Below are 57,671 nucleotides of genomic sequence, written 5' to 3' on the forward strand. Positions count from 1 at the left end.
TTGCTGGCGAGTAAGAGTAATCCTTTGTATTGGGATGCTTTGCATAGATCTTTGTTGTCACTGCAATAGGTGAGCTTACGTAAATTGTGGCAACACCATCGTAAAGTGTAACGGTGTTGACCGGAATCGTTGCCGTCGGATCGGTGTAGAAGAGAACATTGGCATCGTCGCTGACGAGTTCAACATTCAAGTTCTTTTCGTCCTTGAGAACGTCTAGATTGCTGTCAAGGAGTGAAATCTGCACTTCGACGAACTTGTCCTTGTATCCCGTAATTTTGCTCTTGTCGAACACGAGATAGCGCTTTTCAAGAGGCTTGGTAATGCTGTCGATTTCGACATTTGTACGGGCGATTGCGCATGCGCAGTCGTAAGGATTCTTGGTCTTTTGGTTTGCATTTCTGTTGTGCCAGCTGACCCATTCCATATAGTTGTTGCCGTAGGCGAGAGTCGTATCTACGCCAAAAAGGATGGAATCGGCTCGTTGTTCGATGGCCTTTTTGAACGGATAGGGGTTGCCATTCATTTCTACGGCGTCAAGGAGACCTGTCGGCTTAACGGTACTTGTTGCCTCGTATAACGTCTTTGCATCGACCTTTTCGACAGAATGGATCGGGGAGACGAACGGGCTTGAGAACGAAATATCGACCTTACGGATAATCTGAGGTCCGTCTTCTGGGGTGTAGTCGGGACCGTAGCCGTAAATGTGCTTGCCGTGGTAATAAACTGGAATGTAGGGGTCGCGTGTAAAGGCTATGACCGTATCACCGCGGTCATTTATTTCTAGTTGTTCTGATTCGCGGCCTTTGAAATACGGTGCCATTTCTAGGTCTATGCCGTCAAATACTTCTGGGGCGTCTTCTCCCTTGTGGGCTATAAGCGACCAGCCGTTATTGAAGGCACTATATGTTGCATTGAGCCATTTCACATGGATAATAATTCTACCGGAAACGGCAAGCTTGCCGTTGACTTTGATGGGCATGTAATAGGCGCCTGTAGCATCGGCGGTGTTGGGGCCGAAGTCTATTTGAGGAGAACCTGAATATGTGCCGGTACCGTCATAGCTCATGCTGTTGTAGCTGACCGGTATTTCGAGCTTGTCGTTTGCGCCCAGATAAAAGCGAAGTTCAAAGTCTTCAAAGGCAGTCGTGTCGTTGTTGTCAATTTCAATAAAGAAAATACTACAGTTCTGCCAGCCGTTTGTGGTATTGCATTTGTTTTCGTCCTGGAATGCGCTTGGCTTGACGTAAATATCGAGGTCGGCGTAGGTGGCGTATGCATCCGTCGTAAAAGAGTATTCTTCGGATTCAGCCGTTCCGGAATAAACTTTGAAGTAATAGGTCGTTCCCGGTTCGAGATTTGTGAGTTCAGCTTCATGGAAGAGCACGGCGCCGTCTTTTGCAGTGGCTGTTTCGGTGTAGTGGCCTTTAGCCTTGCCGAACTTTACGATGCCGTTCATGCGGTTAGAACTCCACCAGTAAATCTTTGCACTGCGGTGATCGACTTGGCAAATCGTGACGCCAGATATTTTCGTTTCTGTTGTTGTCATGGTGAACTGGTACCAGTTTCCATGGTTGTCATCGGTGGTGATGTTTTGCTTGGTATCGATTCCTTCGAGGAAGAAGTAGTAAGTCTGTCCCGGAGTAAGGCCGGTAAGCGTTATGCTTCCGCCCTTAGAGGCTGTCTTTTGCTGAACGGACTTTACGTTTGTTGCGCTAGTGGTAATGTCGTAGAATACCGTGACGAGGGCGACTTCGTTTGTTTCCCAGGTGATAATTGCGGTGGTATCCGATGTTGGAATGCCCATGATATTGCTGAAGAGCGGCCCTTCGTTGTCTGGCGGGAGCGTTTCTGCAAGGCTTTGTGCAGGCATCAAAAGCTGGACAGAGAAGTCAATGCATGTTTCTGTAGCGGTATAGTCTTCCCAGTCTTCAAGTAGCGGCTTGTCCGGAGCGCGTCCACCCATAAGGGCACCCTTCGGACATTTGTACTTGTACGGCATACCACCGGCGTTGTAGCCGTCCGGGTTTGCAGCGCGGTTGTGGGGGTGGTTCGGATTCTTGTCGCCTGCACCCATCAAGAAGGAAATATCCCACGGGTTTGCGCCAAGGTTATAGTAAATGTTGTCAAGAGCGAGGTTCTTGTAAGCTTCTTTTTCTGGACCCGGAGGGAGAATTTCCGAGAGCATGAAAATGGCGTTTGCGGCGCCAAGATTATAGCGGTTAAAGCCCCAGTCGCTGGATGTCCATACAAGGTTGTAAGGCGGAACGGCTGTTACGCTTCCAAAACGGTTCGTGTAGATGTTCTTGGAACCTTCAGAGCCGTCATCTGTAAGGCGGCGGAGTGCGTTTGTCGTACGCTGCAAGAGTGTATCGCGTTCAAGTTCGTTGATGCCGTAGGACTTTGCAATTTCTGCATCCTTCAAGATGAGCTTTGCAAAAGAGAACAGTACATAGGAATGGACGTTTTCAAAGTCGGTCATCCATCCGCCTGGATAAAAGCCGCTTCTGAGACCGAGATAACCGGCCTTAAAATATGGACCTGCATCATTCGGTTCGTTGTTGTACATGTAGTTTGTGCTGTTGTCATTGATATCCATGTTCTTGTACAGGTCGTACTGGTACATGGTATCTTTTGTGGCATACCAAAGAGCAAGTGCTGCTGCAGCTGCGTCGTCGATCATGTTCGTTTCGCTAGAGCCACCCGGATAGAATCCGCCAAGTTCATCGGTCGTCTTGTAGGTGCCTTTTTTATAGGGCGATACGGGTCTCATCACTTTTTTATAGATGTCTTCGGCTGCATCCAGGAGCTTCTTTGCATACTCTGGTTCATAGACGCTCCAACCTACAGCAAAATAGGCGAGAGCGGCGGCATACATGCCGGACGCCGTTCCGATTCCCTTTGCGACGTGACGGTCAGGACCGCCTTTGGACTGCGGCTGTGCATCTTGCTTTTCTGGAACGTCCCAGAACTGGTGGTCAGGATCTCCGACGGCGATGGAATGGTACATGTCGCCTTGATCGATAAGTCCGTTTGCCTTAGACGCTAAATAAAGCTTGTAGATATAGTCGGCACCGATTTTTGCTTCGTAAAGAATATCAGGATAGCCGTCAACAATGGTTGTGTCATTGTAGGATTTTCCGTAGCGGTCTTCAGCCTTGTCCTTGTAAACGAGGTATGTCGTTGCAAGAGCGTAGGCTGCATAGCTCAGCGTTTCTGAAACCTTGAAATGGTCTCCGCAGTCATGCCAGCCGCCTGTCAAGTCGTGACCGATTTCGGAACCGTCTTTCAAGTGGCAGGGGCCGTGGAGCTGGGAATTTGTATTGCCGCAGCGCTGGACGCCAAAGAACTTGAGCGCGTTTTCAAGAATGGCGTTATAGATTGAAGGATGAACATGGAAAGTGGCCGAGGTGTCCTTTCCTACAACAAGGAAGTACTCGCCTGTTGTCGAAAGCGGCGTAAAGTCAGCTTTGTAAAGCGTCTCCGTTCCGGTTGTTGTCGTATCGCCGAACTGGTAGAGCGAAGCGCCGATCGACTTGAAGGCGCCACGAACCCAAATGGATGGCTTGGGATATGTTCCAAGTTTCTCCAGGTTTCCACCACCGGGAACTTCCTTACCCGTATTAGCGTCGATCACCTTAAATGTCGTTTCCTTGGTGTCGGCAACGTAGGCGTATTTATTGTCCTGCGGCCTAAAGCCTGCCTGGTTGACGCGGATGGGGCGCCTGTCATAGACATTCAGGGAGTCCAGATATCGACGGTCGCAGTTGGTGCATGTCCTGTCGATGTTTGGAAGCTGTGCTGTAGCATGATCAATGCTAAGCAATGCTAGTAAGGTTATTGCGCTGAGTAGTTTTTTCATACTTCCATCTTTTGTTCAAAAAATAATGAAGCCGCCTGGATCGCCAAATCCAGGTGGCCTGTTTAAAAATTACTTCTTTCTCTTGAAGCCAAGAGTCTTGGTCTTGTTGTCGTTTGCCTTTTCGACCTTGTCGCCTACAGTCTTACATGATGCCTTGTAGTCGTTACTCGATTCATCGAATGTTGTAGCGCAGTAAGTCTGGGCCTTAAAGTCAAATTTCGCAATGTAGGCACCTGTTCCAATCTTGTTGCCCTTCTTGGAAACAGGGGCTTCGTTGTCCTTAGCCGCCCATTCCAAATTCAGCTTGAGAATGCCGTTATTGACGAGGTTGCGCAACGAGGGCGAATTTTCCTTCGGGACATCAAGCGTGTACGTGTTAATGTATTGGCCGAGGTTGTCGTAGAGATCTGCAACAATCTTGAGGCTGAAATCGTACATGGGCTTACCGTCACGAGTTGTGAAACTTGCAGAAGGCATCGTCACTTCAATTTCGAAATTTGGACCGGAACCAACGTATGCGGCTGAATCGACCTGACCGATGAGCGAACCATCGCGGCTGATGAAGTTGTATTTGCTGTTGGTGATGGCTGATACAACGAATGCATCGTCCTTGAGGGTTTCGGGGCGGCTTGCGTAGGCGCCAGCCTTCGGTGTGGTAACAGGCTTTGACAGCGTCACCTTAAAGCGGATGTTGTCATCACCCGTGATACGAATGTAGGGGTTCGAATTCGTTGGGGCAATGTTGTTTTTGTCTGTATAGCTGGATCCAAGAATATCTGGAACGAGGCGGATCCTGTCACCGACATGTACGACATGGTCCTTTTCGTTGTAGATGAACACCGACGACTTACCCGTGCCTTGCGGTTTATCAGGAGGAATGTAGCCATCGCGTTCACGCTGGATGTATTTGCCTGCGGCACCCGTTTCAATGATGGTGAGCGCCTCAGACATGTTGACGGTCAGCATACCCTTGATAAGGCGTGCAGAGGTGATGACTGGAGCGCATTTGTCGTACAACGTGTAGTCTGTCTCAAAGAATCCGCTTGCGGCACCCTTGAGCGGAGATACTGTACCGTTGCCGTCCTTGTCGCCATTTGTTGTACCGTAAGGATAAGCCTTGTCCTGCGGAATTGTGATTTCGATAATGCTATATGTATTAACGGAATCCTTAGTCGTAGAATCAGGCAGGATTACGGTGAATGGAGCCGAGACAGAGTCGCGAATGGTCCAGTAGGATTCCTTCGGCTTGATGACTCCGCCTGTTGTATCAGCCGTTGTTATGAATGTGCGTGTAATACCCGGATCGCCCCAAACGGTTACGATGCTGTCGAATACATCCTTCGTCTTGAGCTTTCTTTCGAACATCATGTAGACGATGTCTGGAATGCCATCGCCTTCCAGGTCGATCATGTCTGCATGGTAAATCGGTACCGGGCGGGAAATGAGCGTTATAGGTACAGACGGCTTGCAGCCAAACGGATCAATCTGGTTGAAGTTCTGGTCGGTGATTACAAATCCACCTGTCGTCCTTGGCGATGCTTTACCGCCTATTGGAACGAGGGATTGGTCTGCATTGCCGCTGATAACCAGTTGCCAGCTCTTGCCGTTGTTTGTAGTTGTTGCCTTTCCAACGACTGTCGGCATGCCTGGTGCACCAGCCACCGTGAGTGGCCATTCGGTCTCGGACGAGAAAATAACCGGTTCAGAGAATGCGATCAAAATTGTGTCAAGTCCGCTTGTGTCGTCATCGGATTTCTCGAGAATGGAAACGCTTGTAAGCGTGGGGAGAATGCCGTCTGCGATTCTTGCGGTTTCTGCATTGGCCGTGCCATGATCTGCAATATATGTTGTGATCTTTCCAGAGGGGCTTGCGTTCACCGGAATCAAAGCCGTGTCAATGGCAATGATGATCTCGTTCAAGTCTACAAACTTTTTGGCATCAAGCGAAACCTTGACCGTATCGGACATTCCTTCGATAAAGTACCTGATGCTGTCAAGCGTGTAGTCTTCAACAAGCTTGTTCGTAAGCACGATCTTCAGCTGATCTGCCTTATTGTCGCAGTCAGAATCGATGGCGAGAACCGTTTGCGGTGTGGGCACCTTTGTCTCGGCAAAGAACGTCTGCAGGGAAACATCGTCTTCATCGTCCGGGTCGGTGTAGATGACCTGGATTGTATCGCCTGCGAAGAACGAAATTTCGGAAGCCTGGTCCCTTGTTTCCTTGGAATGGTTGACGGCTTTGATCGGTCCACCGACAAAGTGTCCCGGATTGTTGGCGTCAGCCTTCAAAACAACTTTCAGGACATCGTTCTTTTTCTTGTTGATGACCTGGACTTCAACAGAGGTGGCCTTGCTCTTGATCTTGTCCTTGTCCATCAAGTCAATATAGAATGTCGTGCCTTCTGGATCTGCTGGGCTTACGATCGGGTTGCCCTGAGGATCCTTGATGATAAGTGTCGATGCTGTAGCGTCGCCCTTAGAGAAGTTTACGTAGTAAGTTCTATTCAGGAATGCGCAACCACCGTTCTCGGTACATTCTTCGCATGTTGGATCTGGACCGGCAAAGATGGTGATGTCAATTTTGTTACTTCCGATACCCATTTTCACAGGAATATCAAGGTCCCACATGTCTGTGGCTAGGTCGTACATGGCAATTCTGTCTGTACCAGCTTCGTTCAAAATCCATCGTTCTGTACCCTTAGCAAAGACCTTGCCGCTCACTTTGACGCCATTGGCCCAAACTTTTGTCACGTAGCCGCCATCGGTTATGTGGGCTTTGCCCGTGACATGGACGGTGCTGCTTGCTTGGTCAAGATCGATATGGGAACCGTTGGAAACATCGAACGGATGGTCTAAAGCAACGTCAATTCTGTAGTTTGCTCTCTTTGTTTCCATTTCCTTCTTGGACGGGCTAAAGCCCCAGATGAACTGGTCCTTGCGATAAACGGTAATGTATGGATTTTCTGGAACATCGGGGGCCTTGTCGCCGTAATCCTTGTCTTCGACAGGCATGCCGTCGTAGTCTGCACCGTCTTCCAGGTAGGAATGTGGACGCCAAGACCAGTCGCCGGAGTTCTTGCTAAAGCGCTTTTTGCCGGCTATGCGCAATGTTTCGCAAGTCTTGTATCCATCGTTTGAAAGACCAGAAGAGAAGCCGAAGTCTACACGGAGACGAGATTGTGACTTGATGACGGAAGATCCAAGTGGGGCGGGGAAGTAGTAGGAATACTTACCCGTAGCCGGATCGTAAGTGTCGTCCAGTCGGATCGGCAATGCGGCGCGTAACAGGTCACGGAGTTCACGGTCGTTTTCGCACGCAACGCTGAATCCAGCTTCGTCGTAGGCAAAGCAAATGTCGGAATCTATCAAAGTTGCACATTTATCAACTTCTTCAGGCAATGCGGTGAAGTATAGGCGCAGTGTCAAGCTGTCGAATTCTCTTGCTTCGTTATTGATGACGTTCAAGTTCAGGAAGTCCATGTTGTCAACGATGTACTGATAGCCGCGAACGCTAAAGTCGTACCAGGTTACCGGGGTCTTGAACTTGAGCAAATTGCCTTCGTCATTCAAGTTGGTCACGATGCCGTTGCTTTCGACCATGTAGTAGTAAGTCGTCTGCTCCTTGAGACCGCCAATCTTTACGTAGTGGAATTGTGTCGGCACACCGGAGATATCGGCATTGCCAGAGCCTGTGTTGAATGCAAATTCAGCCGCCGTAGAGTGCGGAATGGTATCCCAGTAAACCTTAGATTCGTATTCGCCGTTCGGCGTGTACCACATGATTTCTGCGGAATCAGCGGTGACGTTACAGACGGTGACGTTTGCGATACGGGCTTCTTCGATAAAGGAAAGGGTGGTAAACGTAAACGGAGTCTGCGTACTGTCTACGAGATATTTGGTCTTTGTATTTGCGGGGTTGTAGGCGTTTGCTCCAGTGACATAGAAGTAGTAAGTTGTACCCGCCTTTAGGTCCTTGAGGACAATGTCGTGCTTGACGGCAGAATTTTGGCTGGAAACGGTCTTGTCATAACTTCCTTCTGCTGTACCGTAAGAGATTGTCGCTGTGCCGCGCTGGGTCAGTTTGACTGTTACAATGGCGGAGTCCATGCTGACGTGACGGATTTCAACATTGATGTCCGGGGCTACGCTCTTGTCGATTTTCCTGGAGGCGAGGCTGACCGTGCTTACGAGCGTTGCCGAAGCGTCGATGCATATTTCTGACATTTCATAGTTTTCCCAGGAGAGCTTCTCCGGCTGGTTCATCTTTTTGTTCGGAGGAACAGCTCCGTAAAGGGCACCGACAGGGACGTAATACTTGTAGTCGGCACCGGGAACATTCTTGCCTTCGGGGTTTGCTGCGCGGTGATGCGGATGTGCGTCATTCTTATCGCCGACGCCCATGATAAAGGATATATCCCAAGGGTTAATGCCTAGCAAGTAGTTCAACTGGTTGATGCCGAACTGCTTTGCTTCGGCAGCTTTCCAGTTGGGAGTTCCCATCGTAGGGAGGCTTATACCTTTCTTTTCGATATCCGCTGCAACATCGGCATAGGCGAGAACTTCAAAGATGTCGCCGGCACGGTAGCGGTTGTAAATCCATTCCTGGTCGGTGTGCATCGTATACCAAATTCTATCGTAGGTAACGGAACTTTGTTTCCAGATGTTTGGTACGTTCGGGAACATGAACGTTTCGCTGACTCCTTCATCATAGCGCATGTCGCCAAGGTTTACAATCATGTTGGCAACGCAGTCTTCGATGGCGTTGAGCCATTCAGATTCCGTAAGACCGTATCTTGTCAATGCTTCGTTTTTATCAGCGAGGATTAGCTTGTACAATGCGTAAAGGGCGTATGAATAGGTTGCTGCCCAGCTTGTGTTCTTTGTGTTTTTGAGGAATGCCTGGTCCGGAGATACGAACCATCCACCTTCGAAAAAGCCTGGACCTCCATTTGCGGAAATGACTTGCTTTGAGTACATGTTCTTGTTGCGGATCATGTCGTCGGCATAAGTTTTGTCGCCGGTTGCATACAGGAGGGCGACAGAGGCTAAAGCCATTTCATCGATAAATTCATCGTTTCCGTGATAAGCTGGTGACTGTTTTGCAATCGGGTTGGGTACACCTGTTGAATCTTTGTGGTGTACAATGGTTTTCCCTCCATCGTAGGTGGATTTCCCTTGGGCCAATGCTTTTGCGAAATCGTACATTTTTTTGGCGACCATAAGGCAGCTGTCGGCGAAGGCGTCGTATTGACCTCCGAACTCCTTGCCTTTAAACTTTCTGCTAAGGATAGCAAGGCCTGCGGCCGTTTCGCCACCGACGTTTGCGCCAACTTCGCCTAAACGGACGGGTCTAGCTTGGGGACCGCCGCGGTCTTTGGCGGCGTTCGAGTTTCCTATAGGTAAGAGATCCTGGTTCTGTGGGAGGCCCCACCAGCCATGGTCTGAGCCGCTTGATCCGATCGAAAGCGCCATGTCGTCGATGACGCCTTTGGCTCTGACAAAAGAACGGAGCACAAAGTCGGCGCCGTGCTTTGCTTCGCGGAGCATGTCCGGGACACCGTCTGTATTGATCGTTTCATTCTGGTTGAATGCGTAATGGTCTGTGTCTGTGGAGTCGTTAGCGGCAGCCATTAATGCCATGACCATGAAAGCGTACATCTGTGTGTGCGATTCTTTCAGGTGGTCACCGCAGTCGTAGTAACCGCCTTCAAGGGTCCCTGCAAGGGCTGCGTTATAAGGGCCTCTTACGTCAAGAGGGCCTTCTGTCACTGGGCCGCCACCATCTTTGGTATGGCTTGCCGGACGGTTACGGAACCAGGTTTCGGAGTGGCCGCTGCGGTTAATACCGTAGAACTTGAGGGCGGCATCCTTCACCATGGAATACACGTTTTCGGAAATAATGAAGGTACTCGAAATATCGTCACCGACCTTGATGCGCAAACGCGTCTCTATGGGGACATTTTGAGGAATATTGCCGATCATGATTGTGCCGGAAGGACCGTGTGTAGTAACCTTATAGCGCTGTTGATCACCTGTCGTAGCGTTTGTACCGGCAAGAATTGTCCATTCCGAGGACGTTTTGCTATTTGAAGATCTTAGAGTTCCGGTGATGGCCGGGCTAAAAGATTTGCCGTTGATATCGACGACTTCGAATGTGGTTTTGTTGCCCACGTAATAAAATTGGCGTTCAGGATCGCTTTCCAAGTAACCGGCCTGGTTCACTCGGATTGGCGAAATGCGGACATTCATTGCGTCGAAGTACGCCTGATTTAGGGAATCGGGAACGATTGCATTAGGCTCGTATTCCGGCGGGGTCAGCTTTTTGGGTAATATCTGGTGTATTATGGCAACTGTTGTGTCAAAGTCCTTGAATACAGTGGAGTCCCAAGTTAAAGGGAATACAGGGCGAATCAGTTCGTAAGGAGTGGTTTGTGCCTGTTGCGCTGCTGCCATGGAGGTCGCTGCGCACAATACTAGCAGATACTTCTTAATACTCACTTTGTCTCCTTTTCATAAGCAAAAAAGCGGGCAAAACAAGTCTTGCCCTCTAGTTATAATCTCTCAAAAGATAAAATAGATTATTTATGTAAAAATGTTTTGTGATATATTCCTTTTTTGTTCTCAAATTTTACTCTGAAATTCAATAATTTTTCAATTGCGTATTATACGGACAATTTTTATGGATATTTGTAGTAAAATGATATGAACAATAAGCATTTACAGGAATTTTTGTAAATGCAATTTTACAAACGAAATAAGAAAAAGCCGCCAGAATGGTTAAATTCTGGCGGCTTCGTCGTTCTTATTTCTTTCTCTTAAACCCGAGGGTCTTTGTCTTGCTGTCCGTCGCTTTTCCCATCTTTTCTCCGACTGTTGAGCAAGATGCCTTGTAGTCATTGCTCTTTGAGTCGAATGTGGTGGCGCAGAACGGCTCGGCCGTGAAGTCAAACTTTGCGATATAGGCTCCGGTTCCAATCTTGTTGCCCTTCTTTGCAACCGGCGCTTCGTTGTCCTTAGCCGCCCATTCCACGTTGAGCTTGAGGACTCCGTTGTTGGTCAGGCTTCTAATCGTTGCAAAGTTCTCTCTCGGAATGTCAAGCTTGTAGGTGTTCACATACTGTCCTAGGTTATCGTAGAGGTCCGTGACTACCTTCAGGTGGAAATCATACATCGGCTGGCCGTCGTGAGTCAAGAAGCCTACAGAAGGCATCGTAACCTCGATTTCGAAATTCGGACCCGAGCTAATGTATGCGGCAGAATCCACTTGACCGAGTAGCGTTCCGTCTGCGCTGATGAAGTTGCGCTTGCCGTTGATGACTGCGGATGTAATGAACGCATCTTTCATGGTGTTTTCTGGACGGCCTGTGTATGCACCAGCCTTCGGTGTTGCTACAGGTTTCGTGAGCGTTACCTCAAAGCGGATGTTGTCGTCACCCGTGATACGCACATAGGGGTTTGATACCGTCGGAACATTGTTGTTCTTGTCGATGTAGGCTGCACCGAGAATATCTGGAACAAGACGGACTCGGTCACTGGCGTAGAAAACATTGTCCTTTTCGTTATAGGTAAAGATTTGCGTCTTGCCTGTGCCTTGGGGCCTTTCAGGCGGGATATATTCGTCGCGTTCGCGTTGAATGTACTTGCCCGTTTCGGTTATGTTGACATTTTCGGACAAATTGACGGTGAGCAGGCCTTCCTTGAGCATGCGTGCTGATGCAATGACAGGAGCGCATTTGTCGTACAGCGTGTAGTCAGATTCAAAGAATCCGTTTGCGACGCCCTTCATCGGGGAGACTGTTCCGTTTCCATCTTTTTCTCCGCTTGTAGAACCGTACGGATAGGCATGTGTTGCCGGAATGTTGATTTCGATAATGCTATACGTGTTGACGGAATCCTTCGAATGGATGGAGTCAATCATGACCTTGAACGGAGCCGAGACGGAGTCGCGGATGGTCCAGTAGGATTCCTTCGGCTTGATGACGCCGCCGGTTGTATCAGCTGTTGTAATGAAGGTGCGTGTAATACCCGGATCGCCCCAGATGGTTACAATGCTGTCGAATACATCTTTGGGTCTTAGCTTTTTTTCGAACATCATAAAGACAACATCGGGGATACCGTCGCCTTGCAAATCGATCATATCAGCATGATAGATTGGGACCGGGCGAGAAATAAGCGTTATTGGAATGGATGGCTTACAGCTGATGCTTATCGGGTTGAAGTTATGGTCGGTAATTGTGAATCCGCCAGTTGTTCTTGCACTTGCCATGGCGCCAATCGGGACGAGCGAATTGCCTGCATTGCCGCTGATGATAAAGGTCCAGCTCTTGCCGTTATTGGTGGTTGTCCCCTTCCCGATAACGGTCGGAATGCCGGTAGCACTAGCGATGGTAAGCGGCCATTCGCTTTCGGATGAGAGTATCACCGGTTCTGAGAATGCGATCATGACTGTGTCGAGACCGCTATTGTCGTCGTCGGCTTTTTCGAGAATCGAAACGCTTTCGAGAGTGGGGAAAATACCGTCCGCAATTTTTGCAGTTTCCGCATTTGTTGTACCGTGATCGGTAATGTGGACCGTAACCTTTCCAGACGGGCTTGGATTCTTAGGAACAAGGCTTGTGTCTATCGGGATGGTGATCTCGTTCTGGTTTGCGTATTGTGTGGCGACAAGCTTAACTTTGGCAGAATCGGTCATGCCATCGATAAAGTAGCTGATACTTTCTAGCGTATATTCTTCAGTAAATTTGTTTGAGAATGTAATCTTCAGCTGATCGGCCTTGTTGTCGCAGTTTGTGTCTTCGGCGAGAACTATCTGCGGCGACGGAATCTTGGATTCAGCAAAGAATGTCTGCTTCGAAACATCGTCTTCGTCGTCGGGGTCGGTGTAAACCACTTGGATTGTATCGCCTGCGAAGAACGAAATTTCAGAAGTCTGGTTCCTGGTTTCCTTGGAATGGTTGACGGCTTTAATCGGGCCGCCGACAAAGTGACCGGGGTTATTCGCGTCTGCGGTCAAGGTGACCTTGAGCTGATCGTTTTTCTTGTTGTTGATAATCAAGACATCGACAGAATTTGCCTTGCTCTTGATCTTGTCCTTATCCAACAGGTCGATGTAGAATGTCGTACCTTCCGGGTTTGCGGGGCTTACGATGGGGGTACCTTGCGCATCCTTGATGACAAGCTGGGATGCCGTGGCGTCTCCTTTGGAGAAATTGATGTAATAGGTTCTGTTCTCAAAAGCGCATCCGCCATTTTCTGTGCAGACATCGCAAGTGGGGTCCGGGCCGGCAAATATCGTTACATCAACCTTGTTTGAACCGATTCCCATCTTGACGGGGATGTCGAGATCCCACATGTCGGTCGGAATGTCGTACTTTGCGATAATATTTGTTCCGGATTCGTCTAAAAGCCACTTGTCAAGGCTTTGCTGGTCAACGAATGCTTTGCCGCTGATCTTGACACCATTTGCCCAAATCTTGGTGATGTAGCCATTTTCCGTTATATGGGCTTTACCCTTGACATGAACGGTGCTGTTACTTTGGTCTATATCGATATGGGTTCCATTCGAAACATTGAAAGGAGGATCCAGGGATACGGTCAATTCGTATTTCGCTTTCTTCGTCTCCATTTCTTTTTTGGATGGGCTATATCCCCACACGAATTCATCCTTGCGGTAAATGGACACGTAAGGGTTGATGGGGGCTATGTCATCATCGCCAAAGTTCTTGGGAAGGCAGGGTATGCCTTCAAAATCTGCGTAATCGCCGTTTTTCTTTGAGTGCGGCATCCAGCTCCAGTCACCAGGATTTTGAGGTAGTTTGTCTTTGGCTTGGGATGTCCACGAGGTTCCGTCGTTGCAGTAGAATTTCTTTTTGGGCGTGTCGTTCATCAAATCCAGGTGCGGTTCCCATTCGCTACGTCTGTCGAACATAACGTCAAGTCTGAGTCTGCTGGAGGATTTGATGATTGTTGAGCCTAGCGGAATGGGGAAGTACCATTGCCACGTGCCGTCGGTCGGATCGTAGGTGTCTTCGATCTTCTGGGGGGAATGTCTGGCGGAACAATCCATCCAGCTCTTTTTGCGTTGCCGCGGAGCATGTGTCGTTGAAGGCTGCTTCGTTGTAAGCCTGGCAGATATCGCGCCTGATGCCTACGTCGTAATAGATTGCGTCTGTAGCGCGCATGTAGAGGCGAATTGTTAAGCTGTCAAACGGTCTCTCTTCGTTATTGATAATGTTCATTTCGAGGGCTGGCATCGGGTCCCAGACATATTGGGACATTCGAACTTCAAATTTGTATTGCGTTACAGGCGTTTTAAACTTTAACGGCTCGTTCTTTTCATTGACGTTTGTATAAACGCCATTGCTTTCTACGGCGTAGTAGTAGGTGGTCCTTTCCTTGAGTCCGCCAATTTTCACGTAGTGGAACTGCGTCGGGATGCCAGAAATGTCGGCGTTGCCATCTCCAGTGTTGAATGCGTATTCATTTAAGCTTGAATGCGGAAGCGTATCCCAGTAAACTTTCGAGTCATATTCGCCGTTTGGCGTGTACCACATGATTTCGGCGGAGTCGGCGGTGACATTGCAAACGGCAACATTTTGAATGTTTGCAGGTTCATTCATGTTCTTCGTTGTAAACGTGAACGGAGTTGAAGTGCTATCGACTAGCCATTTTTTTGAAGTATTTCCGCTTCGCGGATTCTTTGCCATGGCGTAGAAGTAGTAAGTTGTTCCGGGCTTGAGATCACGCAGCACGATCTGGTGCTGGTTGGTTGCTGTTTCGGAACTTGCTGTTATCGGGTTCTTTAAGGTTTCCGTTGTGTCGTAAGTGATATAGGCAAAACTGCCCAAGTCTAGCTTTACAAAAACAATAGCTGAATCAACGTCCACGTGGCGGATTTCAACGGATATTGCGGGCGCTCTGTTCAAATCCTCTGATTTCGCAAGAAAAACTGCTGCGGGGAGGAAGTTGGATACGGCGTCGATGCATGTATTTTCTGTCAGATGGTAATCGTTAAAATGAACTGTAAGGTCGTCCATTCCCGTAGGTACTGCACCCGGGCCTAAACCTCCAACGGGTGGGCGATATTTGTATGTAGAGATGACTCCAGCGACGTTTTTACCTTCGGGGTTTGAACCGCGATGGTGCGGATGGGCGTGGTTCTTGTCGCCAACGCCGTAAATCAAGGAAACATCCCACGGGTTCATGCCGAGATAATAGTTCATGTGTGAAAGGGCGAGTTCTAGGATTTCATCCGATTTCCAATTTTGAACAGTTCCTGTTTGTGGCATTGTGACATTTTCCAAGTCCTTTGTCACGTCGTAATACGCCAAAAGTTCAAAAATGTTGGCTGCTTCGTACTTGGTCCACCACTCCGCTGGATTTACTGGACTTGTAAGTCCCCAGATGGGGTCGTATGAAATACTGGAGCCGATCCAGCCGGCTTGCCCCGCAGGAAGAGTTAATGTCGTGGTGCCGCCCTTCATGACCCCAGCGAGGTTTGCCGCCATGGTGAAGGCAACGTCTTCGATATAAATCATCCTTTGCTCTTCTGAAAGGCCGTAAGCGCTCGCTTTTTCCTGTGTTTCCAGAATTAACTTGTAAAAGGCGTAAAGGCCACTTGTAAAGACGCTTGCCCAGTCCGATGCGGCATTAGATTTCAAGAAAGAAGCTTCTTTGTGCGCGAACCATCCGCCATTGAACATGCCTGCGCCTTTTTTGTCGCTGTTGGCGAAATCTTTCTTGGTCTGGCCGCCTGCTAGGGATTTTTCTTCGACGGCGTCGTTCAAATAAGTTTTATCTGCGGTTGCATAGAAAAGGCATACAGCCGCAAAGCCCATTTCGTCATGGTATGTGGATCCACCGCTATAAGCCGGTGAATTTGTGAGTTTTTTCTTGGACTTGCCGTACTCATAAAGAGCTTTTGCCACAGTCAAGCTTTTTTTGGCAAAGGTGGAATCGTATTTAGCCCAAACTTTGGAGACTATGGCCAAGCCTGCGGCAAAGTTTCCGGAGGCCGTACTTCCAAGTTCTGCATCGCTTCCGGGGTTGTCATCGCTTCTCAAGATTCGAGCTGTCGGACCACCTCTATCATGGAGTGTGTTGTCCTGGTATTCTGGAGAACCCCACCATCCGTGGTCTTTGCCGATTTCGCCAATGGATACTGGCATCGCCGATACAACGCCTTTGGCTGCATCGTATGCCTTTATGACGTATTCGGCTCCGAATTTGGCTTCTCTGAGCATGTCAGGGATGTTGTCTGTATTTTGGGCTTCGCTTTGGTTGAATGCGTAGTTGTCCTGGTCGCGGTCTTCGTAAGCGGCGGCCGTCATGGCGAGCTGTGCTAGGCTATAGGAGATAGTTTGGCTTTCTTTAAGATGGTCTCCACAGTCGTACCAGCCGCCGGTCATATCTACATTGGCTAGGGAGCCGTCTTTCAGATGGCTTGGTTTGTGGAACCACGATTCCGAATTGCCGCTGCGGTTGATTCCGTAGAACTTGAGTACCGCGTCGCGAAGCATGGAGTAAACTCTGTCGCTCACGATAAATGTGGAGGAATAATCGTTTCCGACCTTGATACGCAATCTTTCGTTTTCGGGGAGACCGTCGGGGAGATAGCCTCTCTTTAAAGCTCCTGTAGGTCCCGCCTTTTTTGCCGTGTAGCGGTTATCGCCACCGTATTCTATTTGGGCGTTGTTCGACGCCTTGATTGTTAAGGATGACGAAACAGAACTCTTGAGTGTTTCTGTGAAGCTTCCTTTGCCAACGACTTCGCCTTTCGCATTGACGACATCGAAGTTTGTCGCTGAACCGACGTATAGCACCGGCTTTTTTGCGTCCTGTGGGCGGTAACCGGCCTGGTTTACACGTATGGGGGATATCTGGATGACCATGGCGTCGATGTACGCCTGGTTCAATGTATCCGGAGTGATTATCTCGTTTGGGGCATAGTATTCCGGGGTGTTTTTGCTTGGTAAAGAAACACGCTTTGGGCCTGGAGTAAAATTAGTCTTGAATATGGTGCTGTCCCAGGTCAACGGCCAAACCGGCCTGATTAAATCGTATGGCGTGGGAAGGTTCTGCTGTGCTACGGTTAAGCCTACTGTAGCGCACAAAGCCAGCAGATATTTTTTTATACTCATTTTGTCTCCTTTAACGTAAAACAAAAACGGGCAAAATGAATTCTGCCCCCAAACAATCCTCTTGAAAGTGAAAATAAATTATTTACAAAAGAACCGTTAGAGAAATTTAATTTTTTATTCTTTATCTGTTCTCAGGTTGTTTCTTGTTCTTATAAAAAAAGACCGTCCTTGTTGCGGGCGGTCTCAAAATTCTTGGAAAAGCGTTGAATGGCGCTTATTAGTCCCCAGTGAAGATGATCACGAGAACAGAAGCGATGAATGCTGCGGAAACAGCGATGAATTCCCACGGATTGTCCATGACGGCAGACTTTGCAGTGCCGCTTGTTTCCTGTGCGACTTTCTGTTCTTCTTCGGCCTTTGCCTGAGCTTCAGCTTCGGCTGCCTTCTTTTCTTCTTCGGCCTTAGCGAGAGCGGCGGAGTCAACCGGAGCTTCTTCTGCCTTGGCTTCGAGAACTTCAGTGGCTTCAGCGGCCTGTGCCTTAGCGGTGTCTACGACAGCCTGTGCGGAGTCGGCGGTTGCTGCTGCGGCCTGGGTTGCATCGGCGGCTTGTGCCTGAGCTGCTGCGGCAGCGTCTGTTGCCTGAGCCTGTGCTGCGCTAGCTGCGCTTTCTACGGTCTGGGTGGCTGCAGTTGCCTGGGCCTGTGCTGCTGCGGCAGTGTTCTCTGTTGCTTGAGCGGCTGCGGCTGTAGCTTCCGTTGCCTGGGCTTGAACGGCTGTAGTTGCTTCTGCTGCCTGCGTCTGTGCAGCGGCAGTGGCTTCTGCGGCCTTTGCTTCTACTGCTGCCGGAGCTTCGGCTGCTTTTTCTACCTTAGCGGCGACAGCCTTCTTAGCCGTTGCTGCCTTGCTAACCTTCTTTGCGGCCGGAGCTGCAAAAACCATGGCTGCCGAAATCATCGTGGCAAGCAAAATCTTTTTCATCATTCAATCCTCTTAGAAAATGAAGTTATTTTGTTTTTGTTATCAAAAATAATACTTATTATGTGATTTTGGTCATAAGAAAAGCAAAAAAGTACAAAAAAGTTGTGAAAAAGGGGGATGAACGGTCGGTTCTGGGGGATGAGTGGAACAAAATCGGGTGGCTTTTTCGATGGAAAGAATTATTTTTACAGCCGAAAGTAACGAAATATGGTTTTTAGTGGTTGGTCATTGGTTATTAGATATAATTGCGCCTTTGGCGCCTAAATAAAACTAATGACTATTGACCAATGACTGTGGACCTATCCTTTAACTATCAACTGCGCCTCTGGCGCCCAAACTACTATGGCATTCAAATACGAAGCTACCGTCCAGCACGGTGAAGATACAACCGAATACGTAAGTCTCGGCAAGGAAGGCGTTTCTGTCGCCGAATTCGAAGGCAAGAAGATTCTCAAGGTTTCCAAGGAAGCTTTGACGAAGATTGCCCAGGCTGCTTTCGAAGAAGTGGAATTCTGCCTCCGTCCGGCCCACACGGCGAAGGTCGCCAAGATTCTCCAGGATCCGGAAGCTTCGGATAACGACAAGTTTGTCGCCCTCACCATGCTCAAGAACGCCTGCGTTGCCGCGAAGGGCATTCTCCCGTTCTGCCAGGACACCGGTACGGCTATTTGCGTTGCCCACAAGGGCCAGCAGGTCTGGACGGGCTTTGACGATGCCGAAGCTATTTCTGAAGGTGTCTATAACGCCTACACCACCAAGAACCTCCGCTACAGCCAGATTGCACCGCTCTCTATGTACGAAGAAAAGAACACGGGTTGCAACCTGCCTGCCCAGATCGACATCCACGCCGAAGAAGGTGCCGAAATGAAGTTCCTCTTTGTGGCAAAGGGCGGTGGCTCTGCCAACAAGACTTACTACTGGCCGATGACCAAGGCGCTCCTCAACCCGAAGTCCTTGGAAAAGTTCCTCGCCGAAAAGGTGAAGACTCTCGGTACAGCCGCTTGCCCTCCGTACCACCTCGCTATCGTGATTGGCGGTACCTCTGCCGAAATGAACACGCACATGGTGAAGCTCGCTAGCTGCGGCTACCTCGACGATATTCCGACGAGCGGTTCCGAAGGCGGCCGTATTTTCCGCGACCTCGAAATGGAAGAAAAGGTTCTGCACATCTGCCAGAAGACGGGCATTGGCGCCCAGTTCGGTGGCAAGTACCTGGTACACGATGTTCGCGTGATTCGCGCTCCGCGTCATGCTGCAAGCTGCCCGGTTTCTATCGGCGTGAGCTGCTCTGCTGACCGCAACATCAAGGCCAAGATTGACGAAAACGGCCTTTGGCTCGAAAAGATGGAACACCATCCGGAAAACTACATCCCGGCTGGCAACGCAGTGAACCTCGCTCCGGCTATCGAAATTGACCTTGACCGTCCGATGAAGGAAGTGCTCGCTGACCTCACCAAGTATCCGGTGAAGACGCGTCTCTCCCTCAAGGGCACGATGATCGTGGCTCGCGACATGGCCCACGCCAAGATCGCTGAAATCTTCGACAAGCAGGAACGCGGCGAAGAACTCACGGACGAAGAAAAGACCGTGCTCAAGGTCGTTTCTGACCACCCGATTTACTACGCTGGTCCGGCAAAGACTCCGGCAGGTATGCCGACAGGTAGCTTTGGCCCGACGACGGCTAACCGCATGGACCCGTACGTGATGCGCTTCCAGAGCAAGGGTGCTTCGATGATCATGGTCGCTAAGGGCAACCGCTCTCAGGATGTTACCGACGCTTGCAAGAAGTACGGTGGATTCTTCCTCGGCTCTATCGGCGGTCCGGCAGCCATCCTCGCTGAACAGAACATTCTGTCCAACGACATCGTGGCATTCCCGGAACTCGGCATGGAAGCCATCCGTAAGATCACGATCAAGGACTTCCCCGCATTCATCCTCGTGGATGACAAGGGTAACAACTTCTTCGAAGGACTTATTTAGTCGGAAGTAGGAAGTAGACAGTAGACAGAGACTTTCTCTGATGCTGTCATTCCCGCCTTGAACTCTTTGACTACTTGCAGCTTTGCTGCTTAGTAGTCATGATCCGCGAATGGGGAGGGAATCTCCCTTTCAATAGAAACGCCCCGCAAGTTTAATGCTTGCGGGGCGTTCTTGTATGTGAAAATTTGTGGCGTTTCTAGTCCTTGAATTCTATGCTTTCAATGGCATCAAAAAGTTCTGTCCTAACATTTGTGCCAAACGTTAAACTACGCATGAAGACGAGAACGATGTTTCCTTTTGGGGTTAATCTTGATGCGAGGCAGATGTCTTCTGGTGTTCCGTCGTCATGTGTTATTTTGTAGCATCTGTGTGTATACTTTTTCTCGGAATTGTAGTCTGTATCAACAAGGTTTTCTTTTGTACAATCTTTGAAAAATCCATCGTAGGCTGTGAAAATTCTGGTTGTCTTTAATGAATCGCTTATATCGTTTTGGAAAACTTCCGGATTGTTTTGAACAGCTTTGCTGTATGAAGCGAGTATGAAACCCATTTCTAAATCATCGTTGTTTAATGTAACCGAAGCTATCCCCTTAGTGGTGTCATGAACAGCGTTTTTGTAACTGAATGGGAGGTTGACGTTGAATGGGGTATCAATTTCTAGTTTCTCAGGCATTTCTGTTGCAATGAATGCGTTTGCTGTTGATACACGGACGTAGATGAGCATTTGTCCAAGAACGATGGGACGCATCCTTGTGCCCGTCAGAATGGCGCAACCAGAAAGTACAAGTACTGCGAAAATGAGTGAAATAGACAAAATCTTTTTCATTGAATCTCCTTTTTAGATTGTGCTGGAATAATAATAAATTTTATAAGAATAAAAAGCAGACTTTCTTCGATGCCTGCTTGAATGAGTTTGGTTGAGTGAATTGTGCTATTTGGGATATCCAAAAGACACTTTAGTCGAAATTGTATATATTAAAAGTATGTTTAGGGCTTTGCGTATCGCAATACTGTTTTTGATGTGCTGCAGTTCGGTAGCGGTTGCTCAGCTTGTACCTGATACTGCGAAATTTCAAAATGAAGAGAAAATTTGGATTCCAGATTCGGTACTTTATATGCCTGCAAATTTACCCAAATGCATGGATTTGGGAAATGGGTGCTTCGGTGATAATTTTGATTATGATAAAGTAAAAGATGGGATAGAATGGGATAAGTGCCGAAATGGAGATAAGGATTGCTATTTGACAAAAAAGGCGAATCTTGCGGAACCCTTTGTTAAAGCGCTGGCGCAACCATTTATCTATAATCACGAAAAACGAGAACGTCAATCAGGCGGAAAATCGAAAAAGTAGTAATGTAATCGTTTTTGAAAAAGCAGACTTCCTTCGAAGCCTGCTTCTGTTTTGTATTTGAAATTTGTTTTTTTTTGAACGGCTATATTGAAATTGTAAATTTTTGCTTTTAATGAGGCTTGTTTGTGTCTTGTTGACTTTTTCTTGTTTTTAATATGAAAAAAGTTATTTTGCGTAATTTATGTGAAATTAATTGTCTTTGTTTGAATTACTTTTTTGTAAAAAATGAGTATAAAATATTTGATTTGGTTTGAATATCTTATATTTAAACTATGTGTTTATGAAGGAGTAGAATATGAAAAAGGAGATTGCTTTATTAGTTGCCGCCAGTTGCATTGGCGCTGGTGCGGCTACGGTGAATTATGACCTTTTGGGTCGTAAGGGGAGTAAAATGAATTCCCCGATGGTCTATAAGAATATAGACTATAGTAAAATGAAGAAAAAAGAACAGCAGAGCATTGGTTCTTCTCTGGAAAATAAAACGCTAAAAAGGCTTGGAACGGGGCTGAATTCGAATTATCGTTCTATTGCGGGTGTTTATAATAATAAGGGGCTGGATTATTATATGGCAAGTTCCCAGAATCCGTATCCCTACTATTTGAAGTGGTGGAAAGCAAATGGTTCATATGAGGATGGCTGGTATAATAAGTTGGCTGGAAATGGTGGCTATATGGACCAGTCAAATGCTGTTTTTAAGAGCTTCTCTCTTAAGTCGCACTATCCGCCTGCATATAAATATGCCGGGATTTCCAATGTTTATGGGCATGGTTACAATATGACGTGGTTGCCTCCTGCTTCTGGAATTTCTAATCCGGTTCAGTCTTCGCCATATGCATATTATCAGCAAATTCGATACGAACCTTTTGGAACTGTCGAAATGACTAAGTCCAAAAGGAGCGATATCTCATGGTATGATGAAAGCCATCTGTATCCGGATGCGGATTGGGGTGATGTCGGTGTTTATATGGTTGCTGATGCTGAACCGGTTAGCTTGCGCCATCAACAGTATGATCGCTATGTTCTGGTTAATCCGAATGAACAGTTTTCTCCGGATCCCGTAAATGAAATGCTTTCGGCAAGGTCCTATAGAATTATTAAGGATGCTACGAATTTTTCTGTGGTTTATGTAAGCAAAAATCGACCTTCAGATCCGTCTTCTGATGCCAGGGGACCTCAAATTTATGTAGGACTTCATAATCGTGGCGATGTTTTCTATGATAATGAAGATGCTATGAAATATTCTACTGCGGCTAGGGATCTTGATAATTACATCTATAATAATAGAACGACCGAAATCGTCGCTGCAGGAAACTATATGGTTCGTCTTAATACAGGACATCTGGCTGCTGAAGCACATGCCGCAAATGCCATTACTGTTGGTGCGGTAGATGCTTATAGTGGAGAGATTACGAGCTATAATTCGACAAAGTCGAAATATTGCACTCGTGGTATTGGCGGGTGCGATGGACTTTCTAATACCAATGAAGGGTCCAGAAAACCGGAAATATACAACTATTCTCACTTCTATTTTTTGGATGAATGGAGAGAGTATACGGATTTGTCTTCTGGAGTGCAGTACAGTTATGATCCTTTCTATGATGGCAATGAAATGTCTGCTGCTTATACAGCAAGTATGGTCGCTGAACTTCTGTCGGTCAATCCGTTCTATCGCTGGCATCCGGAAGTCGTAAAGGCTTTGTTGCTGACTTCGGGCGATGTCTCTGTGTCTCCTCCTTATCCTGAATACTATCCGGTAACATCGGAAATTCCGTCTTACCGTAGCTTGGTTTTCGATAAAAATCACAATTCCTACTTCCATGAATCTCGTTATTGGGTGGGCGAAACGCAGCGGCTGAAAACGCATGTTGAACCTTATAGCGAAAGAAAAGAAATTCGCTTTAAAGTCAAACGCCCGGCTGGCAAGACTAATTTTAAGGCTGCAATTGCATGGCTGAGCAGTGGTAATGATATTGCAAATCTTGGCAGGGTTCCTCAGGATTTCGATTTGTATGTGTATGAAAGTAATGACGGCAATGTGGATAATATAGATGTCTATAACTCCCATGCATCATCTCTTAGCGGCATTGACGCTTACGAAAAAATCTCGTTTACATCGAATGCTAATTACCTGGTGTTCCGTATTCTTCTTTATCGCGATCTCGAAGATTCTGAAAATAATGGACAGATGGTCTTGGGCTTTGATGTGGCCGCTAAATAGTGACTGCTGAATAGGAATTGTTTGAGAAAGACTCGTCGGCATATGCAGGCGAGCCTTTTTGTATGCAAAAGTTATGTCTGGTGTGTAAATTTTAGCTTTTGATGAGGCTTATTCGTGCCTTGTTGGCTTTTTCTTGTTTTTATACAAAAAATGTTATTTTGTGAAATTTATGCGAAATAAAATGTCTTTGTTTGAATTACTTTTTTGTAAAAAATGAGTATAAAATATTGATTTTGATTAGAATATCTTATATTTAAAGTACATATTTGTGAAGGAGTGAAATATGAAAAAGGAAATTGCTTTATTAGTTGCAGCCGGTTGCATTGGTGCTGGTGCGGCTACGGTGAATTACGACCTTTTGGGGCGTAAGGGAAGTAAAATGAATTCCCCGATGGTCTATAGGAATATAGACTATAGTAAAATGAAGAAACAAGAACAGCAAAACATTGGTTCTTCTCTGGATGCTAATGTCTTGGCTAAAAAGGCTTCAGGTCTTGTAAATGGTGCGTATTCTGCGGAAGGCCGTTTCTTTAATCGAGGTTGGACCGGAGCGAACGACTGCTATACGAACTATAGTAATACGAACTATCGTTGCTTCTATAATTTTACGGCACATTCTTACTCTTATCCAACGCTTTCTTCTGATCGAGGAAGCTTGTTTTATGCATACGGTCCGTATGGTGATATTGGTTACATTGAACGATCGAATGAATATTTTAAATACATCCCCGTTCCTGATGATTATATAAATCCAAACTTCTATACGGAAAACAGTTTTTCTCGTGCCAATAATCAAGGGTATAGTTTTTCGTATAACAATTCTTTCAATTTCAATAATCCTGTACAGACATCTCCCTATGGAGATGGAAGTCAAATTCAGTACAAGAATTTCAAAGATGTTAGAGACGGAAGTTCTTATTCTGATAGACAGTATATATCGGTTTGGTATGGTGCGCAGAATTCCGCTAATTACGGTAATGCTGCTTATACTAGCCAGCCGTATACTTGGGCGGTCGAATGGAAAAATGACTGGACAAATGTTGGCATCTATGTGCCTTTAAATGCAATGCCAGTCAAGATGGCTCAAAATGATCAGATTAAATATGTGGTAGTGTCTCCGGCTAGCTATTGGCAAGTTCCATCAAATGAAATTGATGCTTCGAAAACATTTAAAATATTAAAGAATTCTTCGAAAAAATCCGATATTTATGTGGGTTCTGCGGAATATCCGAGTTATCCGAGCAATATTCAAAAGGATAACATTTATATGGGTCTTCGAGTCCGTAAGCCCATGGCGGGCGGATTTATGCCTTCTGGATTGTATTACTCAGATGAAGCGCGTACGCTCGATAACTACATCTATACCAATCGTACTGTAGAAATTGTTGCTGCAGGTGAAGGTAGTGGATCCAACAGAAACTTTGCAAATATTGCCCACGCTGTAAATGCTATTACAGTTGGCGCTGTTGATCCTACAAGCGGTAATGCTACTGCATATACGCCTAATGTTCGACCCAGATATTGCACTAGCGGAATCGGAAACTGCAATTCGAGCAGTTCTTACAATATTGGAACTACAAAGCCGGAAATTAGCAATTATACTCATTTTTATTTTAATGAAGGTGGCTATAATTCGGATAAGGGCCGAAAGTATACGGCGTCATGGGGAACTGTTTCGACATATGACCCTTATTACGATGGTACGTCAATTTCTGCTGCATATACTGCAGGTATGGTTTCTGACCTTCTGGCTACAAATGCTTTCTACCGTAGGCATCCTGAAGTTGTTAAGGCTACATTGCTTACATCGGCAAGTGTGACTGGCGTCCCGACCTATGCAACTTTGTTGCCGCCTCGTTCCTATACAGATGTAAACCATGCTTATCCGTATAAGCATGAATCCCGTTTCTGGGTCGGCGATATCAATAAGGTGAAAACTCATGAGGATTCTTATGGCAGAAAGGAAATCAGATTTAAGGTGAAAACTTCTGATTTTGAATCGAATAATTTTGTTGCTGCTATTTCCTGGTTGAGTAGTGGTGACGATATCGCAAATCTTGCTAAGATTCCTCAGGATTTTGACCTTAGGGCTTATGCAAATAATTCGGGAAATCTTAATGATCTTGAAACCTTCCTGGATTCTTCCTTAAGTTCTTTTGACGCTTTTGAAAAGGTATCCTTCTCGACAAGTGCAAACTATATTGTGTTCGTTATCACCTTGTATTCTGATGACGTGAATAGTGAAAACCGTGGACAGGTTGTCTTGGGCTTTGACATGATGTCTCGCTAATTCGAACTCGTTGAAATATAAAATACAGCCTTATTTGTAAAGCCTCGCTAGCGTATTGCTGGCGGGGCTTAACTTGTTGTAAATAATTTTATATGTTGTTATATATAGAAACTATTTTATTATTTTATAGATACTTATAAAATAATAAAGAGAGAGGGTGTAAATGAATAAAAAAATGGCTTTCATTGTGGCTCTAGGCTGTGCTTATGCCGGTGCTACTTCTACTGTAAATTATGACCTTCTTGGTCGCAAGGGGAGCAAAATGAATTCCCCGATGGTCTATAAGAATATAGACTACTCCAAGATGAAAAAGGATAAACAGCAGGTCGGGTCTTCGCTAGAAGTGAAGTCTTTGGCGAAAAACGCTGGTCCAGGTTTTCAGAATAACGCGGATGCCATAACGGGTATTTTCAATAATAGAGGGTTGGAACATCAAAATAACACGTACCCTTATTATATGAAACGGTACTTCCAGCAAGGTGCCCCTCTTGAAGGCTGGTATAGCACCTTGGGTGGGGAGTCTGGGTACATGAAGCAATCCAATCAGGTCTTTTTCCCTGTCCCGATGGAACGCAAGAATCCGGTTAACCTGCAATACGGGGTAAGAACGAATGTTCCGTCAAGTGAATATTCCCTTTCGACAACGAATTATACCTTCAATAACAATTCGCAGCCATCTCCTTACAGCTATTCTCAGTATGGCAATACCGAGATGATTAATTATATGCCGTTTTCCGCTATTGAAAACTACGCCAAGAGGTATTCGATTTGGTGGTATGACAATCCGTCGTATACGCCGAATCCAGAACAGTGGGACGATGTGGGTATTTATATGTCCATAGACGCCCTTCCGGTCAAGTTGGATCCGAATAAGTCTGTTCCGTATCTTAAGCTTGCGTCTGGAGAATTGTTCGAACCGACGCCTGAAACAGAAATGCTGTCTTCAAGAACGTATGATGTTATAAAGGCGACGGCGAAAAATTCTGTGATTTTTGTCGGTAGCGAGTACCCTCTATGGCCGGAAGATTATCCGTTAAATCCGAATCATCGCAGTCCGTTTGTTTATGTGGGTGTTCGAAATCGCCAATATGGAAATGTCGATAATCAGCTCGCAAAGCAATATTCTTATGAAACGATGCAGGTTGATAATGCCATATATAGAGGTCGTCGTATTGATGTTATTCCCGCTGGGAATTATAATGTGAGAAACAATTCAGGGCATCTTGGTCTTGAAGCTCATGCAGCCAATGCCATTACGGTGGGTGCAGTCGATGCTGAAACTCGAAAAATCACGAGTTATAACTCGACTCAATCCTATTATTGTACTCTGGGTTTAAGGCAATGCAATGATGGAAATAATTTGAGGATTGGTTCCCGAAAGCCTGAAATCTACAATTTTTCTCATTACTATTTTGATCATCAATCTAATAGCAACTATCCTCAAGAACAGAAACGAGTTTATACGAATAGATCTACTGGAATTGCCTATACCTATAACCCGTATTACGACGGTTCCGAAATGGCTGCTGCATATACGGCAGGGCAGATCGCGAACCTTTTGTCGGCAAATCCGTACTATCGCTGGCACCCGGAAATGGTGAAGGCTTTGATGCTTACTTCTGGGGATGTCTCTATAAACACTCCATATCCGAATGGAACTCCGATAACGACAAAGATGCCTTCTTATTATAGCATGCTTACGGACCAAAATCACAGTGAAGTTTTCCATGAATCCCGCTATTGGGTGGGCGAAATCAGTAAGCTGTACACGCATTATACAGATGAAGGACAGAAAGAAATTCGTTTCAGTGTCAAGCGTCCTACAGATAAGAGTAATTTTACAGCAGCAATTGCTTGGTTAAGTAGTGGTTCTGATCTTGTTAAGGTTGGCAGAGTTCCTCAGGATATCGACCTTTATGTGTATGAAAGCAATACCTCGAATGTGAATAATCTTTCTAATTTAAAAGTCTCATCGCTTGATGGAGATAATGCATATGAACGTAAATCGTTTACGTCAAATGCAAACTATCTTATTTTCCGCATTCTTATTTATGCCGACCGTACTCCGGATAATTCAGACAATAAAGGTAAAATTGTCCTTGGCTTCGATCTTGCTGGTATCTAGTTCCTGTGAAGCCTAAATGCTTAAAATGCCCCGATGGAAAAATCCGTCGGGGCGTTTTTGTTTGTTTGAAATGGTTAAATAACTTTATCTGTGACAATGCGCCATTCGCCGGGCTTTAAGTCCCCTAGCGGGATGTTCCCGATTTGCACACGGACAAGGCGGAGGGTCGGGAAACCTACGGCTGCTGTCATGTGCCGCACTTGACGGTTCTTGCCTTCGATGAGCGTGAGTTTTACCCAGCTGGTGGGAATATTGGCGCGGTAGCGCACTGGCGGGTTGCGGGGCCAGATCCAGTCGGGTTCTTCGGCGATTTCTGCCTTGCAGGGCTTGGTGTGGTATCCCTTGATGTCCACGCCTTTAGAGAGCTTTAGGATGGCTTCCTTGGTAATTTGTCCGTCAACTTGTGCGAGATAGGTTCGCGGGTGTTCGTATTTGGGGTCTAGAAGTTTTTTGATGAGTTTCCCGTTATCGGTTAGGAGTAACGCGCCTTCACTGTCGTGATCGAGCCTGCCGGCTGCATAGATGTCTGGCGGGAACCCGAAAGAATTTAGGGCTAAATGTCCTGATTCTGGGGTGAATTGGCTTAATACGCCATAGGGCTTGTTGAAAATAATAACAGTTGACATGCCTCATAATGATAAAAAATTTTATATTCAAAGCATGATTGATATTTACACTTTGGCGAAAAATCCGCTTGTATTCCAGAAGCCGAGAACGATTACTTCGGCTTATATTGACGTGTCAGGAAAGATGGGTCTTGCGCAGACTGTGCTCATGGTCCAGGACAATATTACGGAAAATTTTGGATCCATGAAAATGGACAATTTCGTGGTCAAGGAAAAGGGCGGCTTCTGGGTTGTTTATAAGGCCAAGTTCAAATTCTTGAAACGTCCGTACTGGAAAGATAAAGTTGTCACGACATCCTTCCCGGCAGATAATCAGCTTATCCGCTTGAACGAAAATACGGCGATTACGACGATTGAGGGCGAACCGATTATTTTTGCAAAACAGGAAATGTGCTGCCTGAGCTTCGATCGTCATCGTCCGATGCGCCTTTCTGCGGTCGATTTCCCGACGGAAGGTTTTCCTGAAGCATTCATGACGGATGATTTCGACCGCTTTAACGTGAAGCCTGAAGAATATCAGGAAGTTTATCAGCAGAAGGTCTTGCCGCAACATATCGATATGTCGCACCATATGAACAATATCGAATATGTAAAACTTGCATTGAACGTCTTTAGCGCGTCTGACCTGGAACTTTGCATTCCTTCGGAACTTGAAGTCCATTACTTGGGTGAATCCAAGGAAGGCCAGGTTTTAAAGGTTTTCCGCGCGGATCATAATGGAGCGACTTACATGCGCATTCTCGATGAGACGGATCGCCCTGTCTTCGAAATGAAACTCAGGATGATGTAGTTGTTGTGCTGCTGATGTCATTCCCGACTAGATCGGGAATCGCCTTTTTGTTTTATTAAAGGAGATGCCCGCTCTGTGGCGGGCATGACAAGAAACACTAGTTTATGCTATAAAACTTCAAAGAACTCCGGACGGTGAAAGTCCGGTTTTTCTGTTTCTATGGGAAATGCGCTCAGGTAATGGGGCGTGTTTGCCTTATCGGCGCATTTGTAGAGGTTTCCGCGGAGCGGTGCTTCTATTGCTTTCATTCCGAAAATCTCGGCAGGAATTTCAACAGCCATTGTCCAGTAGACGCTGTCGTCTTGGATGCTTGGCGCTGTTCCTGAACGCTTGATTTTTGCGATGGCGTCAAGCGGGAGCGTTTGTCTGTTCTCGCGGCCTGTACCCCGGGCGGCGAGAATAAAGCCTCGGCTTGTCGTTTCGAAGTTGAAATATTCAGCCGGGTTTGCTGGATTCTGCAAGAAAATTTCCACGCAGGAATCTTCCCAGCTTCGACCGTTGTCTTCTTGAACGGCTGCGCGGTAGCAGTTCACGGGTTCTTCGACTGTGAATTTAACTGTGATTATGCGGGGAGTCCATGAAAAATCAGCGGTGACCATCGGGTGGATGATTCCCTGATTTGCAGTCCATTTCATATTCGGTTTTAAAAGCATGAAAATAAATTAGCAAAAAACAAGAAGTGATTAAACAATGTTTAAACAGTGTTTAATCACTTTTTCATTGTATTGAAAATGCTGAAATTGAATTAAAAACGCCATTTGCAACTTATGGCATGGCTTTTGCAATGTTGAGCGTGATTCCGCAAAGGTATGAATGTACCGATACGCGGCGAACCTTAAAAAATAGGAGGCCGATATGGCTGAAAAAACAGAAAAGAAAACTTCGAGTACCCCTGCAATGTCTTCGGCATTTGATTGCCTTGCTGTGACAAACGTGCAGGTTTATCCGTTTAAGGAAGGCGCAAATCTTGGACACATGAAGGGCGTTGCTACGATTGTGCTGAATGACCAGATCCAGATTCGCGGGCTTCGCGTGATGGATGGTGAAAACGGAATGTTTGTGGGGTATCCGATCGATACTTTCTATAAAGGGGAGGACTATCGCACCGTTTGTTTGCCTATAACTCGCCAGTTGAGAGAACATATTGAAAGCTGTGTGCTTGAAAAGTATCAGGCTGCAGTAGCATAAGGCAGGTGCAAATTGTTTCGCAGAATCCGTTCTTATTGCTTGTTTGGAATAAAGGCTGTTCCTGTCAGTGTGGAAGTCGATGCCGCTCAGGGACTGCCTGGGTTTACTCTTGTCGGACTCCCGGACAATGCGGTAAGGGAATCTCGAGAACGTGTTGTTTCGGCGATACGCTCCATCGGGAAAGTGGTGACAGGTTTTCGTACAACGGTGAACTTGTCGCCTGCGGATTTGCGAAAGGAGGGGAGTGCATTAGACCTTCCGCTTGCGATTGGCTTGCTTGTTTCGACTGGGGAGATAGAAGTTCCGCAGTTGGAACGCTATGTCTTTGTAGGCGAACTCTCATTGGATGGTTTGTTGAAGCCTGTCCGTGGTGTGTTATCCATTGCAATGAATTTGTCTACAGCACGTGACTGTATTCTCGTGATTCCGCGCGGGAATGAGCAGGAAGCTTCGCTGGTGGAAGGTCTTCGTTTTATTTGTGCGGATTCGCTTGGGGAGTGCGTTGAAATCCTAGAACGCAATTCTAGTCAGGGTGTAAAAATTGCAAAAGGCATTTCTTCGTGTCATGTAAGCGTTAGTAATGAAATTCCCGATTTCAAGAATGTAGTGGGAATGGATGGTGTAAAACGGGCGCTTGAAATTGCTGCTGCGGGAGCGCATAATTTCTTGTTGGTGGGGTCGCCCGGTGCTGGTAAGACACTTTGTGCGAAATGCTTGCCGGGAATCCTCCCGGAGATGACTGAACAGGAAATTTTAGAAACGACGCGTATCCATTCTTGTGCGTTGCGAGCCGGTGATTCTGATGCGTTTAAACCCGTGCTTACGCGCCCGTTCCGTTCACCGCATCATTCTGCATCGATGGTGTCGCTTGTGGGCGGCGGAACCCGTCTTTTGCCAGGGGAGGCGAGCCTTGCGCATAATGGAGTTCTTTTTTTGGATGAATTGCCGGAGTTTAACCGCAGTGTGTTGGAAGCTCTGCGCGAGCCAATGGAAGAAGGCGAAATCTCGGTTAGCCGTGCGAGTGGAACTGTTATATGGCCAGCGAGATTTATGATGGGGGCTGCAATGAATCCATGCCCTTGTGGATATTCAATGGATCCTAAGCGTGAGTGCACCTGCTTGCCTGAGGCTCGTAAGCGCTACCGTGAAAAAATATCGGGACCGTTATTGGACCGCATCGATATCCAGGTGAGCGTCCCTCCTGTTGATGCTGCTATGTTTGTGATAAAAGGACGAGGTGAGTCGTCTGCTGATATTCGCAGACGCGTGTGCGCTGCACGATCTGTTCAGCGCGAACGCTTCCGAAATTTGCCTTTTAAATCCAATGCCGAAATGTCGTCGGAGTATGCAAGAAAATTTGCAGAGATGACTCCTGCCGTAGAACGTTTTGCTGTCAATGCCGCAGCCAAGATGGACTTGAGTGCGCGTGGGTACTTTAGGTTGTTAAAAGTTGCGCGTACGATTGCCGACTTGCGAGGCACTTCCGCCGTTGATATTATGGATCTCTCTGAGGCTTTGCGTTACCGCGCCTTTAGAGGATAGAGCGGCTTTGCTGCAGTTACTAGAACTTAGTTACTAGTTAATAGTCTTTGGTCATTAGTTATTGATCAAAAGAAGATGTTGATTTAAAATTCTCTAGTAACTAGTAACTCGAAACTAGTAACTTTTGTTTCCTACTGTCTACTAATCTTCACGCTGGCTTCGGCGCCTAGGCAGCCGGGAACGGCTTTAGGTTTTACGACGGAGACTTCGACGGCTGAGGCTTTAGAATAATGCTCTAGGACGTATTCAGCTGTTTTTACGACAAGAGTTTCGACAAGCTTGAAACAAGAAAGGCGGATGAACCCTTTTAGTTCTTCCGCCAGCTTTGCATAGTCGATAGATTCGTTTAAATCTTCTGTTTCTGCAGCTTTTGCGAAGTCCAACCAAAGAGTGAGGTTCAAGATGATTGGTTGTTCGTTTATGCGTTCGTAGGGAAGAACACCAACGATGCAATCAAATTGAACGTCTTTGAGCCGGATTCGCCCTTGTTCCATTACCATGCGAACAAAACGATAGCTGTGGTCAAGGACACTGCCGATACGCCGAACCAGATGTTGCGGGCCATAGCGTAGGAATCCTTTGTATCCTTGTTGATTTTCATTCTACTCTTGAGATCTGCGTAAGTCCAGCCGGCTGTGGTGAATGCTGCTGAATCATTTGTTTTCTTATAGTAGTCTATGCAGGCTTGCTGGTCCGTTACGCCTTTGATTTTTGCACATCCCACAGAGATCTTTTCTTCTGCGGTATTGGCGATATTTTCAAGCTTCTTGTAAGCGTCGTTTGCTTCGCTGGACTTCATTTGCTGGAGAACGCCAAGCACGGCGCTGCCTGCTGCGACAGCCGAGAGAGCAACTGCACTCCAGAAGCGAACTTCGTCAGCAATACCGAAACGATCCTTAACGTCCTGTGCTGCTGCGGATGCAGAATAATCGCGAGCGTCGGCACGTGAATTTGTGTTGTTCAGGTCGCCAGAAACGTCGTAGCTGCTGCTGTTCTTTGCGGCAATGATGTCTTCGTCACAGGAAACATCAAATTCGTCACATTCTTGCTTCGGTGCGGTACTTGTTGCGGCCGGGGCTTCGTTTTTGAGGTCAATCTGAGTTCCGTTTACAAATGCGACTGCAGATGTTGCTCCTGGGATATAGACGAACTTACCGTCGAAGTATACCTTTTCGGCATCGTCGCCCGGCTTCATACCGCGGCGTTCATAAAGCTTGGCTTTGATGATATCGCTGTAGGAAATGTTCGAGGGGACGCTCAATGCTGTCATGGATGAAATATCACCGACTTGACCGATGTAAAGCTGATAGGCATTAAGGCCAGATTCCTGAGCAAACTTCTGACGGAGGACAATTTTTCCAGAAGGAACAGATGCGGCTTCGTCAACAGAAGCGGTGCTCAGTTCGCCGTAAGAGGCAAAAACCTGGTTGTCAGACGAGACGGCATCTTTAGCCGTGAAATCAGCAATATCATAAACTCCAGCGAATGCTGCTGCAGCGGAAAGGCAGAGGGCCAATAAGAAAGAACGCTTCATCGTATCTACTCCGAATAATCCAATTTTTTTGGAAAAATATATAAAAAAAACACCAATAGTGAATTATATAATTTTTTTTCACGACTAGAATCGCGATTTAGGCGAATAAATTATAAGTGTGATGAAAATGTCACGTAATTATATTGTTTGGCCGACTGCTTGTAAAAGTCTGGTTACAAACTTCCGTTTTTTCTAATGACTAATAACTAACGACTAATAACGGTCATTTCTATTTACTATATGGCACTCCTTCGGAGTGCATCTAGTACGGCTCGGCTATGCCAAAAAACAAAAATGTTTTTTGCCTTTCTAGCTTTGCACACTTTTGTCGCAGCTCTCGCCTTTGACGCTCTTTGAGCGTCTTTTGCTGGGCTCAAAAATGAATCTGCAAGCAGCTTCGCTTTGTTCGCCCTACGCAAAAGTTACTATATTTTCCTGCGTAAAATTTTAACCCTAAAAAAGAAGGTGCTATAATGGCAAAGCTTTCTATCGAAGATCTCGAACTCGCCGGCAAGCGCGTGTTCATCCGTGTTGACTTCAACGTTCCGCAGGACAAGGTGACTGGCGAAATCACCAACACCAAGCGTATCGAAGCCGCTCTCCCGACTATCCAGTACGCTCTCGACAAGGGTGCAGCAGTCGTGCTCGCTTCCCACCTCGGCCGTCCGAATGGCGAAAAGAACATGAAGTACACGCTCGCCCCGGTTGCCAAGAAGCTCGAAGAACTCATCAAGAAGCCGGTGAAGTTCCTCTCCGACTGCGTGGGTCCTGAAGTTGAAGCAGCCTGCGCCGCTATCAAGCCGGGTGAAATCATCCTCCTCGAAAACCTCCGCTTCCACATTGAAGAAGAAGGCAAGAGGAAGATCAAGAACGCTGATGGCACCGAAACTAAGGAAAAGGCCGACAAGGAAGCCGTCAAGGCATTCCGCGCAAGCCTCACCAAGCTCGCTGACGTCTACGTGAACGACGCTTTCGGTACCGCTCACCGCGATCACTCTTCCATGACTGGTGTTGAACTCCCGCAGCGTGCCGCTGGTTTCCTCATGAACAAGGAACTCAAGGCATTCGACCAGGTCCTCAACAATCCTCCGCGTCCGTTCCTCGCCATCCTCGGCGGTGCAAAGGTCGCTGACAAGATCCAGCTCATCAACAACCTCCTCGACAAGGCCGACAAGATCATCATCGGCGGTGGCATGGCTTTCACCTTCAAGAAGGTTCTCAACAACATCGAAATCGGTTCTTCTTTGTTTGACGAAGAAGGTGCCAAGCTCGTTCCGGATCTCATGGCTAAGGCTAAGGCTGCTGGCAAGGAAATCATCCTCCCGGTGGACTACATTGCTGCTGACAAGTTTGCTGCCGACGCTGCTACTAAGGCTGTCTCTGACGCTGAAGGCATTCCGGCTGGCTGGATGGGCCTCGATGTGGGCGCTGAATCCACCAAGCTCTTCGTGAACGCTATCAAGTCCGCCAAGACCATCGTCTGGAACGGCCCTGCAGGCGTGTTCGAATTCGAAGCCTTCGAAAAGGCTACCAAGGCTATGGCAGACGCTATCGTCGAAGCTACCGCTGCTGGCGCAATCACCGTGATCGGTGGTGGCGATACCGCTACGGCAGCCAAGAAGTACGGTGCAGACAAGAAGGTGACCCACACCTCTACGGGTGGTGGCGCATCTTTGGAACTCTTGGAAGGTAAAGTCCTCCCGGGTGTTGCAGTGCTTACTGACAAGTAATTCAAAATAAAATTTTGGATTTTAAAAGCTCCGCATTTTTGTGCGGAGTTTTTTATATTAATTCGCATGAAAATTATTTTGTTGTGTATTGCGTTGTTGATGATGCCTTGCTTGGCTAATGAACCGGCTGTGGTTACGCCAGTTGATTCAGCGGCGTATTATGACAGTTTAGCCAATTATAATTACCAAAGGTTTCGTGCGAATGAGACAATGTCCGAAGTGTTTTATTGGACGAGTGTTGGATTGTCTATTGCCACCCCGATTCTGGTGTTTGCCGCTAGAGGCGCTGCAGATTGTTATGGTCCCGAAGGATGCCGTGGGGGAAATGTTGTTTTGGACGCTGCTGCGCTTACTGCTGCAATTTTGGTCTTGCCTTCTTGGATTGCTTATGGAGGTTTTAGTATCGCGAAAATCAGACGTCAGCGGGATTTCTATAATTACAATCGAAAAAAAGAGGCGCTTTTAGAGCAACGAAAACTGAATGACGCTGAATCCGTCAATTTGCAAGTGCAAATTTCTCCCTTGCTAAATCCTCTAGATGGGCGTTACGGCGCCGTTTTGGCTTTCTCGTTTTAGCCTTGTTCGTCTTGCTTTGGCTCGGCGGTTTCGTCGTGTTCCTCGATTTTACTGACTTTGGTGAACCAGTAGTCTTCGCTGTTGATGGAACTCATGTTGCCGATGAGCTGGTCGAGGTCGAGATTTTGAATGTCGTTGTTTTCGTTAGGCATGTCTTGAATATAAAAATCATTTGAAAAGGAGGTTCCCGCTCGGGGGCGGGAATGACATTTAAAATGATCGTTTTTACATGATTTTTGTAGATTTATAATGTCTTTGTCAAAGGAGTTTTTATGTCGATTGCCGAATTTTCAAAGAAATTCCATGCGGATAAGCGCGGTAACTGTGCCATGGCTGTAGCTTATGGCTATGCAAAAGCAACGGGCAAGTCCGAAGAAGAGGCGGTGAAGGCCGCTGAAATGTTCCGTACTTTTGGCGGAGGCAAGGCTCCGGATGGCTTGTGCGGTGCGCTCTATGCTGCGAAGATGATGCAACCCGACCATGCCGAATCGATTGAAGAGGTCTTTAAGCGCGGCGCTCAGGGCTTTACCAAGTGTAAGGAAATCCGTCCGAACAAGATTATCCCGTGCAATCGCTGTGTGGAACTTGCAGGCGAAGCGCTGGATTTTCTTGAAAAATAACTGGATGCTTCGGGCTTTTGCCCTCAGCATGACGAGTTATATGTTGTGGGCTTTAGCCCTCTGCATGACGTTAAGGATTGTAGTCCACTTCCTACTGTCTACTTTCTACTGTCTACTAATTTCACGTTCAAGAGGTCTTCTTCCCAAGTTTCTTTTTGCTTGCGGAGAGCTTCGAGAGACTTGTCGTCAGCGCCACTTTCGTCTCGTGTTTGCATGAGCTGTTTGTAGCTTTCGGCAAGTTTGCTTGCGTGTGGATATTCCGGGACGAGAATGGCGAGTTCCTCCAAAATGGCTTCGTCTGAGTACAGGCGGGCGATTCCTTCGAGCGAACGTTCGATATACTTTGTTTTTTCGTTTTCTTGCTTGAACGCTTCTGCTTCTTTAAATTCGAGAGGTGTAATCTTGTCTATCCATGCCGTTTCTGCGATGTATAACTCGTTGTCTTCTGCGATCGCATCCTTGCGGCCAAATATTTCCAACTGCGACTTGAGGAACGGTCGATAGCTTTCTACATCGATATTTAACGAATTTTTTTCTGCAAAATCAGCGAGATTTCTGAGATTTGCCTCGGATGGATTGTTCAGGAGGCATTCTTTGAGTACTGCAAGCTGATCTTTGGGTGGAAGTCGCTTGAAAGATTCTGATCTGGAGCTGTTTGCGCGGATTCTGAGCCGCAGAATGCGTAACAGCAAGAGCATCATGATAGCAAAAAATACAATGGACCAACTCATGGACGAAAAAATAGATAATCCAGTCTGAATCAGCCGCGAAAAAAAGAATGAATATCTTGATATTATACGGATGGTGTCAAAAAATCTCAAGAATTTATGTTTTTACATATATTTTGCATTATTACGCGACCTCATTCCTTTTGAATTGGTTTATATTTAGGTGGAATTGTTGTAACCTATTATTAGGTGGAGATTGGAATATTATGAAATTAAATAAATGGATTACCCTTAGCGCATTGTTTGGCTGCTCTGTAGCTTTTGCTCAAAACGCTCAGGATGTCCGTACGCTGGATATTATTGTTCGTGATTTTCAACCGAATCATCCTGACTTCGAAAACTTCTCCGAAGAATCTGTTCAGCATTTGGATCAAATATATAACTACCAGGTGGGTAACGCAGCCATGAAGTTCTTTGGCTACGATGAAGACTGGTATATGAGAGCCGATCAATATCACAAAACCTGTGGTAACATGAATACGATTAACATGGGGTATGGTGCAAAGATTGGTACGGATGGTCTTCCTATGACTCCAAATATGTCTTTGCCGGGGTATTTGCAGGGAACCTCTGTTACGAATCAGACCTTGGAATACGGCGAGTGTTCTGATAAAAATAACGGTAATACACTGCGTGGCTACAAAAATGCGCAACCTGGTGTAAGTGGTTACAAGTGTCCGAATGGCGGCACAAACTGGGCAAATCCGGTGATCTACACGCCTGGTATGGTATATCCTTATTTGGAGTTTACCCCGGCGGCTGGAAGTGACAAAATTGATATGCTCTATGATGTGCATATCAAGAAACAGACGGAAGCCTGCGATAACCAGTTCTTTGATCAGTGGTTTACCGATGTTCCGGCTGTAAATAAGACTGTTTATGCGACCATGGATATCGGGAAGGATCCTCAAGGCTCCAAGTACTACATCTACGACTATAACTATAACAATGGTGGCTATTCTCCGCTTGATAGTATTGATCCTGTTTCAAGAGAAAGAGTCGGTGATAAGCCTTGTAATGCAAAAATTCAGCCAAATAAAGTATGCGAACAGTTTGGTGCGCAGTCGCTCTCTATTTTCTGTCCTCCATATGCTTATGAATGGGCTGATAAGCAGTACGACTACATGGGCCAAAATACAGCCCAGCTCTGTAAGGACTGGTTGCTTTTGGGTGGCCCGCGTTCTGTAAATGCCGATGGTGTTGGACACAGCGCTGCTTATGTGGCTGCGGCAAGAAATGGTTCGCTTGGTATGCAGCATCTTCGCAATTACGCTTTCACTATGATGGGGTATGCTAGCTTCAAGTACAAGAATTCAAACCAGTTAAACGCCGCCGGACAGCTTGATCCTGAAGTGTTCGAATTTGCTGGTGACGATGATATGTGGATCTTTGTGGATGGCGTACTTGTTGTGGACTTGGGCGGTACCCACCTCTCGGCTCCTGGCAAGGTTAATATTTTCACATTGGCTGCAAATAATCATGGTTGCCATGTGGGTGAACCTCTTTCGACTTATTCTAACTGCGCGGGCGCCTCTGACGCTACGGGTTGGGCCGATGATACCTGGCATCATTTGCATTTCTTCTATGCTGACCGTCAGTCAGATGGTTCTAACATTTACATCCGTACGTCTCTTGCAGAACTTGCTCCGTCTCGCTATGGTCAGCCTACAGTGAATAATGTCGTTGTGAAGGTGGATGATAAGGGTGTTTCTCATAACAGCATGTACATGAACGTACCCCTTGCAGATTCCAGCTTAAATATGATCTTGACAAATAAAGATTTGGTGCCCCCGATGGTTGTTATGCGCGATGAACCAGTTCTTGGTCCTGATGGAAAACAGTTAAAAACCCTTGCAGGAACAGATTCAGTAGTCACAATGGTTTATGGTTTCTATGTGACATCCTTAACAGGACCGACTGATAAGGGGGCCGATGGTCAAATGTATCAGTTTGAAGGTAAGGTGATGGGAATTGATGCGAATGGGAATGTGGTGGAAGTGCCTGGTGGTCTCTTGGGTGGCGACCGCATCGCATTCAATGTGCCGTGGAGCCAGGGGCTTGAAGACGACGGCAATAGCGGCTATCCTAAATATGTATGGGATCAGCTGATGCAGTGGTCTCACAAGGCTACATATTATATTGCATCTGTGTCTGGCAAGCATGTTGAAGGGTTTGATGAACGTGAAAAGTGGGGACAGATTTCTTATACGGCTCAGGCCATTGTGGCTGTGATTCCGGATGATCCTGCTTATGACCGTCCAGACTTTTCAAATGAAGCTCAGACGCTTTCTGAGTTGGCCGATAGGAGTGAAGACGGAAAGCTTCCGACTGATATGACGGCTGACCTCGTGTTGACCCCGATCCCCGCTGTTCCTGGTGTTGACCCGATTAAGTGGGCTAAGGATAATGCGGATAAGCTTACTGGTTCTCCCCGTCAGGGAAATACGGCTTATGCTCCTGGAACTTCTGTTGTGTACGGTGCTGGACAGGGAACCAATTCGACACTTTGCTATAGCAATGATGCTTCGACGATTCCGGGTAAAAAGAGTAATGAATCTTGCACCCAGTGGTCTTTCCCGACGACTCAGCCGTTCCATGTGAATATCCGCGTGTTTGACCACCTGGGCCACTTTGTGAATCAGTACAATAAGCGCGTAACACCAGATGATTTCAAGAAGGCTTTGGCTGGTAAATCTTCTGCTTATGATAAGATTGAAACTGTTCCGGCAATAGGCTGCACGAACCAGATGTATGGTTCCGATCCTACTTCCGCTACGGGTGCAATGCTTGCAACAATCAAGATGTATCCGGTAACTGAAAAGGGTCGCCTGCTTGCTACGGGTCCGTATATTTACCAGATGACCGTCGTGATGGATCAGTTTGAATATTGCTACAAGAGCTATGGTAATAAACTTACTGATATGACCATGCCGTTCATGCGTACTACGGAAACGATTAGACGCGGTTACCGCAGAACTCCGAAAAAGTAATATTAGTTCGTTGAAAGTTTAAAATACCCTGTGGTGATTGCCACGGGGTGTTTTTTTATCAGTAGTGAATGTGGGCTTTGGCTATTAGAAAAAAATGCGAGAGAATTGTTGTAGGGATTGCTCGCGGGAGGTGCTTGCGGCGTGTTCCGTTGGTGGGGTTAGAGAGGTTTCGCTATAAGTGCGAAGGGTTCGGCATCGGTGATGCGGACGCGGAGCGTTTGCCCGGCAGGGAATGAGCCTTGGAGGGCAACGGGGCGGTAGGCTTCGTTGCGGGCGATGGTGGTTCCGGCGCGGTAGCCTTGCTTTTCGGTGACGACGGTACATTCGTCGCCAATCCATTCGCGGTTGTTCTCGAGGGCTATTTGCTGGAACGCTTCGGCGAGAATCGCGGAACGCTTGTGCTTGATATCGTCGGGGATTGCAAGGGTTGTGGTGGCGAGATGCGCGCTGTTTTTTGCAGACTCGGGATGCGTTGGTTTGCTTGTTTCGAGATGTGCGGCGACGGTGCCTGGGCGCGCGACAAAACGCGTGATGTTGCAGACGGTCGGACGAGTTTCTTTCAAAAGCTTTAACGTGTCATTGAAATCTTCGGCGGTTTCGCCGGGATAGCCAACGATAAGGTCGGTGCTGAGTGTGAACTTGCTGAATCGCTCGGTAAAGGCGTGGGCGAGGGTCGCGTAGTCGCGAGCTGTATGGCGGCGGTTCATCGCCTTGAGCACGTTTTCACTGCCGCTTTGGACGGGAATGTGGATGAACTTGTAAATGCGATCATCCGTGAAGCAATCCAGGAGCGCTTCTTGATAGCTGAGGACATGGCGCGGATTGCCCATGCCGAGGCGGATGCGGTAATTGCCGTTCACGTGCGTCAGGATTCTCTGAGTGAGTTCGGCGAGATTCGTGCCGATGTCAAAACCGTAGCAGGCGCAATCCTGGCCCGTAAGCTGGATTTCTAGGCAACCGTCATCGACGAGTGCCTGGACTTGATCCACGATGGTTTGGGGTGCAAAGCTGTGGAGACGTCCTTTGACGAGATGCGTGCTGCAAAAGGCGCAGGCGTCAAGACAGCCTTCTTCGATGTTTACGATGCCGACGAACGGGGATTCGCGAAGGACGTTGCGAGAGACTTTATTGCTGTCGGGAGTGCGCGCGTTTATCAGGCTTGAGGGGGATTGCGCAGGGTGGGCTGTTGCTAGATTTGAGGGGGATTGCGCCGAGGTTTCAAGTTCTTTCAGGCTTGTAAATTGCACGTTCGGAACGGCACGGAGTGCTTCTTCGCGGAAGTCCTTGGGGGCGCAACCCGTGATGTATATGGGAACGCCCGGGAAAGTGCTCGCTGCTTTGCGCAGGAGTTTCATGGCGCCTGCATTGCCTTTGACCGTGCAAACGTTCAAGTAGAATGCTTCGGGCTTTTCAGTGCTGAAGTCCGCGGGATTCGCGGCGCTTGTGGAATTCTCGGCATTTTCAAGATTCGCGGGCGTCTTGGAAGAAAAACTCTCGGCACTTGTGGAATGCGCAGCCTTCGCTTCCGGAAACTCGAACGTGACTTCGGATTTTTGGGTGAGAATGCGCGCAATCTTTTCACCGTCACCGAAATTTGCGGCACAGCCCTGGCTTAAAACGACTATCATCTCTTGAATTTTTCCAGCGTGATGCCGGGGTAATAGTGCGTTAAGATCTGGATGTAGCTTTGACCTGCCTGTGCGCGAGCACGAGCGCCCATTTGGCAAAGCCCAACGCCATGCCCAAATCCCTTGCCTTTGAGAATCCAGTCATTACCGTTCTTGTGGATGCGGAAAAAGCTGGAGGGGAGGATGGTGCCACCGCGCTTGAACAGCCAGCGGATTTTGTCTGCTTTAGCAGTGAACGAACCGTTGTTCGTTTCGATGACGAGCGTGTGGATGCGACCGCTCTTGAGCGTGTCTTGAATGTGCATCGACTTGATGCTCGAAAAACTCGGGACGTTTGCTTTCGCTTCTTTTGCGTTTATCTGGAATAAATCGCGAAGTTCGTCTTCGGTAAATTCACGAGTCCATTCGGTGTAGTTGGATTCGCGGCACCACGGCGTTCCGTCGGGGCGGAGGTCGGGCTTGTTTTTGAGATAGGGATGGTCTGGGCGTCCCCAGGTGGCAACGCCTTCGGTTTCGCCACCGCAAGTGGAATGGTAATAGGCGGTGATGAATTCTCCGTTGTACGTCATCACGACGCCTTCGGTTTCGCGGACGGCTTTGTCTGTAAGCTCGGTGGCGCTGTGGAGGCCTTTATAGACTTGGTCGCGCGTGTCGGCGTAAACGTCAAAGCCTTGTGCAACGCGGCTCCCGAAGTGTTTGTACGCGTAGGTGCGGGCCGCAACCGCTTGGGCCTTGAGCGCTTCGAACTTGGATTCGTCAAGCTTGCCGATTTCGTAAGGAACGACGCCACGCAGGTAATCTTCAATGTCGATGACGTTGATAGCGTTTAGCTTGTTGCCATTGGCGGTGACGATAAATTCGCCGTTGTAGCAGGCTTTATTGAGGCCTGCCTTGTCTGTTGCAATGGCGATGCAGTCGCTAGCAGAAGAACCTGCGGCCTTGAAAACGCGTCGGTCAGCGGTCTGCTGGCGCTTTGATTTTGTCTTGATTTTGAGTTTGCCTTTAGAGGCCGTGATGTGCAGTTCTTCGTTCTTTTGACGGACGAAGATATTTGGCACACCGACAAAGACACCCACCTGGATAGGGCGGTTGAGTTCTTTCTTGATTTTTTGAGGAACGATGGTCTGCTCGGATACGCTGTTTGCTTCGATCGGGCTATACTCAGAATCGCCGGCCGCAAGAGGTGAGGTCGCCAAGGAGAGTGTCGTCAAAGCAACTGCTGAAAATATCCGGAGCAGGCCCATGGACCTTATTTCTTTTTGAGCTTCGCCTGGGTTTCTTTTGCCATCTTGCGGAGCTTGGACTGATTCATCGTGCGGTCCGACGTCGAGATCTTATCGACAAAGAGGTCGCCGTTGAGGTGGTCGCATTCGTGCTGGATGCAGCGGGCGAACAGACCTTCGCAGTTATGAATTTCCTGGGCTTCACCATTGATGTCAAAGAAACGAACTGTCACGCGGTCCGGACGGACAACGTTGCAGAAAATTTCCGGGAGGGAGAGGCAGCCTTCGTCATAGTCGACGTTCTTGGCATCCGGTTCAGCTTCCCATTCGGGGTTGAACATGATGTACGGACGCGGTTCCTCTTCGTCTGGAATGGCGGTGTCGATGACCACGAGACGGATGTTCTTGCCAATCTGCGGAGCGGCAAGGCCGCAGCCCGGAGCATCGTACATGGTTTCGAGCATGTCTTTTGCGAGCTGGCGGAGTTCCGGCGTGATTTCGGTGATGGGTTCGCACTTTTTGCGAAGCACCGGGTCACCGTAAATTCTGATGGGGAGAATGGCCATGATTACTTCTTTTCTTCGACCTTAGCGGAAGTGTCGTTATTGATGACGCGGAGAATGGCAGCCTTTTCGAATTCGATAGTGGAGGTGCCAGTGCGGAGCGTGATGATGTTTTCTTCCATGCTAGCGATGGTGCCGATGATGCCTGCGGCGGTCATGACCTTGTCGCCCTTCTTGAGCTGCTTGCGCATTTCGTCCATCTGCTTCATTTCTTTCTGCTTCGGGCGGATGAAGAAGAGCCACATCACCACAAAGAGGAGGATGAGCGGGAGGAAGCTGGCGAGGGCGCCCGGCTGTTCCGGCTGTGCTGCGTCTTGAGCGAAAGCGGCGATGGAGGAAAGAGTCACGAGAAGTGCAGAGAGTTTCATATTGAACCTTGTAAAAGGGTGAATGTGTTACGTAACAAAGATAGTAATTTGGATTTTAGAACTTAGAACTAAAAACTTATAATGCTGGCAATAATCGTTAATTGATTGTTTTATTTCGTTTTACAAGAAGGCGATTCCCGAACGGAGTCGGGAATGACATTCAGTCTATTGACTAATGATCGATGACTATTGACCAGTAATTAATTTTTTATCCAGCAACGGGTAGATTCGATTGAGTTCGAGCAGGTTTAGGAGCCTGTCGAAGTTGGCGCAATATTTTTCTTTGGGGAGCTCTTTGAGAAGCTGTTTTTGCAAAAGCGTTTCGAGGTTGCGCGGGGTGAGGCTCATCCCGTGCATGGTGCGCTTGGTCTGTACGGTCAAATCGCTCGAACTTACTGCAACGAGACTGTCGGACTGGAGTTCGCCTTTGTCGCAGGCGGCTTTCACGAATGCGGTGAGGATCGCATGATCGGTAAGCGAAAGGATGTTCGGCGATGTGCTCTTGTAAATGGCGCGATGGCGGAGCGTCTCGTAGAGAATTTTGATCAGAGGCTTGTTCTCGACAGATACGGATTCCGATTGCAAACGGACGAGCTTGAAGTCCTGCAAAATGATTAATAGTTTATATGTGCCAAATGCGGAAAGCTTTGAAAATTGTGCAATTTCGTCTTGTAGTGCGACTAAACTAATATCTTTTGCGGGCACTCTCGAAAGCACGAACAACAGCGATGGAAAAGTTGTAATCAAGTCGCTCTTGCGCTTATTCTCTTGCGCGATGTGGTTGCGCTGCGTGAGGAACGCGAGGATAGACTTGAGCCAAATCGGTTGCTTGGCCATTGCGTCGTGCAAGGCGCTTTGCGGAATGACCTCAATTTCGCTGTCTTCTTCGGCGTGGACCGTGTATTCCATGGGTTCGCCCGCGATGAGGCTGAGTTCGCCGAACGTGGAACCGGGACCGAAATTCAGGACCTGAGTACCGTTTTGCTCGTCCTTGGAAGTTGCTGTAAGCGCACCGCTTTTGACGATGTAAAATGAATGGGTGAGGTCGCCTTGCAGGCAGAGATTTTCGCCTTCTCTCAAAATCATTTGACCGTCCCCTTGAGATTTGGCTCGTACTGCAATGATAATAAATAGTAATTTACTTTATCTATATTAAGCGCGAAAAGATGGTTCTCTTTTTCGTTGAACCATTCAAATTGCTGCATCTGGAGCCAGTCTGTAACGTTAACTTCAAGGTTGTGTTCCTTGAACAAGTTCATCCATGCGGAGCCGTCTATGGTCGTGTCAGGGTCGATTGTCGATAGCCAGACGAGACATCTCTTTTGCTGGAGCGTGAGCTTGAACGGGAGCCACGGAAGTTCAAGTTCTTGCGTCTTGAGGTAGTCCGCGAAAATTTCAAGAAGGCGCGGATCAGGGACGGTAAGCGTCAAGCCATTAGCTTGCGGGATGAGCATCTTGCGACGGATAAGCGTCTTTAGCGCTTCGTTTGCAGCGGGGAACGGCGTCTTGGTGAGCCACGAGAATTCTTGCAACAGCAACTGCTTTTGCAAAATTTCGTCTTTGCTGTAGAATTTGCAGAAAGAGGCGAGGCTTTCGAGCGGATTTTCCGTCTTTGCGGCGCGGATGGACTCGTTGATGCGGCGTGTTTTGGCCGAAATCGCCTTGATGGCAGCCAAAAGCCAGACGGGGAGCGATTTTAGCTCGGATTCCATGCACTCGTCATTGATGATGGTGATGGTGGAATCGGTGGTCGCCTGGAAAATATAGCGTACGGGTTCGCGTTCAAGCAGGGCGCCTACGCCCACGAGATTTCCGGGATGGATCTTGAAAACGACCTTGTTGTTCGCTTTAGGGTCGAGTGCGACAAGCTCACCTTCGTTCAAAAGGATGATTTTCTTGTCTTCGTCCTGAGGTGAGGATACAACAAAACCCGCCTTCACGCGGAGTTGCGTGGGCGGGATAAGTCTTGGTTGCGAATTCCCCGTAATCATCGGGAAATAACCGCCTTCGAAGTCCGGCTAATTAAGCCTGGCGTTCTTCGATACGTGCAGCCTTACCGCGGAGGTCGCGCATGTAGTAAATGCGAGCCTGGTGAACCTTACCGGAGCGTTCGACAACGATGGAGTCGATGCGCGGGGAGTTGACCGGGAAGATACGTTCGACAGCGACTGCACCGGACATCTTGCGGACCGTGATGGACTTGCCGATGCCAGAGTTCTTCTGCTGAATAACGACGCCCTTGAACGGCTGGATACGTTCCTTGGTACCTTCGATAACCTTGACGTTAACGGTAACGGTATCGCCAGCACGGAATTCCGGAAGGTCGGTCTTCAAATTTTCGTTTTGGATTGCTTCAATGTTCAGGGACATAATGTGTACCTCGTTATTATTTGTCGCCAAATGTAGTATTTATTTCAAGATTTTTAAAGATGTCGGGGCGTCTTTCTTGCGTTCTTTTTAACGATTCTTGACGTCTCCACTCTGAAATGTTCTTGTGATGACCGGAAAGTAGCACCTCAGGCACCTTTTTTCCTTCGAATTCTTCGGGGCGGGTGTAGACGGGCCAGCCCAAAACACCTTGCGCAAAAGAGTCCGTTTCACCGGATTCCTTGTGGCCCAGAGCTCCGTCCAGCAGTCGCACTACGGCGTCCGTGACGAGCATCGCCGGAAGTTCGCCTCCGCTCACGACGAAGTCCCCGATGGAAATTTCCATATCGACCTCGGTCTGGCGGATGCGGTCATCGATTCCCTTGTAGTGTCCGCAGACAAGAACAAGGTGGTTTTCTTGAGAGAGTTCTTTGGCAATCTTGTGTGTGAAGGGGACGCCATCTGCCGTGAGGTAGATGACTTTTCCGCCATCTTCCTTGACTCCCGTGCTGCGAATGGCCTTCGCAAGCGGTTCGGGACGGAGTACCATGCCCGGTTCGCCACCGTACGGAACATCGTCCACCTGCCCGTAGGCGTTGATGGCGAAGTCTCGCAGATAGACTGTATTGAACTCAAACAAGCCTTTTGCCTGTGCGCGGCCCATGATTGAACTTTTCATCGGCGCGAACATTTCGGGGAAGATGGTGATGCAGTCAATCTTCATCGTTCCTCCGGGCAAACGGATTTTAAATAGTCGCTATCACAAACAATGAACTTTTCTTCGTCGTTGATTTCCTTGACGCAATCGTCAATCCAAGGGGCGAGGATGGACTTGCTGCTGAATTCGGATTGCACGGCAAGGTCGAACTTGATGAGGAACGCATCGACCGTCATCAGTTCTTGCACTTCGATGACTTCACCGACGTCGCGACCGTCTTCGGTGTGGACGCGGAAACCTTCCAGGTCGTCAAGATAGTATTCGCCTTCGGGGAGCGGGAGACGTTCGGATTCGGGAATCATGACGTCGCCATTGACGAGCGGGGAGAGTGCTTCTGGAGTGTCGAAACCCTTGAATTTCAAGAGCCAGAGGTTGTTTGCCTGCTTGGCATCTTCGAGGGTGAGTTCCAAAATTTCGCCATTCCTCTTTTGAACGCGCACGTCTTTAAGGCTCTTGCAGCGAGTCAGGTCGTGGGTCAGGGGCATCGCTTTGATGTAGCCTTTGACGCCATGCGCACGCATGAGCTGGCAGACGGTGATGAATTCTTGAGAGTCCATATTAGACGAGAGAGGAGAGACGAAAGACGAGAGGTATTGTTTGTGCTTGGTTATTAGTTGTTAGTCATTGGTCATTAGTTGAAGTTTGACACCTGCGGTGCGTTTTATAACTAAAAGCTAATGACTGTTGACTGCTGACTAGCAAGAAAAAAAAGTCCCGTGCGTGCGGCACGAGACTCTTTATTAAAGGCGTAATTAAGCCTGTGCTTCTTCAGCGGCCGGAGCTTCAGCAGCAGCCTTGGCAGCCTTTTCGGCTTCGAGGCGAGCCTGAGCCTTCGGGCTCAACTTGCGCTGCTTGGACTTGATTTCGCGAGCGACCGGAGCCTTGCCTTCGATGGAGCGGTTGGCCTTGAGGTCGTGGAACAAGTCAGAAATGCCAGTCTTCTTGAGGAGAGACTTGACCGTGTCAGACGGCTGTGCACCGACGGAGAGCCACTTGAGGACCTTTTCCTGTTCGAAGCGGATTTCCGGCTGCTTGAGGTTCGGGTTGAAGAAACCGACCTGTTCGATAAAGCTATCGTCGCGAGCCTTACGGTTGTCGATGACGACGATGCGGTAGATCGGGTTGTGACGCTTGCCGAAGCGGGCGAGACGGATAACAGTTGCCATTTTATACCTCTTTATGGGGTTTTTCCCGAAATTTCGGGGTTTTAGTTCTTTTGATGCCAAATATAGCAAACTTGCTTTTGTGTGTAAAGGACGGCAATGAAAAAAAATCCGTCATTTTCTTATAAATTAATTTATTGAGCAGTGCGAAAATCTATAAAATTGCCGAAATTCATTCAAAAACGCCAAATTTTGTAATCTTTGAAGGGTTGCGTGTGATATGTTTTAAACATCTTACCCCATAGCAAAAATCCTTCCTTTTTCCCGTTTATTCCGAAAATAAAGAGTTATATTGTCGCTGTATAACGCTTTGTGGGGCTTTTCTATGGATATGCAATTGACTTTTGAAGATGTTGCATCTGCACTTTCGCTTGATTACGAGTGCGTGTTTTTTGTCGATAACGAGACGAATCAGTACGCCATGTTCGCATTCCGTGGCAAGCATACCAAGCTGGAGCTGACCGATACGCGAGATTTCTGGGCGGATACGAAGGTCAATATGGAAGCTGTCGTCTATCCCGAAGATAAACAGTCGTTCTCGGAGCATATTAATCGCGAAACGCTTTTGAAAGCGATCCAAAATGATAACGTTTTTGATTTTAAGTACCGTCTGTTGGTGGAGGGGGAGCCTGTCTGGTTTCAGATGAAGGCTGTCCTTGGACGATCGCAGGGGCGTGAGTATTTGATCATCGGTGTGAACAACATCGACGTGCAGGAACGCGAACGCTTGGAACTGGAGCAGAAGGCGTCCAAGAGCAAAATTTACGGACAAATTGTGATGGCTCTTGCCGAACGCTACGATGCTCTGTACATGGTGGATTTGGTGACGGACCATTTTGCCCAGTACAAGAGCGAACGATTGTTCTGCGAGTTGAGTATCACGGCTGAAGGCGACGACTTCTTCAATCAGCTGAAGAAAGATGCCATGCAGGTTATCTATAAAGACGATGTTCCGCTACTTACTGCGGCCTTGGAGCGCGAAACTTTCTTGCGGGAACTCGATGAGCATGGTGTGTTCTCGTTAACGTACCGACTGAATAGCCCGACGGGTCCGATGTACGTGAATTTGGTGGCGGTCTATGCAGACAAGAATCATGTTGTTATCAGCGTGAGCAATGTCGATGCCCAGGTGCGCCGCGAACAGAGAATCAGGGAAGAGGCGAGCGCCAATTACGAAAAGGCACTTCGCGATGACTTGACTGGAATCAGGAACAAGAACGCTTATGGTGAATTCGAAAAGGAATTGGATCAGCAAATCAAGTGCGGTAAGGATATCGAATTTGCTATTGCCCTCTGTGATGTAAACGGTCTCAAGACTGTAAACGACACGCATGGCCACAAGACGGGTGATATGTATATCAGGGAGGCCGCAAAGCTTATTTGCGAAACCTTCAAGCATAGCCCCGTATTCCGAGTGGGCGGTGATGAATTTGTGGTTGTTCTGCGAGGTTCCGATTTCAGTAACCGGGAAGAGCTATCACAGAAATTTTATGAAACCGTAAAGCGCAATGCCGAAGATGACAAGGTTGTTGTTGCTTGCGGCATTGCCGTTTACGATAAGGCTCACGACAAGAACACTGCTGCCATATTTGAACGCGCCGACGCCATGATGTACAGGAACAAGATGTCCCTCAAAGGCGGGCGCGATGAAATCATCAATACGATTATCAGAACTATCGGCGCGAGAATGAATATCTAGCGCCGAGCGTTCGATTATCTCTTCTTTTTCTTGTTCTTGTCTTTAGGCGGGGTGTAGTTCGAACCGATCGTACCGCCGTTGTTTTGGCGCTTGGCGAAATCGCCGACCTTCTTGAACATTTCCTTCATGCTTTCGTACTGCTTGAGGACTGCGTTCACGCGGGCGGCATCCGTGCCGGAACCCTTTGCGATACGGGCCTTGCGGCTACCGTCGATAATCTGCGGCTTCTTGCGTTCCTTCGGCGTCATGGAGCTGAGCACCGCTTCCACATAGACCAACTGCTTTTCGTCAATCTGGTCAAGCGGGAGTTTGTTGAGACCCGGGATGAGGCTCAAAATGTCCTTGATGCGGCCGAGCTTCTTGATCGTGCGGAGTTGCTTCAAGAAATCGTTCAAGTCGAACGTGTTATTGAGAATCTTTTTCTTGAGGTCCTTCGCGTCCTTTTCGTCGATGACCTGCTGTGCTTTTTCCACGAGGCTCACCACGTCGCCCATGCCGAGGATTCGGCTTGCCATGCGGTCCGGGTGGAAAAGGTCTATTTCGTTCAGCTTTTCGCCAACACCGATAAAGCATATAGGCACACCCGTCATCTTCTTGATGCTGAGGGCAGCACCGCCACGGGTATCGCCATCCATCTTCGAGAGGCAGACGCCCGTGAAGTTCAGACGGTTCCAGAACGTTTCGGCGACATTCACCGCTTCCTGACCGATCATGGCATCGGCGACGAACAAAATTTCGTCCGGATGCACGGCATCGCGAGCCTTTTCGAGTTCCTGCATCAACTCTTCGTCAATCTGCAAACGTCCTGCCGTATCGTAAATCACGAGGTCAAAACCGTTGTCCTTGGCGTACTGGTAACCATGCTTGATGATTTCGACCGGATTGCCCTGGCCTTCGTCATAAACCGGAACGCCGATGGACTTGCCGAGCACCTGCAACTGCTTGATAGCGGCCGGGCGGTAAACGTCAGCGGCGACGAGAAGCGGTTTACGCTTCTTCTTGCTGCGCATCCAGAGAGCGATCTTGCCTGCGAAAGTCGTCTTACCTGAACCCTGCAGACCCACCATCATGATGCCCACCGGAGATGGTGCGGAGAGGTTGATTTCCTTAGTTTCGCCACCCATGACGGCCACAAGCTCGTCATGGATAATCTTCACAATCTGCTGACCCGGGGTCACGGAATTGAGCACCTCGGCGCCCATGGACTTTTCCTTGACGGACTTGACGAAGTCGCGAGTCACGTTGAAGTTCACGTCGGCAGCGAGGAATGCACGACGCACCTCACGCAGCGATTCCGCCACATTTTCTTCGGTAAGTTTGCCCTGCCCACGCAGGTTCTTGAGAGTATTTTCTAGAGAATCAGTCAGCTGTGAAAACATAGTGGGTCAAAGATAGTAAAGTCGGAAGTAGGAAGTAGGCGGTAGGAAGAAAATGTGAGTGAAAAAGCTTGTAACTGAGTCATTCTGGAGCGGTCATCCTTGAAGACGTCATCCTGAACGCGAAGCGTGAAGGATCCAGTGATTTTTTATTGGAAAAGGGAGAAGCCTCTCCCTCGCTTCAGCCGGGGGCTTCCGCTACCCACTCTAGCGGGCTTCAGACGCCAGCCCGCAACGCCTGGCTTACCCCGCCCACCCACCCTAAAAATCCTTTAAAAATTTCTCATTTTTGAAGAAAAATTCACTCTTTTGTAAACTTTTTGTGCGTTTCGCTTTTTTTTAAGTTATCTTTTTTCTTGAAATAGAGTTTTTGCTCTTGTTCTCCAAACGAAATCTGCAAATTTCAATAGAACGAGGACAAGGCGAACGCTCACGCAGGCATGCCGTTTTAGCGGTATGTTTCAGTTTGCTGTACCGACTTTTAAGTCGGTCTTTGGTCGTATGGCCAAGGGCAACAGCCCTTTCGGGGCGTGGGTCGTTTGCGTTTATCGTTCTTAGGCTTTGCAGAGCCCCGTTTGGATAAATGCAACGATCTGCGCCTTTTTTGTATCCCAAAAGGCGACTTTGTTGAATAAAAAGGGGACACATAAAGGAGTCGCTTTATATGAAAAAAAATATCTTCTTTATTCTAATTTTATATATAGCTGCAACAAATTTATTTGCTACAGGATACAATTTTGATCTTATTAAGATACATAAAAGAGCTTTTGAAAAAGACCAAACAAATCCATTTGAACCAAAGTACTATGGGTCAATAGATGATCATTCGTTCAAAATAGACACTCTTTTTAATTCTCGAGGTGCCATCGATTCTGTTGTTGTGACATTTTCGAACGGAAACGATAAATGTAGATACACTTGGATTTATAATTTTTCAGGAAATTACTTAAGATACAAAGAATTAGTTATTTTGATTGAATATGGTGGTTACTCGCAAAATATGCCAAGGTTTGCAAAAACAACATTTTACAAATTTAATGATAGTGGATTCTTGAGAGATGATTGGCCGAATAAGGGCGATGTTTGGACTAGAAATTCTAACAAAGAACCTTGGTCGTTATCTGCGAATATAGATAAAGGCACGCGTTATGCAAAGGATAGTGTTGATAACAAAATCCTATCTGTCTGTCGTGGTTCAATACTCGACACTATTGCTGTGTCCTTTGGCTTTGAAAAAGGACTGTTTGAAATATTAAAAAAAAGAGACTTTAATTCATATTTAGAAAAGGATTCGATTCGCTATATTCGTGGTTTAAAGAAACAGATTTCTGAAAATAAATATGCTTCGATAGAAATGGATGATTGCAATGTTCGCATGATTAGTGTTTACGAAATTACTTCTGATGGGAAAAAACATTACATTCGAATCTATGAAAATCGTGGACGGGACAGCTATTTATGCGATTCCGTAGGCTGCTTTAATTTAAATTCAAATGGTGAAATTGTTGATGGAGCTAAAACTCGTGCAAGAAGAATTAAGTTTTATAATTCGCAGATTAGAGAATTTTGTGATCAAGATTACATAACTGGATTAGTAAAATATTCTGGCTTGCCAGATTCCTTGTTTTACAATAGTGATTCTGTTTACACATACAGAGCCAAAGGGAGTAGTCAACGCTATTTAACAAGATTGGTAAAAAATTTGGGAAATGGTGAATTTGCCGAAGTAATCTATAACGACATTTCTGATAATCGCTGTAGTCCTCAATTTGTTAATACTTTTGTATGGGAAAACGGGAAAAAAAGAATTTTAAAATCAAATGGCGTAGATATTTCGGCTCAAGAAGGTTTTTGGGGCGCCTCTTATTGCTATGGAATGAAATGTGTTGAAATAACAAATAAAAATCCATACGAACATGTCAAAAATGATACATCTATTCCAAAATCATTAAATCACAAATGTCCTTTTGAAAAAAAGATTTCTTCCTTTGAGAAAAAAATGCATGTTCAAAATGTTTTTTCAAAAAAATCAAAAAACAGAAAGACCTATGTAAATGATGATCAAAATGAAAATATAGAACATGTAATAAAGTCTTCTCAAAAAACAAAAGATGGTTATATACTACAATACACATATTCTTTTTTTGAAGATTGCAGCATATCTTTCGTAAGTATGGTGAAAAAAGATGCTAATACGGAGGAGCCTGTTGAAGATAAATCAGCCACATTAAGAAACGATGGTAATAATACGTTATATTATGTTTGTGATGAACAAGGAAAAAAATATGATGATAAATGTACTTGTTTTGATAAAAATGGAAAATTTAAGAAAAAAGCCCCAAATAGCTTGCTTTGCTTAGACAAAGAAGATGTTGATGCTATAAGAGGCGGACATTTATTTTATTAATTTTTTGGGGGGCTGCTCCCGTTTGTCGGGAGTTCTGTTTCCCTTAATCTTTATTTATTTTGTTTTTTTTGGAAGTAGTCCCATATTTCGTTAACCTCGTAGGGCTTATACAAACCTCTTTCATATCCTTCATTAAGTTCTTTTTTTATTTCATCAGAAGACAATTTTTCTTCTTCGAAATATTTAATTTGTTTATGGTAATGAGGCTGTTTATCATGCGATGATTGTGTATCGTATGTTTTGTTCTCTGCTTTTTTTGTGCTTTCAATAATCTGAATATTTTTGTCAATAAAGGCAATCATCAAAATGACTTCATTTTTAGTCCCCTCTATAGGGGTTTTGTTTGCAAAATCAGTTAGTTTCTTTTTTAATTCATCAAAAACATACTTTTTTACAACGTTCCAATCATTATAATCAGCTTGTAGCCATGAAACCTCACGGGTATCAACATATTGTAAAGCTGAAATTGCTGAAAGATATTTGTCTAAAAATTTTAAATAATTTTTGTCATCTTTTAAATGCCTTATGATTTTTAAATTATTGAATTTATTTAATATATGCAAATATACGCTTTTATTTGATATGTTACAGTAGTTGAGAATCCTTATAAAATCAGGAGAAATTTCAGCAATTTCTTCTTGCTGGAAATAAAAATCAATAAGTTTTATCCAATTTACTGGATTGCTCTCGTATATTTCAAAAGCTTGGAATGTGTCAAATAATTCAGGAATTAGAAATCGATAAATGGTACGATTATCTCTTTCCATGTCTTTCCCGTAATACATTTTTTTGTAAAGTTTTTTAAATTTAGATTTTTGCGATTGTGGTGAAACTCCTAAAACACTTTTGTCCATTTCTATTACAAATTTTTCGTAATTTGTATATTCTGATTTGCCGGCTGCATATAAATTTTTAATCATTCGATTGATCTTGTCGTTGTTTTCTCTTTCATCAACATTTTTGAAAAAATCGTCAATGTTTTTTTTACGATTCGTATTTTCCTTAATTTCCAAAGAATCTACAAGTGATTTAAAATTATAACCTAGCAAAATAAGAATTTTTAATGCTAGTTTGTTGTTTGAATTATTCCAAAGAATTTCTGATTTCTGTTCAATGTTTAAAAATGATTTTAATGAATACATTTTATTGTCGTACTCGAAAATTTCAGCTTCCAAAAAGTTGCTTGATAGATCAATCTTTTGATATATGGAGTAACAGAAATGTTTAATGTAATAGAATATTATTATAGACTGTTTGGATTTTTTTAAGGACTTAAAAGAGTCTTTCTTAATAGATGAATTGACTTCTTCTAAGAAAATTTGCATTTTTCTAATGGAAAAAGCGGGGATTTCAAGCTTGTCGAGAGTTTCAATTTGTATTCGTTTTGAAATTATGTCAGGAATAATTATTGTGTAAGAAAAAAAATTGAAAATGTCTTTTTCTAAATTTGAGTATTTTTCATTTTTACAAAAGAATTGAATGTTTTTTTCAAAGGAAATGGGGGCTAAAGATGTTGTATAGGGAATGTATTTTTCTAGATAAAGTTTGTTTGTTCCAAGAATTCTAAGCAATTGATTTTCTTCATATTGATATACAAATTTTACATAGTCGCAAGAAAGCATATCTACAATGGAAAAAATTTTGAATAGGATTTCTTTGCTTTCTATTCTATCAATATCTTCAAAAGATATTACAATCGGTTTTCCGATTTTTTGAATATCTTTTTTTATATATTCAAATGACCTTGTATATGAACTTGCTGATAAAAATACATCGCCAACATTATATAATGCGGGCTGAGATAATAGCCATTTTATTTTAGAAGATGTGATTGAAAAAATAGATTCGTTTTCTAATTGATAATTGATTTCGTTTAAAATGAATTTTTCAACGGAATCTATTGTTACTGAAAGGACTTTGATTGTGAGAAATATGTATTTGTCTTTAAGATCTTTTTCCAATCGTTTAAATAAGAAAGTTTTTCCATCTCCCCATTGTGCATTTATTCCAATAATATTGTGATTTATGAGCATTATTTTGATTCGTTCTAATTCGTATTTTCGTTCAGAAAAAAGTTTTTCTTTAGGGATTGTAAATTTGGCATGTTTGAAAAAATGTGATGAAATAAATAAACACAACATTATGAAGTTGAGTGAGGTGTATATAATGAAAATAAAATCAATAAAATCAAAGCAAATCCAAAAACCTTTTAGGAATTTTTCAAACAGAAATACTCCTAGATTTGTTAAAGCTATTAAACTAACAAAGCCTCCCCAGTAAATATTTCCTTTATAGAAATATTTTGTCAATAGAAATAAAATTAATGGAATGGAAATTCCTAGATATTGAACAAAGTTAATATTTAGAGAAAAAAATATGATAAAAGATAATGCTGTTGTGAGAAATATTGTGCATGCAATCTTTCTTAAAAGTTTTGATTTCTTCATAGTAATTCATTTTAGAGGATTGTTATTGTTTGCCAATAAGGGGTTGTTTATATGTCATTTTTAAATATATACATTATTTAAATGTCGCGTTAGGGATAGTGACCCCTTGGGGCAAAGACTTGCGGACTGTTCTTTTTTGAAGTTCATAGAAGCAAGGCTTCGTTTTAGGAGGTTGGTAACGAGCGTAGCGAAGGTGGCAACCCCTAAAATATAGTCTGACCCGCATGTATGCGGGGAACGCCCAAAAGAAAATTATGAATATAGCAGGCCGCGCGAACGACCAGCTTTTTCTATGGAATGCGCGGCCCCTTGCGCGCTCATTTTCGAAATAGTATATTCATGGTATAGATAGCACTTCGTCCTGCTGACAGCGTATTCGATTCGGGCAGGTTGTTTCACTATCTGCTTGACGCCGACCTCCCTTTGTTTTGCTTGGCAGGCGAAAAAATTTGAGGCAGCATACACCCTATGGGGAAACTGGCCCCCTGGCGATCAACGTAGAGCACCGTCTGTCATAAGAAAAATATGGTAGACGTAAAGCCTTGTCGTTAAAGGTTTGTGAACGATTGTCTTGTGGCGATCGCTGTGTTCTACTGTCGTTATTGAGGTTCTCGTTTGCAGATCACAACTGTTTAACCATTCAAAAAGGACATCCCGTTTGGCGGGATGAATCGAAAATATGGATTGTTCTCAGCACTATAAAATGCTTAAGGATATGGAAAAGGATCCGAAGAACCTTGCCAAGTATCAAAAAATGTACAAATACGCTTATCTTTTGAGTGATGGCGTTTTCAAGATTGTATTCACGGAGGAAAAGTCACATTCGCTTCTCATTTCGCTGTTGAATGCGATGCTTGACTTGCATGGTGGTGATGCCATCGGGGAAATTTCGCTGGAAATGCAGGAATTCCCGGGTATTTTCAATAAGAAAAATTGTATTGTCGATATCATTGGCACGACCAATGCTGGCGAAAAGGTTCTTGTTGAAATTCAACAGCAAAAGGACAAGTTTTTCAAGGATCGCGTAGAATACTATGTATCTCGTGTTATTGAAAATCAGGTTCATAAGAGCGAAAAATTTGAATTGCCACATATCTATTTTCTTGGACTTCTGGATTTTGAACTTTTCCCAGAAGAAGAACATGAATACATCCATCATGTCGATGAAATGTGTCATGGCAAGAAGTTCTTCCCAAAGATTCAGAAGGTTTTCGTGGAAATTGAAAAGTTCTTCAAGCTTGAAAAGTTGGGTTTTACTAAGGATGATGAGTCTGATGCTGCTCAGTGGCTCCGTGCTATCAGGGTTGTTATCAAGGAAGAACCTGCTCCTGAAAAAATTATGCAGAATGAAACGTTTAGGCGGTTGCTTGAATCGGTGAAATTGATTAATTTTGCAGAAGAGCTTTTCAACTGCGAGGTAAAGAAAATGACGGATGTGATGGCTGAACGCGAAAACGCTTTTGCCGAAGGCAAGGAAGAAGGCCGTGTCGCTGGTTTCGCCGAAGG

The 57,671-nt window shown here is 46.2% G+C and carries 38 protein-coding genes (2 of these 38 running past the window's edge); 15 read left to right on the forward strand and 23 right to left on the reverse strand.

Annotation, left to right across the window (positions count from 1 at the left end):
• The 4 genes from B7990_RS01720 to B7990_RS01735 form a co-directional block, all read right to left on the reverse strand.
• A protein-coding gene (locus B7990_RS01720; protein WP_088639332.1) for a glycoside hydrolase family 9 protein crosses the window boundary here: on the reverse strand, positions 1-3,859 show its 5' portion. 1,976 nt of this gene lie to the left of the window's left edge; the window shows 3,859 of its 5,835 coding nt (coding positions 1-3,859); the start codon lies at positions 3,857-3,859; its stop codon lies beyond the left edge, outside the window.
• Between the two features lie 69 nt (positions 3,860-3,928).
• The gene (locus tag B7990_RS01725) at positions 3,929-10,357 is read right to left on the reverse strand and encodes a glycoside hydrolase family 9 protein (protein ID WP_088639333.1); all 6,429 of its coding nucleotides are present in this window, start codon (positions 10,355-10,357) and stop codon (positions 3,929-3,931) included.
• A 3,434-nt stretch (positions 10,358-13,791) separates the two neighbouring features.
• Positions 13,792-16,998, reverse strand: a complete 3,207-nt coding sequence (locus B7990_RS15050; protein ID WP_254917275.1) for a glycoside hydrolase family 9 protein — start codon at positions 16,996-16,998, stop codon at positions 13,792-13,794.
• A gap of 217 nt (positions 16,999-17,215) precedes the next feature.
• The gene (locus B7990_RS01735; protein ID WP_088639334.1) at positions 17,216-17,920 is read right to left on the reverse strand and encodes a hypothetical protein; all 705 of its coding nucleotides are present in this window, start codon (positions 17,918-17,920) and stop codon (positions 17,216-17,218) included.
• Positions 17,921-18,259: 339 nt separating this feature from the next.
• Between B7990_RS01735 and B7990_RS01740 the strand changes: the two genes are divergently transcribed.
• Positions 18,260-19,897, forward strand: a complete 1,638-nt coding sequence (locus tag B7990_RS01740) for a fumarate hydratase (RefSeq protein WP_088639335.1) — start codon at positions 18,260-18,262, stop codon at positions 19,895-19,897.
• A 196-nt stretch (positions 19,898-20,093) separates the two neighbouring features.
• Here B7990_RS01740 and B7990_RS01745 read toward each other — a convergent pair whose 3' ends face one another.
• On the reverse strand, positions 20,094-20,723 hold the full coding sequence (locus B7990_RS01745) for a lipoprotein (RefSeq protein ID WP_088639336.1): 630 nt from the start codon (positions 20,721-20,723) through the stop codon (positions 20,094-20,096).
• 91 nt (positions 20,724-20,814) lie between these two features.
• On the opposite strand from B7990_RS01745, the gene B7990_RS01750 reads away from it, so the two are divergent.
• The 4 genes from B7990_RS01750 to B7990_RS01765 all read left to right on the forward strand — a co-directional run bounded on the left by B7990_RS01750 (position 20,815) and on the right by B7990_RS01765 (position 27,882).
• A complete protein-coding gene (locus B7990_RS01750) occupies positions 20,815-21,249 on the forward strand; it encodes a hypothetical protein (RefSeq protein WP_088639337.1) in 435 nt (144 codons plus the stop codon).
• A gap of 295 nt (positions 21,250-21,544) precedes the next feature.
• Positions 21,545-23,467, forward strand: coding sequence for a S8 family serine peptidase (locus tag B7990_RS01755; RefSeq protein WP_088639338.1), 1,923 nt, complete (start codon positions 21,545-21,547; stop codon positions 23,465-23,467).
• A gap of 283 nt (positions 23,468-23,750) precedes the next feature.
• The gene (locus B7990_RS01760; RefSeq protein ID WP_088639339.1) at positions 23,751-25,757 is read left to right on the forward strand and encodes a hypothetical protein; all 2,007 of its coding nucleotides are present in this window, start codon (positions 23,751-23,753) and stop codon (positions 25,755-25,757) included.
• A gap of 163 nt (positions 25,758-25,920) precedes the next feature.
• Positions 25,921-27,882: a S8 family serine peptidase gene (locus B7990_RS01765; RefSeq protein WP_088639340.1), complete on the forward strand. Its 1,962-nt coding sequence runs from the start codon at positions 25,921-25,923 to the stop codon at positions 27,880-27,882.
• A gap of 74 nt (positions 27,883-27,956) precedes the next feature.
• Here the strand turns inward: B7990_RS01765 and B7990_RS01770 are convergent, their stop codons facing one another.
• A complete protein-coding gene (locus B7990_RS01770; RefSeq protein WP_088639341.1) occupies positions 27,957-28,508 on the reverse strand; it encodes a pseudouridine synthase in 552 nt (183 codons plus the stop codon).
• Positions 28,509-28,542: 34 nt separating this feature from the next.
• Here B7990_RS01770 and B7990_RS01775 point away from each other — a divergent pair, with 34 nt between their 5' ends.
• Positions 28,543-29,298: an acyl-[acyl-carrier-protein] thioesterase gene (locus tag B7990_RS01775; protein ID WP_254917276.1), complete on the forward strand. Its 756-nt coding sequence runs from the start codon at positions 28,543-28,545 to the stop codon at positions 29,296-29,298.
• A gap of 107 nt (positions 29,299-29,405) precedes the next feature.
• On the opposite strand, the gene B7990_RS01780 is transcribed toward B7990_RS01775, so the two are convergent.
• Positions 29,406-29,933, reverse strand: coding sequence for a carbohydrate-binding family 9-like protein (locus tag B7990_RS01780; RefSeq protein WP_254917277.1), 528 nt, complete (start codon positions 29,931-29,933; stop codon positions 29,406-29,408).
• Between the two features lie 220 nt (positions 29,934-30,153).
• On the opposite strand from B7990_RS01780, the gene B7990_RS01785 reads away from it, so the two are divergent.
• A complete protein-coding gene (locus B7990_RS01785; RefSeq protein WP_254917278.1) occupies positions 30,154-30,486 on the forward strand; it encodes a SpoVG family protein in 333 nt (110 codons plus the stop codon).
• 12 nt (positions 30,487-30,498) lie between these two features.
• A complete protein-coding gene (locus B7990_RS01790) occupies positions 30,499-32,028 on the forward strand; it encodes a YifB family Mg chelatase-like AAA ATPase (protein WP_088639344.1) in 1,530 nt (509 codons plus the stop codon).
• Between the two features lie 131 nt (positions 32,029-32,159).
• Here B7990_RS01790 and folB read toward each other — a convergent pair whose 3' ends face one another.
• Both folB and B7990_RS01800 read right to left on the reverse strand, forming a co-directional pair.
• Entirely contained in the window at positions 32,160-32,528 is a 369-nt protein-coding gene (gene folB, locus B7990_RS01795) for a dihydroneopterin aldolase (protein WP_254917279.1), read from the reverse strand.
• Positions 32,522-33,562 (reverse strand): hypothetical protein, encoded by a 1,041-nt coding sequence (locus B7990_RS01800; RefSeq protein ID WP_088639345.1) that lies wholly within the window; start codon positions 33,560-33,562, stop codon positions 32,522-32,524. Before B7990_RS01800 ends, folB begins: the two co-directional genes overlap by 7 nt.
• Positions 33,563-34,035: 473 nt before the next feature.
• On the opposite strand from B7990_RS01800, the gene pgk reads away from it, so the two are divergent.
• Positions 34,036-35,292 (forward strand): phosphoglycerate kinase, encoded by a 1,257-nt coding sequence (pgk, locus tag B7990_RS01805; RefSeq protein ID WP_072826912.1) that lies wholly within the window; start codon positions 34,036-34,038, stop codon positions 35,290-35,292.
• Between the two features lie 66 nt (positions 35,293-35,358).
• Positions 35,359-35,868: a hypothetical protein gene (locus B7990_RS01810; RefSeq protein ID WP_141099199.1), complete on the forward strand. Its 510-nt coding sequence runs from the start codon at positions 35,359-35,361 to the stop codon at positions 35,866-35,868.
• Here B7990_RS01810 and B7990_RS14910 read toward each other — a convergent pair.
• Positions 35,865-36,020 carry a hypothetical protein gene (locus B7990_RS14910; RefSeq protein WP_176407171.1) on the reverse strand — a complete coding sequence of 52 codons (156 nt, stop codon included), beginning with the start codon at positions 36,018-36,020 and terminating at the stop codon, positions 35,865-35,867. The genes B7990_RS01810 and B7990_RS14910 overlap by 4 nt on opposite strands.
• A 120-nt stretch (positions 36,021-36,140) precedes the next feature.
• Between B7990_RS14910 and B7990_RS01815 the strand changes: the two genes are divergently transcribed.
• On the forward strand, positions 36,141-36,488 hold the full coding sequence (locus B7990_RS01815) for a hypothetical protein (protein WP_088639347.1): 348 nt from the start codon (positions 36,141-36,143) through the stop codon (positions 36,486-36,488).
• Between the two features lie 98 nt (positions 36,489-36,586).
• Here B7990_RS01815 and B7990_RS01820 read toward each other — a convergent pair whose 3' ends face one another.
• Positions 36,587-37,219 (reverse strand): hypothetical protein, encoded by a 633-nt coding sequence (locus B7990_RS01820; protein WP_088639348.1) that lies wholly within the window; start codon positions 37,217-37,219, stop codon positions 36,587-36,589.
• A 203-nt stretch (positions 37,220-37,422) separates the two neighbouring features.
• On the opposite strand from B7990_RS01820, the gene B7990_RS01825 reads away from it, so the two are divergent.
• A complete protein-coding gene (locus B7990_RS01825; RefSeq protein WP_088639349.1) occupies positions 37,423-40,206 on the forward strand; it encodes a fibro-slime domain-containing protein in 2,784 nt (927 codons plus the stop codon).
• 158 nt (positions 40,207-40,364) lie between these two features.
• On the opposite strand, the gene B7990_RS01830 is transcribed toward B7990_RS01825, so the two are convergent.
• The 10 genes from B7990_RS01830 to rpsP all read right to left on the reverse strand — a co-directional run bounded on the left by B7990_RS01830 (position 40,365) and on the right by rpsP (position 48,239).
• Positions 40,365-41,834, reverse strand: a complete 1,470-nt coding sequence (locus tag B7990_RS01830) for a radical SAM protein (RefSeq protein WP_088639350.1) — start codon at positions 41,832-41,834, stop codon at positions 40,365-40,367.
• The gene (locus B7990_RS01835) at positions 41,831-43,045 is read right to left on the reverse strand and encodes a SpoIID/LytB domain-containing protein (protein WP_254917280.1); all 1,215 of its coding nucleotides are present in this window, start codon (positions 43,043-43,045) and stop codon (positions 41,831-41,833) included. The genes B7990_RS01830 and B7990_RS01835 overlap by 4 nt, the downstream gene beginning before the upstream one ends.
• A gap of 38 nt (positions 43,046-43,083) precedes the next feature.
• Complete coding sequence (def, locus tag B7990_RS01840; protein ID WP_014547023.1) at positions 43,084-43,623, reverse strand: peptide deformylase; 540 nt, start codon at positions 43,621-43,623, stop codon at positions 43,084-43,086.
• 2 nt (positions 43,624-43,625) lie between these two features.
• The gene (gene yajC / locus B7990_RS01845) at positions 43,626-43,988 is read right to left on the reverse strand and encodes a preprotein translocase subunit YajC (protein WP_088639352.1); all 363 of its coding nucleotides are present in this window, start codon (positions 43,986-43,988) and stop codon (positions 43,626-43,628) included.
• A 186-nt stretch (positions 43,989-44,174) separates the two neighbouring features.
• Positions 44,175-45,074, reverse strand: a complete 900-nt coding sequence (locus B7990_RS01850) for a Crp/Fnr family transcriptional regulator (RefSeq protein ID WP_088639353.1) — start codon at positions 45,072-45,074, stop codon at positions 44,175-44,177.
• The gene (locus B7990_RS01855) at positions 45,071-45,979 is read right to left on the reverse strand and encodes a Crp/Fnr family transcriptional regulator (protein ID WP_088639354.1); all 909 of its coding nucleotides are present in this window, start codon (positions 45,977-45,979) and stop codon (positions 45,071-45,073) included. Before B7990_RS01855 ends, B7990_RS01850 begins: the two co-directional genes overlap by 4 nt.
• A gap of 31 nt (positions 45,980-46,010) precedes the next feature.
• Positions 46,011-46,358, reverse strand: coding sequence for a 50S ribosomal protein L19 (gene rplS / locus B7990_RS01860; protein ID WP_073424632.1), 348 nt, complete (start codon positions 46,356-46,358; stop codon positions 46,011-46,013).
• 16 nt (positions 46,359-46,374) lie between these two features.
• The gene (gene trmD / locus B7990_RS01865) at positions 46,375-47,079 is read right to left on the reverse strand and encodes a tRNA (guanosine(37)-N1)-methyltransferase TrmD (protein WP_014547027.1); all 705 of its coding nucleotides are present in this window, start codon (positions 47,077-47,079) and stop codon (positions 46,375-46,377) included.
• Complete coding sequence (gene rimM, locus B7990_RS01870; protein ID WP_088639355.1) at positions 47,076-47,630, reverse strand: ribosome maturation factor RimM; 555 nt, start codon at positions 47,628-47,630, stop codon at positions 47,076-47,078. Before rimM ends, trmD begins: the two co-directional genes overlap by 4 nt.
• A 195-nt stretch (positions 47,631-47,825) precedes the next feature.
• Entirely contained in the window at positions 47,826-48,239 is a 414-nt protein-coding gene (gene rpsP, locus B7990_RS15170; RefSeq protein ID WP_073424630.1) for a 30S ribosomal protein S16, read from the reverse strand.
• 322 nt (positions 48,240-48,561) lie between these two features.
• Here rpsP and B7990_RS01880 point away from each other — a divergent pair, with 322 nt between their 5' ends.
• The gene (locus B7990_RS01880; protein WP_088639356.1) at positions 48,562-49,935 is read left to right on the forward strand and encodes a GGDEF domain-containing protein; all 1,374 of its coding nucleotides are present in this window, start codon (positions 48,562-48,564) and stop codon (positions 49,933-49,935) included.
• A gap of 14 nt (positions 49,936-49,949) precedes the next feature.
• Here the strand turns inward: B7990_RS01880 and ffh are convergent, their stop codons facing one another.
• Positions 49,950-51,314, reverse strand: coding sequence for a signal recognition particle protein (gene ffh / locus B7990_RS01885; protein WP_014547033.1), 1,365 nt, complete (start codon positions 51,312-51,314; stop codon positions 49,950-49,952).
• A 661-nt stretch (positions 51,315-51,975) separates the two neighbouring features.
• Between ffh and B7990_RS01890 the strand changes: the two genes are divergently transcribed.
• Entirely contained in the window at positions 51,976-53,718 is a 1,743-nt protein-coding gene (locus B7990_RS01890) for a hypothetical protein (RefSeq protein ID WP_088639357.1), read from the forward strand.
• A gap of 50 nt (positions 53,719-53,768) precedes the next feature.
• On the opposite strand, the gene B7990_RS01895 is transcribed toward B7990_RS01890, so the two are convergent.
• Complete coding sequence (locus B7990_RS01895) at positions 53,769-56,165, reverse strand: P-loop NTPase fold protein (RefSeq protein WP_088639358.1); 2,397 nt, start codon at positions 56,163-56,165, stop codon at positions 53,769-53,771.
• Between the two features lie 679 nt (positions 56,166-56,844).
• Here B7990_RS01895 and B7990_RS01900 point away from each other — a divergent pair.
• On the forward strand, positions 56,845-57,671 hold the 5' portion of the coding sequence (locus tag B7990_RS01900) for an Rpn family recombination-promoting nuclease/putative transposase (protein ID WP_088639359.1). It continues 157 nt past the right edge of the window; the window shows 827 of its 984 coding nt (coding positions 1-827); the start codon lies at positions 56,845-56,847; its stop codon lies beyond the right edge, outside the window.

The organism is Fibrobacter sp. UWB4, from assembly GCF_002210345.1.
GTDB lineage: Bacteria > Fibrobacterota > Fibrobacteria > Fibrobacterales > Fibrobacteraceae > Fibrobacter.

Bases quoted from the DNA above. Each gene is read 5' to 3' on its own strand.
- B7990_RS01890 (WP_088639357.1), top strand. From the start codon at position 51,976: ATGAAAAAAAATATCTTCTTTATTCTAATTTTATATATAGCTGCAACA.
- B7990_RS01740 (WP_088639335.1), top strand. From the start codon at position 18,260: ATGGCATTCAAATACGAAGCTACCGTCCAGCACGGTGAAGATACAACC.
- B7990_RS01770 (WP_088639341.1), bottom strand. From the start codon at position 28,508: ATGTCAACTGTTATTATTTTCAACAAGCCCTATGGCGTATTAAGCCAA.
- B7990_RS01830 (WP_088639350.1), bottom strand. From the start codon at position 41,834: ATGATAGTCGTTTTAAGCCAGGGCTGTGCCGCAAATTTCGGTGACGGT.
- trmD (WP_014547027.1), bottom strand. From the start codon at position 47,079: ATGAAGATTGACTGCATCACCATCTTCCCCGAAATGTTCGCGCCGATG.
- B7990_RS14910 (WP_176407171.1), bottom strand. From the start codon at position 36,020: ATGCCTAACGAAAACAACGACATTCAAAATCTCGACCTCGACCAGCTC.
- ffh (WP_014547033.1), bottom strand. From the start codon at position 51,314: ATGTTTTCACAGCTGACTGATTCTCTAGAAAATACTCTCAAGAACCTG.
- yajC (WP_088639352.1), bottom strand. From the start codon at position 43,988: ATGAAACTCTCTGCACTTCTCGTGACTCTTTCCTCCATCGCCGCTTTC.
- B7990_RS01810 (WP_141099199.1), top strand. From the start codon at position 35,359: ATGAAAATTATTTTGTTGTGTATTGCGTTGTTGATGATGCCTTGCTTG.
- B7990_RS01815 (WP_088639347.1), top strand. From the start codon at position 36,141: ATGTCGATTGCCGAATTTTCAAAGAAATTCCATGCGGATAAGCGCGGT.
- rimM (WP_088639355.1), bottom strand. From the start codon at position 47,630: ATGGACTCTCAAGAATTCATCACCGTCTGCCAGCTCATGCGTGCGCAT.
- B7990_RS01880 (WP_088639356.1), top strand. From the start codon at position 48,562: ATGGATATGCAATTGACTTTTGAAGATGTTGCATCTGCACTTTCGCTT.
- B7990_RS01785 (WP_254917278.1), top strand. From the start codon at position 30,154: ATGGCTGAAAAAACAGAAAAGAAAACTTCGAGTACCCCTGCAATGTCT.
- B7990_RS01820 (WP_088639348.1), bottom strand. From the start codon at position 37,219: ATGAGTTGGTCCATTGTATTTTTTGCTATCATGATGCTCTTGCTGTTA.
- B7990_RS01760 (WP_088639339.1), top strand. From the start codon at position 23,751: ATGAAAAAGGAAATTGCTTTATTAGTTGCAGCCGGTTGCATTGGTGCT.
- B7990_RS01735 (WP_088639334.1), bottom strand. From the start codon at position 17,920: ATGATGAAAAAGATTTTGCTTGCCACGATGATTTCGGCAGCCATGGTT.
- pgk (WP_072826912.1), top strand. From the start codon at position 34,036: ATGGCAAAGCTTTCTATCGAAGATCTCGAACTCGCCGGCAAGCGCGTG.
- B7990_RS01800 (WP_088639345.1), bottom strand. From the start codon at position 33,562: ATGAAGCGTTCTTTCTTATTGGCCCTCTGCCTTTCCGCTGCAGCAGCA.
- rplS (WP_073424632.1), bottom strand. From the start codon at position 46,358: ATGTCCCTGAACATTGAAGCAATCCAAAACGAAAATTTGAAGACCGAC.
- folB (WP_254917279.1), bottom strand. From the start codon at position 32,528: ATGGTAATGGAACAAGGGCGAATCCGGCTCAAAGACGTTCAATTTGAT.
- B7990_RS01755 (WP_088639338.1), top strand. From the start codon at position 21,545: ATGAAAAAGGAGATTGCTTTATTAGTTGCCGCCAGTTGCATTGGCGCT.
- B7990_RS01855 (WP_088639354.1), bottom strand. From the start codon at position 45,979: ATGATTACGGGGAATTCGCAACCAAGACTTATCCCGCCCACGCAACTC.
- rpsP (WP_073424630.1), bottom strand. From the start codon at position 48,239: ATGGCAACTGTTATCCGTCTCGCCCGCTTCGGCAAGCGTCACAACCCG.
- B7990_RS01775 (WP_254917276.1), top strand. From the start codon at position 28,543: ATGATTGATATTTACACTTTGGCGAAAAATCCGCTTGTATTCCAGAAG.
- def (WP_014547023.1), bottom strand. From the start codon at position 43,623: ATGGCCATTCTCCCCATCAGAATTTACGGTGACCCGGTGCTTCGCAAA.
- B7990_RS01765 (WP_088639340.1), top strand. From the start codon at position 25,921: ATGAATAAAAAAATGGCTTTCATTGTGGCTCTAGGCTGTGCTTATGCC.
- B7990_RS01780 (WP_254917277.1), bottom strand. From the start codon at position 29,933: ATGAAATGGACTGCAAATCAGGGAATCATCCACCCGATGGTCACCGCT.
- B7990_RS01745 (WP_088639336.1), bottom strand. From the start codon at position 20,723: ATGAAAAAGATTTTGTCTATTTCACTCATTTTCGCAGTACTTGTACTT.
- B7990_RS01825 (WP_088639349.1), top strand. From the start codon at position 37,423: ATGAAATTAAATAAATGGATTACCCTTAGCGCATTGTTTGGCTGCTCT.
- B7990_RS01895 (WP_088639358.1), bottom strand. From the start codon at position 56,165: ATGAAGAAATCAAAACTTTTAAGAAAGATTGCATGCACAATATTTCTC.
- B7990_RS01850 (WP_088639353.1), bottom strand. From the start codon at position 45,074: ATGATTTTGAGAGAAGGCGAAAATCTCTGCCTGCAAGGCGACCTCACC.
- B7990_RS15050 (WP_254917275.1), bottom strand. From the start codon at position 16,998: ATGAGTATAAAAAAATATCTGCTGGCTTTGTGCGCTACAGTAGGCTTA.